This is a genomic window from Cypionkella sp. (assembly GCF_034376685.1).
Classification (GTDB): domain Bacteria; phylum Pseudomonadota; class Alphaproteobacteria; order Rhodobacterales; family Rhodobacteraceae; genus Cypionkella.
On the sequence record NZ_JAXMJJ010000002.1, the window covers coordinates 1 to 55,567 of the forward strand.

57 protein-coding genes and 1 pseudogene (1 of these 58 cut by a window edge) are annotated in these 55,567 nt (G+C 60.8%); 26 read left to right on the forward strand and 32 right to left on the reverse strand.

Going from position 1 to position 55,567, the window contains the following annotated elements:
* Positions 1–98 precede the first annotated feature (98 nt).
* Positions 99–680, forward strand: a pseudogene (locus U1A24_RS00040) (methyl-accepting chemotaxis protein); the annotation flags it as partial.
* A gap of 102 nt (positions 681–782) precedes the next feature.
* On the opposite strand, the gene rpsU reads toward U1A24_RS00040, so the two are convergent.
* Positions 783–989, reverse strand: a complete 207-nt coding sequence (gene rpsU / locus U1A24_RS00045; RefSeq protein WP_100196301.1) for a 30S ribosomal protein S21 — start codon at positions 987–989, stop codon at positions 783–785.
* Positions 990–1,096: 107 nt separating this feature from the next.
* Here rpsU and U1A24_RS00050 point away from each other — a divergent pair, with 107 nt between their 5' ends.
* Positions 1,097–1,783, forward strand: a complete 687-nt coding sequence (locus U1A24_RS00050; protein WP_322319950.1) for a COQ9 family protein — start codon at positions 1,097–1,099, stop codon at positions 1,781–1,783.
* Positions 1,784–1,795: 12 nt separating this feature from the next.
* Positions 1,796–2,788, forward strand: a complete 993-nt coding sequence (locus U1A24_RS00055) for an NAD(P)H-quinone oxidoreductase (RefSeq protein WP_322319951.1) — start codon at positions 1,796–1,798, stop codon at positions 2,786–2,788.
* Positions 2,789–2,888: 100 nt separating this feature from the next.
* On the opposite strand, the gene U1A24_RS00060 is transcribed toward U1A24_RS00055, so the two are convergent.
* On the reverse strand, positions 2,889–3,707 hold the full coding sequence (locus tag U1A24_RS00060) for a sulfotransferase family protein (RefSeq protein ID WP_322320140.1): 819 nt from the start codon (positions 3,705–3,707) through the stop codon (positions 2,889–2,891).
* A 139-nt stretch (positions 3,708–3,846) separates the two neighbouring features.
* On the opposite strand from U1A24_RS00060, the gene U1A24_RS00065 reads away from it, so the two are divergent.
* The 3 genes from U1A24_RS00065 to U1A24_RS00075 all read left to right on the forward strand — a co-directional run bounded on the left by U1A24_RS00065 (position 3,847) and on the right by U1A24_RS00075 (position 6,409).
* Positions 3,847–5,424, forward strand: coding sequence for a DUF5928 domain-containing protein (locus U1A24_RS00065; RefSeq protein ID WP_322319952.1), 1,578 nt, complete (start codon positions 3,847–3,849; stop codon positions 5,422–5,424).
* Between the two features lie 3 nt (positions 5,425–5,427).
* Positions 5,428–5,796, forward strand: coding sequence for an HIT domain-containing protein (locus tag U1A24_RS00070; RefSeq protein ID WP_322319953.1), 369 nt, complete (start codon positions 5,428–5,430; stop codon positions 5,794–5,796).
* 151 nt (positions 5,797–5,947) lie between these two features.
* Positions 5,948–6,409 carry a DUF1203 domain-containing protein gene (locus U1A24_RS00075; protein ID WP_322319954.1) on the forward strand — a complete coding sequence of 154 codons (462 nt, stop codon included), beginning with the start codon at positions 5,948–5,950 and terminating at the stop codon, positions 6,407–6,409.
* An 87-nt stretch (positions 6,410–6,496) separates the two neighbouring features.
* Here U1A24_RS00075 and U1A24_RS00080 read toward each other — a convergent pair whose 3' ends face one another.
* The 4 genes from U1A24_RS00080 to U1A24_RS00095 form a co-directional block, all read right to left on the reverse strand.
* Entirely contained in the window at positions 6,497–6,844 is a 348-nt protein-coding gene (locus tag U1A24_RS00080) for an MmcQ/YjbR family DNA-binding protein (RefSeq protein WP_322319955.1), read from the reverse strand.
* A gap of 62 nt (positions 6,845–6,906) precedes the next feature.
* On the reverse strand, positions 6,907–9,711 hold the full coding sequence (polA, locus tag U1A24_RS00085; protein ID WP_322319956.1) for a DNA polymerase I: 2,805 nt from the start codon (positions 9,709–9,711) through the stop codon (positions 6,907–6,909).
* Positions 9,712–9,934: 223 nt separating this feature from the next.
* The gene (locus tag U1A24_RS00090) at positions 9,935–10,582 is read right to left on the reverse strand and encodes a TIGR02117 family protein (RefSeq protein WP_322319957.1); all 648 of its coding nucleotides are present in this window, start codon (positions 10,580–10,582) and stop codon (positions 9,935–9,937) included.
* A 46-nt stretch (positions 10,583–10,628) separates the two neighbouring features.
* Entirely contained in the window at positions 10,629–10,814 is a 186-nt protein-coding gene (locus U1A24_RS00095; protein ID WP_322319958.1) for a zinc-finger domain-containing protein, read from the reverse strand.
* A 329-nt stretch (positions 10,815–11,143) separates the two neighbouring features.
* Here U1A24_RS00095 and U1A24_RS00100 point away from each other — a divergent pair, with 329 nt between their 5' ends.
* Positions 11,144–11,746, forward strand: coding sequence for an outer membrane lipoprotein carrier protein LolA (locus U1A24_RS00100; protein WP_322319959.1), 603 nt, complete (start codon positions 11,144–11,146; stop codon positions 11,744–11,746).
* Positions 11,747–11,756: 10 nt separating this feature from the next.
* On the opposite strand, the gene U1A24_RS00105 is transcribed toward U1A24_RS00100, so the two are convergent.
* Positions 11,757–12,335 (reverse strand): lytic transglycosylase, encoded by a 579-nt coding sequence (locus tag U1A24_RS00105; protein WP_322319960.1) that lies wholly within the window; start codon positions 12,333–12,335, stop codon positions 11,757–11,759.
* A gap of 242 nt (positions 12,336–12,577) precedes the next feature.
* Here U1A24_RS00105 and hspQ point away from each other — a divergent pair, with 242 nt between their 5' ends.
* From hspQ to U1A24_RS00155, 10 genes are all read left to right on the forward strand, one after another.
* Positions 12,578–12,904, forward strand: a complete 327-nt coding sequence (gene hspQ / locus U1A24_RS00110; RefSeq protein WP_054008293.1) for a heat shock protein HspQ — start codon at positions 12,578–12,580, stop codon at positions 12,902–12,904.
* 89 nt (positions 12,905–12,993) lie between these two features.
* Positions 12,994–13,329, forward strand: coding sequence for an STAS domain-containing protein (locus tag U1A24_RS00115; RefSeq protein ID WP_322319961.1), 336 nt, complete (start codon positions 12,994–12,996; stop codon positions 13,327–13,329).
* 18 nt (positions 13,330–13,347) lie between these two features.
* Entirely contained in the window at positions 13,348–13,785 is a 438-nt protein-coding gene (locus tag U1A24_RS00120; RefSeq protein WP_322320141.1) for an ATP-binding protein, read from the forward strand.
* 217 nt (positions 13,786–14,002) lie between these two features.
* Positions 14,003–15,574 (forward strand): gamma-glutamyltransferase family protein, encoded by a 1,572-nt coding sequence (locus U1A24_RS00125; protein ID WP_322319962.1) that lies wholly within the window; start codon positions 14,003–14,005, stop codon positions 15,572–15,574.
* 1 nt (position 15,575) lies between these two features.
* Positions 15,576–16,022 carry a GAF domain-containing protein gene (locus U1A24_RS00130; protein ID WP_322319963.1) on the forward strand — a complete coding sequence of 149 codons (447 nt, stop codon included), beginning with the start codon at positions 15,576–15,578 and terminating at the stop codon, positions 16,020–16,022.
* Positions 16,019–16,378 (forward strand): GFA family protein, encoded by a 360-nt coding sequence (locus U1A24_RS00135; RefSeq protein ID WP_322319964.1) that lies wholly within the window; start codon positions 16,019–16,021, stop codon positions 16,376–16,378. The genes U1A24_RS00130 and U1A24_RS00135 overlap by 4 nt, the downstream gene beginning before the upstream one ends.
* 12 nt (positions 16,379–16,390) lie before the next feature.
* Positions 16,391–17,014, forward strand: a complete 624-nt coding sequence (locus U1A24_RS00140) for a LysE family translocator (protein WP_322319965.1) — start codon at positions 16,391–16,393, stop codon at positions 17,012–17,014.
* Between the two features lie 3 nt (positions 17,015–17,017).
* Positions 17,018–17,911, forward strand: a complete 894-nt coding sequence (locus U1A24_RS00145; protein ID WP_322319966.1) for a homocysteine S-methyltransferase family protein — start codon at positions 17,018–17,020, stop codon at positions 17,909–17,911.
* Positions 17,908–18,561 (forward strand): RluA family pseudouridine synthase, encoded by a 654-nt coding sequence (locus U1A24_RS00150; RefSeq protein ID WP_322319967.1) that lies wholly within the window; start codon positions 17,908–17,910, stop codon positions 18,559–18,561. Before U1A24_RS00145 ends, U1A24_RS00150 begins: the two co-directional genes overlap by 4 nt.
* A gap of 90 nt (positions 18,562–18,651) precedes the next feature.
* Positions 18,652–20,277 carry an FMN-binding glutamate synthase family protein gene (locus U1A24_RS00155; protein WP_322319968.1) on the forward strand — a complete coding sequence of 542 codons (1,626 nt, stop codon included), beginning with the start codon at positions 18,652–18,654 and terminating at the stop codon, positions 20,275–20,277.
* Here the strand turns inward: U1A24_RS00155 and U1A24_RS00160 are convergent.
* Both U1A24_RS00160 and U1A24_RS00165 read right to left on the reverse strand, forming a co-directional pair.
* Entirely contained in the window at positions 20,274–22,250 is a 1,977-nt protein-coding gene (locus U1A24_RS00160) for an FAD-dependent oxidoreductase (RefSeq protein WP_322319969.1), read from the reverse strand. The genes U1A24_RS00155 and U1A24_RS00160 overlap by 4 nt on opposite strands.
* A 124-nt stretch (positions 22,251–22,374) precedes the next feature.
* Positions 22,375–23,820 (reverse strand): aldehyde dehydrogenase family protein, encoded by a 1,446-nt coding sequence (locus U1A24_RS00165; protein ID WP_322319970.1) that lies wholly within the window; start codon positions 23,818–23,820, stop codon positions 22,375–22,377.
* A 226-nt stretch (positions 23,821–24,046) separates the two neighbouring features.
* On the opposite strand from U1A24_RS00165, the gene U1A24_RS00170 reads away from it, so the two are divergent.
* Positions 24,047–24,703, forward strand: a complete 657-nt coding sequence (locus U1A24_RS00170; RefSeq protein ID WP_322319971.1) for a peroxiredoxin — start codon at positions 24,047–24,049, stop codon at positions 24,701–24,703.
* A gap of 3 nt (positions 24,704–24,706) precedes the next feature.
* Here U1A24_RS00170 and U1A24_RS00175 read toward each other — a convergent pair whose 3' ends face one another.
* The 3 genes from U1A24_RS00175 to pnp all read right to left on the reverse strand — a co-directional run bounded on the left by U1A24_RS00175 (position 24,707) and on the right by pnp (position 29,053).
* The gene (locus tag U1A24_RS00175) at positions 24,707–25,780 is read right to left on the reverse strand and encodes a rhamnan synthesis F family protein (protein WP_322319972.1); all 1,074 of its coding nucleotides are present in this window, start codon (positions 25,778–25,780) and stop codon (positions 24,707–24,709) included.
* A gap of 97 nt (positions 25,781–25,877) precedes the next feature.
* Complete coding sequence (locus U1A24_RS00180) at positions 25,878–26,735, reverse strand: glycosyltransferase family 2 protein (RefSeq protein ID WP_322319973.1); 858 nt, start codon at positions 26,733–26,735, stop codon at positions 25,878–25,880.
* A gap of 176 nt (positions 26,736–26,911) precedes the next feature.
* The gene (gene pnp, locus U1A24_RS00185; RefSeq protein ID WP_322319974.1) at positions 26,912–29,053 is read right to left on the reverse strand and encodes a polyribonucleotide nucleotidyltransferase; all 2,142 of its coding nucleotides are present in this window, start codon (positions 29,051–29,053) and stop codon (positions 26,912–26,914) included.
* 205 nt (positions 29,054–29,258) lie between these two features.
* On the opposite strand from pnp, the gene U1A24_RS00190 reads away from it, so the two are divergent.
* The gene (locus tag U1A24_RS00190) at positions 29,259–29,408 is read left to right on the forward strand and encodes a hypothetical protein (RefSeq protein WP_322319975.1); all 150 of its coding nucleotides are present in this window, start codon (positions 29,259–29,261) and stop codon (positions 29,406–29,408) included.
* Complete coding sequence (locus U1A24_RS00195; RefSeq protein ID WP_322319976.1) at positions 29,405–29,803, forward strand: hypothetical protein; 399 nt, start codon at positions 29,405–29,407, stop codon at positions 29,801–29,803. The genes U1A24_RS00190 and U1A24_RS00195 overlap by 4 nt, the downstream gene beginning before the upstream one ends.
* A 65-nt stretch (positions 29,804–29,868) precedes the next feature.
* Here U1A24_RS00195 and rpsO read toward each other — a convergent pair whose 3' ends face one another.
* Entirely contained in the window at positions 29,869–30,138 is a 270-nt protein-coding gene (gene rpsO / locus U1A24_RS00200) for a 30S ribosomal protein S15 (RefSeq protein ID WP_054008307.1), read from the reverse strand.
* A gap of 328 nt (positions 30,139–30,466) precedes the next feature.
* Between rpsO and U1A24_RS00205 the strand changes: the two genes are divergently transcribed.
* Entirely contained in the window at positions 30,467–31,510 is a 1,044-nt protein-coding gene (locus U1A24_RS00205; protein WP_322319977.1) for a calcium-binding protein, read from the forward strand.
* On the opposite strand, the gene U1A24_RS00210 is transcribed toward U1A24_RS00205, so the two are convergent.
* The 4 genes from U1A24_RS00210 to rbfA all read right to left on the reverse strand — a co-directional run bounded on the left by U1A24_RS00210 (position 31,507) and on the right by rbfA (position 34,339).
* Entirely contained in the window at positions 31,507–32,013 is a 507-nt protein-coding gene (locus U1A24_RS00210; RefSeq protein WP_322319978.1) for a DUF1643 domain-containing protein, read from the reverse strand. The genes U1A24_RS00205 and U1A24_RS00210 overlap by 4 nt on opposite strands.
* Positions 32,014–32,225: 212 nt before the next feature.
* The gene (truB, locus tag U1A24_RS00215; RefSeq protein ID WP_322319979.1) at positions 32,226–33,128 is read right to left on the reverse strand and encodes a tRNA pseudouridine(55) synthase TruB; all 903 of its coding nucleotides are present in this window, start codon (positions 33,126–33,128) and stop codon (positions 32,226–32,228) included.
* A 48-nt stretch (positions 33,129–33,176) separates the two neighbouring features.
* On the reverse strand, positions 33,177–33,893 hold the full coding sequence (locus tag U1A24_RS00220) for a phosphodiester glycosidase family protein (RefSeq protein WP_322319980.1): 717 nt from the start codon (positions 33,891–33,893) through the stop codon (positions 33,177–33,179).
* Positions 33,894–33,895: 2 nt separating this feature from the next.
* Positions 33,896–34,339 (reverse strand): 30S ribosome-binding factor RbfA, encoded by a 444-nt coding sequence (gene rbfA, locus U1A24_RS00225; protein ID WP_322319981.1) that lies wholly within the window; start codon positions 34,337–34,339, stop codon positions 33,896–33,898.
* Positions 34,340–34,432: 93 nt separating this feature from the next.
* Here rbfA and dapB point away from each other — a divergent pair, with 93 nt between their 5' ends.
* The gene (gene dapB, locus U1A24_RS00230) at positions 34,433–35,242 is read left to right on the forward strand and encodes a 4-hydroxy-tetrahydrodipicolinate reductase (RefSeq protein ID WP_322319982.1); all 810 of its coding nucleotides are present in this window, start codon (positions 34,433–34,435) and stop codon (positions 35,240–35,242) included.
* Positions 35,243–35,343: 101 nt separating this feature from the next.
* On the opposite strand, the gene U1A24_RS00235 is transcribed toward dapB, so the two are convergent.
* On the reverse strand, positions 35,344–35,547 hold the full coding sequence (locus U1A24_RS00235) for a DUF1674 domain-containing protein (RefSeq protein ID WP_322319983.1): 204 nt from the start codon (positions 35,545–35,547) through the stop codon (positions 35,344–35,346).
* A 67-nt stretch (positions 35,548–35,614) separates the two neighbouring features.
* On the opposite strand from U1A24_RS00235, the gene U1A24_RS00240 reads away from it, so the two are divergent.
* Positions 35,615–36,871, forward strand: a complete 1,257-nt coding sequence (locus U1A24_RS00240; protein WP_322319984.1) for an RsmB/NOP family class I SAM-dependent RNA methyltransferase — start codon at positions 35,615–35,617, stop codon at positions 36,869–36,871.
* Positions 36,872–36,960: 89 nt separating this feature from the next.
* Here U1A24_RS00240 and U1A24_RS00245 read toward each other — a convergent pair whose 3' ends face one another.
* From U1A24_RS00245 to U1A24_RS00255, 3 genes are read right to left on the reverse strand one after another with little or no spacing between them, the layout of a single operon-like run.
* Positions 36,961–37,701, reverse strand: coding sequence for an SDR family NAD(P)-dependent oxidoreductase (locus U1A24_RS00245; RefSeq protein WP_322319985.1), 741 nt, complete (start codon positions 37,699–37,701; stop codon positions 36,961–36,963).
* Between the two features lie 9 nt (positions 37,702–37,710).
* A complete protein-coding gene (locus U1A24_RS00250; protein WP_322319986.1) occupies positions 37,711–38,460 on the reverse strand; it encodes a DUF1365 domain-containing protein in 750 nt (249 codons plus the stop codon).
* Positions 38,457–39,743 (reverse strand): NAD(P)/FAD-dependent oxidoreductase, encoded by a 1,287-nt coding sequence (locus tag U1A24_RS00255; protein ID WP_322319987.1) that lies wholly within the window; start codon positions 39,741–39,743, stop codon positions 38,457–38,459. The genes U1A24_RS00250 and U1A24_RS00255 overlap by 4 nt, the downstream gene beginning before the upstream one ends.
* Positions 39,744–39,896: 153 nt before the next feature.
* Between U1A24_RS00255 and U1A24_RS00260 the strand changes: the two genes are divergently transcribed.
* Together U1A24_RS00260 and U1A24_RS00265 are read left to right on the forward strand one after the other, a co-directional pair.
* The gene (locus tag U1A24_RS00260) at positions 39,897–40,472 is read left to right on the forward strand and encodes a sigma-70 family RNA polymerase sigma factor (protein ID WP_322320142.1); all 576 of its coding nucleotides are present in this window, start codon (positions 39,897–39,899) and stop codon (positions 40,470–40,472) included.
* Between the two features lie 9 nt (positions 40,473–40,481).
* On the forward strand, positions 40,482–41,114 hold the full coding sequence (locus U1A24_RS00265; RefSeq protein ID WP_322319988.1) for a ChrR family anti-sigma-E factor: 633 nt from the start codon (positions 40,482–40,484) through the stop codon (positions 41,112–41,114).
* 28 nt (positions 41,115–41,142) lie between these two features.
* On the opposite strand, the gene U1A24_RS00270 is transcribed toward U1A24_RS00265, so the two are convergent.
* The 11 genes from U1A24_RS00270 to U1A24_RS00320 all read right to left on the reverse strand — a co-directional run bounded on the left by U1A24_RS00270 (position 41,143) and on the right by U1A24_RS00320 (position 54,309).
* Positions 41,143–41,661 carry a HutD family protein gene (locus U1A24_RS00270; RefSeq protein ID WP_322319989.1) on the reverse strand — a complete coding sequence of 173 codons (519 nt, stop codon included), beginning with the start codon at positions 41,659–41,661 and terminating at the stop codon, positions 41,143–41,145.
* Positions 41,658–42,833: a DNA recombination protein RmuC gene (locus U1A24_RS00275; protein ID WP_322319990.1), complete on the reverse strand. Its 1,176-nt coding sequence runs from the start codon at positions 42,831–42,833 to the stop codon at positions 41,658–41,660. The genes U1A24_RS00270 and U1A24_RS00275 overlap by 4 nt, the downstream gene beginning before the upstream one ends.
* Positions 42,830–44,665: a DNA mismatch repair endonuclease MutL gene (mutL, locus tag U1A24_RS00280; protein ID WP_322319991.1), complete on the reverse strand. Its 1,836-nt coding sequence runs from the start codon at positions 44,663–44,665 to the stop codon at positions 42,830–42,832. Before mutL ends, U1A24_RS00275 begins: the two co-directional genes overlap by 4 nt.
* Before the next feature lie 44 nt (positions 44,666–44,709).
* Complete coding sequence (locus U1A24_RS00285; protein WP_322320143.1) at positions 44,710–46,014, reverse strand: pitrilysin family protein; 1,305 nt, start codon at positions 46,012–46,014, stop codon at positions 44,710–44,712.
* A 20-nt stretch (positions 46,015–46,034) separates the two neighbouring features.
* Positions 46,035–47,384, reverse strand: a complete 1,350-nt coding sequence (locus tag U1A24_RS00290) for a pitrilysin family protein (protein ID WP_322319992.1) — start codon at positions 47,382–47,384, stop codon at positions 46,035–46,037.
* A gap of 77 nt (positions 47,385–47,461) precedes the next feature.
* The gene (locus U1A24_RS00295) at positions 47,462–47,989 is read right to left on the reverse strand and encodes a DUF3035 domain-containing protein (RefSeq protein ID WP_322319993.1); all 528 of its coding nucleotides are present in this window, start codon (positions 47,987–47,989) and stop codon (positions 47,462–47,464) included.
* A gap of 56 nt (positions 47,990–48,045) precedes the next feature.
* Positions 48,046–48,543 (reverse strand): signal peptidase II, encoded by a 498-nt coding sequence (lspA, locus tag U1A24_RS00300; protein ID WP_322319994.1) that lies wholly within the window; start codon positions 48,541–48,543, stop codon positions 48,046–48,048.
* A gap of 1 nt (position 48,544) precedes the next feature.
* Positions 48,545–50,131 carry a bifunctional phosphoribosylaminoimidazolecarboxamide formyltransferase/IMP cyclohydrolase gene (gene purH / locus U1A24_RS00305; protein ID WP_322319995.1) on the reverse strand — a complete coding sequence of 529 codons (1,587 nt, stop codon included), beginning with the start codon at positions 50,129–50,131 and terminating at the stop codon, positions 48,545–48,547.
* Between the two features lie 15 nt (positions 50,132–50,146).
* Entirely contained in the window at positions 50,147–51,886 is a 1,740-nt protein-coding gene (locus U1A24_RS00310) for a heparinase II/III family protein (RefSeq protein ID WP_322319996.1), read from the reverse strand.
* Between the two features lie 224 nt (positions 51,887–52,110).
* Complete coding sequence (locus U1A24_RS00315; RefSeq protein ID WP_322319997.1) at positions 52,111–53,247, reverse strand: saccharopine dehydrogenase family protein; 1,137 nt, start codon at positions 53,245–53,247, stop codon at positions 52,111–52,113.
* A 12-nt stretch (positions 53,248–53,259) separates the two neighbouring features.
* Positions 53,260–54,309, reverse strand: a complete 1,050-nt coding sequence (locus U1A24_RS00320; protein ID WP_322319998.1) for a saccharopine dehydrogenase — start codon at positions 54,307–54,309, stop codon at positions 53,260–53,262.
* Between the two features lie 171 nt (positions 54,310–54,480).
* On the opposite strand from U1A24_RS00320, the gene U1A24_RS00325 reads away from it, so the two are divergent.
* Positions 54,481–55,567, forward strand: partial view of a hypothetical protein gene (locus tag U1A24_RS00325; protein WP_322319999.1) — the beginning only. Its footprint extends 1,430 nt past the window's final position; the window shows 1,087 of its 2,517 coding nt (coding positions 1–1,087); its start codon is at positions 54,481–54,483; its stop codon lies beyond the right edge, outside the window.

Below are 55,567 nucleotides of genomic sequence, written 5' to 3' on the forward strand. Positions count from 1 at the left end.
CCGCGGTGGTCGAGTTTCGTGCCAGTGTGCGCCAGTCCGCCCATATCGCCTCGAACGCCGAGGCGTCCACAGCCCTGGCGCAATGAGAGGCACGGGGCGGCAGCCGCGTGGTGGAACAGGCGATTGCGTCGATGCAAAGCATCGCGGAAAGTTCGCAAAAGATTGCCCGGATCAACTCGGTCATCGACGAAATCGCGTTTCAATCCAATCAGCTGGCGCTGCACGCCGGGGTCGAGGCGGCCCGCGCGGTCGAGGCGGGGCGTGGCTTTGCGGTGGTCGCGTCAGAGGTGCGCGCCCTTTCGCAACGCTGTTCCGACGCGGCCAAGGAAATCACCGGTCTGGTGCAGGAAGCTGGCCTGCACGTCCGCGAAGGGGTCGATCTGGTGGGCCAGACTGGAACCGCACTGACGGTCATAACCCAAAGCGTCGCCGCCGCGGCCAAACAGGTTGCGGCCATCGCCAGCACGGCCAGCGACCAATCCCGCTCGCTGAGCGAGATCACCGCAGCAATCAACGATCTGGACAATGTGACCCAACAAAACGCGTCGATGTTCGCGGAAACCACGGTTGCCTGCCAGTCGCTGGACGAAGCCACCGAGTCGATGATCGACATGGTCAGCCAACTGAACGTCACCCTGCCGGAGCGCGCGCCGGTTGCCTATCGGCGCAAGCTGGCCTGACGCACCCCGGCGACCGGCAAAAAGAAAAACCCCCGGCCTTGCGGACGGGGGTTGATCGTGGGGCAAGGGCATACAGCCCCCACCCAGCATTCCAAGAACGACTTAAACGCCGCCTTCGCGCAATGCCTTTTTGCGCGCAAGCTTGCGCGCACGGCGAACGGCTTCGGCTTGCTCGCGCGCTTTTTTGACGGAGGGTTTCTCGAAATGTTGCTTGAGCTTCATTTCGCGGAACACGCCTTCGCGCTGGAGCTTTTTCTTGAGGGCGCGAAGCGCTTGCTCAACGTTATTATCGCGGACGCTGACCTGCATGTGGTTGTCACCACCTTCCTAAGTTAGAGTTGCACTGAATGTGCAGGCTCTGGCCGGATAGCAAAGCCCCGTGGCTTTGTCTACCTTGCGCAGAGAAGGGGAACCGAATGGATCACGAAAACAGCATGGAAGCCGCCAAAACCCGGATTTTGCAGGCCGCGCTGCCCCATGCCGCCTTTGATGGCTGGTCGCAGACCACCCTGAACGCTGCCCTGACTGATTCGGACATAGCCCCCGCATTGGCCCGCGCGCTGTTCCCGCGCGGCGGCATCGACCTTGCGGTTGCCTATCATCAGGCGGGCGATCAAGCCATGCGCGATGCCCTCGCCAGCACCGATCTGACCGCCCTGCGCTATACCGACCGCGTTGCCGCCGCGATCAAACTGCGCCTTGCTGCGGCCGACAAAGAACTCGTCCGCCGCGGCACCACCCTGTTCAGCTTGCCGCAACACGCGCCCGAAGGCGCCAAACTGATCTGGGCCAGTGCCGATGCGATCTGGCAGGCCTTGGGCGATACCTCGACCGATCTGAACTGGTACACCAAACGCGCCACGCTCTCTGCCGTCTATTCCGCCACCGTGCTGTTCTGGTTGGGCGATCACTCCGACGACAACGCCGACACCTGGGCTTTCCTGGATCGCCGTCTCGCCAATGTGACGCAATTTGAGAAAACCAAAGCCGCAATCCAAGCCAACCCGCTGGCAAAGGCGCTGCTGGCCGGGCCTGCCAAACTGCTGGAAAAGATCCGTGCACCCAAAGCCGCCGCCGATCTGCCCGGCCATCACAAACCCTGAAAGGGCCGCCTCATGACGCTTGCCTCCTCGATGCTGGCAATGGAAATCTCTATCCCCGGCGGCCCGGATGTGCTGCTGCCCGCCTCGCTGCCGGTGCCAGTGCCGGGGCATGGCCAGATCATCATCCACCTCGCCTATACCGGGGTGAACCGCCCCGACGCGCTGCAACGCGCAGGCTCTTACGCCCCACCCGCCTCTGCCTCACCGCTGCCGGGGCTGGAGGGCGCAGGCACCGTCGTCGCGATGGGGCCCGGTGTGACCCGCTGGCAGATCGGCGACAAGGTCTGCGCGCTGCTGCCCGGCGGCGGCTATGCCGAATACGCCGCCTGCCACGAATCCCATGCCCTGCCGATCCCCGAAGGCCTGACCCTGCGCGAAGCCGCCTGCCTGCCGGAAACCTGCTTCACCGTCTGGTCCAACATCGTCATGCGCGGGCGTCTGAAAGCAGGCGAGCGTTTTCTCGTCCACGGTGGTTCCTCCGGCATCGGCACAACGGCGGTGCAAATCGCCGCAGCCTTGGGTGCCCGTGTCTTTGCCACCGCTGGCAGTGATGAGAAATGCCGCGCGGTCGAGGCTTTGGGTGCAGAGACCTGCTTCAACTACAAAACCGCCGATTTTTCGGAAGAGGCGAAGAAACTCGGCGGCTTCGATCTGATCCTCGATATGGTCGGCGGCCCCTATTTGCCGCGCAACATCCGCGCCTTGGCAGATGATGGCCGCCTCGTGCAGATCGCCTTCCTGCAAGGTGCCAAGGTAGAGCTCAACTTCGCAGAAATCATGATGCGCCGCCTGACCCTGACCGGATCCACCCTGCGCCCGCAATCCGATCAGGCCAAAGCCGCCATCGCGCAAGCCGTGGAAAGCCATATCTGGCCGATGATCGCAGCGGGCAGCTTCCGCGTGGTGATCGACAGCGAATACGCACTGACCGAAGCCCCCGCAGCACATTGGCGGATGGAAAGCTCCAGCCATATCGGGAAAATCGTGATGAAAGTGCCGGATTAACCGCAGAAAATCCAAACAATTTATCTAAAATTGTCATCCTCTCTGCTCAAATATCCCACAGGGGTCTGGGGGTGTGAAACCCCCAGTTGCACCGCCAAATTCAATCGCCCAGCTTGGCGTGAACTTCATCCAGATCAATCTCGCCAATCGGCATCTTGTTGCCCGGATTGTCGAAATCATACTTGAACAGCTGGAAATCGCGCTTGTAGATTTCCCAGACCAGATGCCGCGACAGATCGTCGAAATAGTCCTCAACCGGGTGCAGCCGCTTTGGCCCGTGGCCCTCACTCTCGTTGAATTTCGGGATCCTCTTCAGATCAACCTTATGTTTTGTCTTGATTTTCTTCAGAACTGCGCCCATGCCCTCATCGAATTTCTCGGTGAAGAAAATCTTGTCATAGCGCCCGCCGTTGACGATATAGGTCGAGACATGCCCCGCCATCGCTGACCAGTGAATGTCCGGCTCCATCGGTTTCTTGAACCGGATGGTATCCCGCGCAAACAGCAAAAATCGCCGGAAGCTGGCGATCTGGTCAAACTCGCCCTGCCCGTCATCGCCGCCCACCTGCACACCGTATTTCTGCACCAACAACGGCACCAGATTGCCGCGATAGCGCTTGCCGTTGCGCTGAATGCCGCAAATCTTGTCGAAAAACGAAGACAGAATCCGCGTGTACGGGTTGCGCACGCAGGTAAAAGCGTAAGACTTGTGCTGCTTGACGTTGCGCTCAATCAAAGGCTGGCTCGCCTCGATCGCCCATTTGTGCATCCCGCCGGTCGCATCATGGATATCACCGTCAAAGAATGTGCCATGATCGGAATAGAACATGATCTGCCCGATGGTCGAGCAGGCGCATTTCGGCACCACCCGGTAGACCACCGATTCCGACTCTGTCATCCAAGTTCCGGGGAAACCCATCCGCACCCTCCCAAACGCCCGCATCCGATGCGGCACAAACCCAATCAGCCACAAAAAAGCAAACAAACTCTGTCTTTTCAATGTCTCTTCAAGGTATTCAGGGAAACAATGACGCGTTCAAGGGTTTAATGTTCTTCCAATGGCCAGAATCGCCTACATCCTTCTCTGCCACAAGGATCCCGATGGGATCATCGCTCAGGCTCAACGGCTGACAGCGGTGGGGGATTATGTCGCCATTCACTTCGATGGCCGTGCCAAGCCATCGGATTTCGACAAAATCCGCTCGGTGCTGACCGCAAACCCAAACGTCACCTTCACCAAACGCCGCGCCAAATGCGGCTGGGGCGAATGGTCCCTCGTCGAAGCCACCCTGATGGCCGTCGAGGCCGCCGTTGAAGCCTTCCCGCGCGCCACGCATTTTTACATGCTGTCCGGCGACTGCATGCCGATCAAATCCGCCGAATTCGCCCATAAATTCCTCGACCGCGAGGAAGTCGACTACATCGAAAGCTTCGATTTCTTCAGTTCCGACTGGATCAAGACCGGCATCAAGGAAGAACGCCTGATCTACCGCCACTACTTCAACGAGCGCACCCACAAGGCGCTGTTTTACGCTTCGATGAAATGGCAAGACAAACTTGGCCTGACCCGCAACGTCCCTGCCGACATCGCCATGCAAATCGGCAGCCAGTGGTGGTGCCTGCGCCGCCGCACCGTGGAATCCGTGCTGGAATTCACCAAGAAGCGCCGCGATGTGATGCGCTTCTTCCGCACCACCTGGATCCCGGATGAGACGTTTTTTCAAACCATCGTCCGCCACCTGATCCCGGAACACGAACTGCGCACCCGCACGCTGACCTTCCTGATGTTCACCGATTACGGCATGCCGGTGACGTTTTATAACGACAATTACGACCTGCTGATCAGCCAGGATTATCTGTTTGCCCGCAAGATCAGCCCGGATGCGAAAGACCTGAAAGACCGCCTGGGTAAGCTTTATGCCGCCAAAGGCGTGCGCTTTGCGATCTCGAACGAAGGCCGCTCACTGTTCAAATTCATCTCAGGCCGGGGTCGCGTAGGCCGCCGCTTTGCGCCGCGGTTCTGGGAGACCGAAAGCTCGCTCGGCCGCCATCGCACCCTGATGATGGTCACCTGCAAGAAATGGCACGTCGCCAAACGCTTGGTCGAACGCGTGCGTCAGGTCACCAACCTGCCCGCGCTGGATTATCTGTTCAACGAGGCCTCCACCCCGCTGCCCGATCTTGGCGGCATCCAATCGACGCTGGAAAAACGCACGCGCCACCGCCGCGCGCTGATGCGGGTGTTGTTCGATTACTGGCAAACCGATCAGCTTGTGGTCTGCATTGACCCCGCCAGCGTCGATCTGATGCAGGATTTCTACAACGACAAAGCCAAGGTGCGGCTGTTGGAAATCGAATGCGACTTCACCGATGATTACCTGATCGGCCATGCCAAGCGCGTGGGTCTGGCGTCAGACAGCACCCCGAAAGACACCATCGAACGCCTGCTGCCAACCATCCGCTACGATGTGAAGTTTGAAGGCGACCGCATCCGCGATGCCGGTTTTCCCAACCTGCTGCGTGTACGCCAAAGTGCCAGCATTGACGAAAACACCGTGCCTCTGGCCGAATTTCTTGACATAAGCCCCGAGAAGGCGCGCGAAATCGCCGCCACCGCTTATCTGTTTGTGGATTGACCGATGACCTACTCTTATGACCCGCAAAACATCTTCGCCCGCATCCTGCGCGGCGAAATTCCCAACAAGACCGTGCTGGAAACCGAGCATTCGCTGGCCTTCCACGACATCGCCCCGCATGCCCCGGTGCATGTGCTGGTGATCCCGAAAGGCCCCTACGCCACCTTTGATCACTTCGCAGCCGAAGCCTCGGCCGAGGAAATCCTCGATTTTCACCGCGCCTGCGCCAAGGTCTGCGAGATCGTCGGCGTCGCCCCCGGTCAGGGCTACCGCGCCATCACCAACGCAGGCCCGCATGGCATGCAAGAGGTGCCGCATTACCACCTGCACATCCTGGGCGGCAAAGTCATGGGGCCGCTGATCCAGCGTTAAGGCGGTTTGGCTTTCATCAATTTCATCAGAATATGCCCCTTCCAGCGGTGATTTCTGCCTTAGGATAAGGCCAATGCGTTAACCGCAGGTTTCGGGTCGCCTGAAACCTGATCGCGGCGCTATCTGGGCCAATCCTAACCCAGAGGTTGCCATGATCCGCTTCACGCCCATCCCCACCGAAACCGTCCGCGCCTACCAGGCCGGAGGCCCCGACGCCAACGGCCAGCCGCCCGAGCGCCATATCTCCGACGGCGCAGGCAACCCCTGCCGCCATTGTCTGCAAATGATCCCGAAGGGCGCAGGCATGTTGATCCTCGCCCACCGGCCCTTCCCCTCAGCGCAACCCTACGCCGAACTCGGCCCGATATTCCTCTGCGCTGACGCGTGCGACGCAGGCACCACCGACACCATCCCCGAAATCCTCGCCTCCCCCGATTACATCATCCGGGGCTATTCCGCCGAGAACCGCATCGTCTACGGCACAGGTGCCGTCGTCCCCACAGCGACGATCCCCGCCGAGGCCGAAACCCGACTGACCGACCCGCGCATCGCCTATGTCCACATAAGGTCCGCCCGCAACAACTGCTACCAACTGCGCGTTGAGCGCGCGTAACCAAGGGTGATCTAAAGCCTTCCGGCTCCGCATCCCCCCGCGCCGCATTCCCCACGCCGCCCCGGTCTTGAGCCGGGGCCGCTTGCATCATCGCGCGTCCCAGTCCTTCAAAAACCGCTTCGGTGCCGCATCCCGCCACTGCTGCTGCAGCCGCGCCCGCGCCCAGCCCGGATCAATGCAGCCTCCCCGCACCAAAACCAGATTGTAGGGCGCATAATGCGGATGCAGAAAGAACGTCTCCGGTTCCGCCGCCATCAGCATTTCCCGCTCATCGCGGCTAGCTTTGAACACCGCCGCATCCTCGTAATACGACCAATAGCACCACATCTTGCCAAAGGCCTTCAACGCCTCATGCCCCCAAGGCGTGGCCAAGGTGATCTCGGGCAGATCCATGCCCAAAGCAAACGCCTTCAACTCCGCCCAGGTCTGGATCACTTAGGTCATCCTCTGTGCTCAAATATCCTGGGGGTCCGGGGGCTAGCCCCCGGCGCTGGCCCTCAGTGCGCCGCAGCCCAAGTAGCCCCCACGCCCGCCTCAACCGTCAACGGCACCTTCAGATGCACCGCCGGATGCGAGGCCCCCTCCATCACATCCTTCGCCACCTTGATCAGCGCCTCGGCAGCGCCTTCCTCGACCTCGAACAGCAATTCATCATGCACCTGCAACAGCATGGTCGCCGGAATCCCCGCAATCGCCGCAGGCATCCTGATCATCGCCCGCCGGATCACATCCGCAGCCGTGCCCTGAATAGGCGCGTTGATTGCCGCCCGCTTGGCAAACCCCGCCCCCGGACCCTTGGCGTTGATCTCGGGCGTGTGGATTTTCCGGCCAAATAGCGTCTGCACAAAGCCGTTCTTCTGCGCGAAGGCCACGGTATCCGACATGTATTCCTTGATCCCCGGAAACCGCTCAAAATACCGATCAATGAAGCCCTGCGCCTCGGCCCGCGGGATCCGCAAATTCCGCGCCAGACCAAAGCCGGAAATCCCGTAGATCACGCCAAAGTTGATCGCCTTCGCCCTACGGCGAATATCGCTGGTCATCTGATCCAGCGGCACATTGAACATCTCACTTGCCGTCAGCGCGTGAATATCAATGCCATCCTTGAACGCCTGTTGCAGCGCGGCCAGATCCGCCACATGCGCCAAAATCCGCAGCTCGATTTGGCTATAGTCCAGCGACACCAACACCTTGCCCTTCGGCGCCACAAACGCCTCACGGATCCGCCGCCCCTCTTCCGACCGGATCGGAATGTTCTGCAAATTCGGATCGGTCGAGGCCAGACGCCCGGTCACCGCCCCAGTGATCGAATACGAGGTATGCACCCGGCCCTCGGCATCAATATGATCCTGCAACGCGTCCGTATAGGTCGATTTCAGCTTGGCCAACTGCCGCCAATCCAGCACCAGCCCCGGCAAGCTATGCTCGGTCGCCAGATCCTCCAACACATCCGCCCCGGTGGCATAGGCCCCGGTCTTGCCCTTCTCGCCCCCCGGCAGGCCCAGCTTGTCGAACAGGATTTCGCCCAACTGCTTCGGCGAGCCGACATTGAACGGCTGCCCCGCCACCTGTTGAATTTCCGCCTCCAACCCCGCCATCTTCTGCGCGAAGGCATTCGACATCCGGGATAAAGTATCGCGGTCCACCTGAACCCCGGCCATCTCCATCCGCGCCAGCACCGGCACCAAGGGCCGCTCCAAGGTCTCATACACCGTCGTCACCCGCGCGCGGTGCAGTTGCGGCTTGAACAATTGCCACAGCCGCAGAGTCACATCGGCATCCTCGGCGGCATATTTCACCGCATCATCCACCGCGACTCGATCAAACGTCACCTGAGATTTTCCTGACCCCAACAAGCTCTTGATCGGAATACAGGTATGCCCCAGATACTTCTCGGACAGAGCATCCATGCCATGCCCGTTCAGCCCCGCCTGCATCGCGGAACTCATCAACATGGTGTCGTCAAACGGCGCGATCTCGACGCCATACCGTTTGAAAATCTTCCAGTCATATTTCATGTTCTGGCCGATTTTCAGGATCGCAGCATCCTCCAGCACCGGCTTCAACGCCGCCAGAACCTCATCAAGCCCCAACTGCCCCGGCACCAGTTCGGATGAGCCAAACAGATCACCGCCGCCCTGCTTATGGCCCAGCGGAATATAGGCAGCCTTCCCGGCATCAACGCATAGAGAAATCCCCACCAGTTCCGCCTGCATCTCGTTCAGAGAGGTGGTTTCGGTATCCACCGCCACATGCCCGACATGCGTGATGCGCGCGATCCACGCCTCCAGCGCGGCCATCGTGTCGATCTTCTCATACAGCGCCACGTCGAACGGCACAGCGGGCGTTTCCAGCGCGTTCTCGGCATCATTCACCGCCGCCAAGGCCAAGCCGTCATCCACTGCGGGTGCCGGGATCTTCAACCGCTCTGACACGCGCTTGGTCAGGGTCGAAAACTCCATCTCGCGCAGAAACGCCATCACCACATCCGGCTCGGGCGAGGCCAGTTCCAGATCGTCCAACAGACATTCCAACGGCATATCCGCATCCAGCGTCACCAAGCGCTTGGAAATGCGGATCAACTCGGCATTATCCAGCAACGCCTCGCGCCGCTTGGGTTGCTTGATCTCGCCCGCGCGCTGCAACAGGGTTTCCAGATCGCCGTATTCTTGAATAAGCAAAGCCGCGGTTTTCAGGCCAATGCCCGGCGCGCCCGGCACGTTATCCACCGAATCCCCGGCCAAAGCCTGCACATCCACCACCCGATTGGGGGCGACGCCGAACTTTTCGAACACTTCGTCGATGCCAAGCCGCTTGTTCTTCATCGGGTCCAGCATATCAACGCCGTCGCCAACCAGCTGCATCAGGTCTTTGTCGGAAGAGATGATCGTCACCGATCCACCCGCCTCCCGCGCCCGCCGCGCCAAAGTGGCGATAATATCGTCGGCCTCATAGCCATCCTGCTCGATGCAGGCGACGTTGAACGCCTTGGTGGCCTTGCGGGTATAAGCAAACTGCGGTCGCAAATCTTCGGGCAATTCCGGGCGGTTGGCTTTGTATTTATCATAGATTTCATTGCGGAAGGTGATCGATCCCGCATCGAAGATCACTGCCAGATGCGTCGGTGCGGTTTCCTTGCGGATCGAGGTCAACTCGCCCCAAAGCAGGTTGCAAAACCCCGCCACCGCCCCCACCGGCATGCCATCCGATTTCCGCGTCAGCGGGGGAAGTGCATGATAGGCCCGGAAAATAAACGCCGAGCCGTCGATCAGATGCAGGTGATTGCCCTTGCCGAATGCCATGATCTGCCCGCCCTTTTTTCCGCTACAGGGCGCAGTATTGCCACGAAGCGGCTTGGCGTTCTAGCCTTGATGCCCCCTCATATGTCTTTGGCATCGCGTCTTCTTGCCAGATTTTCAAACCTTGGCGTGCTGCCCAACACCCCTCGCACAACGGCCTTCAGCCTTATGCGCGACGAACCGACAAACTCTGCCCCGCAGAGTTTGCCCCCGGTTCGGCCTCCCGTCAGCCGTTATGCCACCCCAGTGCCAGTTCCACCGCCTGCGGCGTCGGGGTCCAAATGCCAAACGGCACCCCCGCCGCGCGCAGCGTCTCGCCCACCCAGGCATTGCAGGGATACAGCAGGCTGAAATCGCCCTTGGCCGCGAAAAACGCGTCGTGATCATTGAAATGCGCGGCCAGCGGCAGCGGAGCCCCGGTCTGATCGCGCTGAAAATCCCCATCCAGACTGCGCAGCAGCGCCTGATACTGCGCCTCCGACAGCGTGAAATAGCTGATCCCCGCCACGCCGCTGACATCCCCCGCCACATCCAGATGCAGCACGGCCTTGTCGCCGGTGATCGCGGTCCAGACCGCCGCCGGCTTCATATCGCTGTAGCTTCCGGCACTGGTGTAGAACGCTTCCGATCCCCAGCCCACCAGCAACCACTCGGCCTGCGGCGCATGCACCGGCACCCCGGCAGCTTCGGCAAAGCCATAGCGGCTGCGCAACTCGGGCGACATCGGCAGCAGAAAATCATAATGGATCGGCGCGCGCGCCAGCCCGATCAACACATCGGTGCCGGGGGCCAGATCAGCGTGTTTGCCAGGGATCACCGCCCCCGCAATCCCGGCCGCAAAATACAGCAGCGGCAAAGCGATAATGGCTGTCACCAGCCGGATCAGACCGCGGCCGCGCAAGCCTTAGTGCCTGCTGACGTCAGTGGTCGTCATGGGCATGGGCGCGGTCGATCACATAACGCTTGTCGCAATAGCCACATTCGACAAATCCGGTATCCTCGGGGATGGTCAGCCAAACCCGAGGATGCCCCAAAGCCCCCTCACCACCATCGCAAGCGATTTTCCAGTGGGTGACAATCTGGGTTTCCGGGGCGTTGATCGACATATTGGCGTCCTTGGCTGGGGTTGCCCGCATTGTAACCGCAACCGCCCCACGGGCAAGGGGCGCTGCGGTTGAAAACGCCGAAGCCTCCGGCGGGGATATTTAGACCAAGATGAAACTGCGAAACTTCACATTGGCCTAAATACTCCCTCCGAAGCATTCAACGGGCGAATGTGTTAAAAATCCCTTAACGCGGCCATATCAAGCCATTGTTTTTACATGACATTAAAAGGTCCCGAGTTGGGACCGCTCACGAAACCCGCCTCGGCACCTCTCCGCCAAGTGAACGCAAGGGGGGTGCAGCGCCGCTTTGCCTGTCATATATAGAAAGCATGAAACCGCTTCGCACCCTCCTCGCCCCGCTCGCCCTGGTCCTTCTCGCCGTCCCCGCATGGGCCGAGAAAATCCCATTGAAGGATCTGTCGGCCTATCTGAACAGCCTGACCACGGTCGAGACTCAGTTCACCCAAGTCAACGCCGACGGCTCCATCGCCACCGGCAAGCTGATCATCAAACGCCCCGGCCGGGTCCGCTTTGAATACGCCCCGCCGGACAAATCGCTGGTGCTGGCCTCCAGCGGCAACGTCGCGATTTTCGATGCGAAGTCGAACCAAGCGCCGGAACAGTATCCGCTGAAACGGACCCCCCTGAACCTGATCCTCGCCGCCAACGTCAATCTCGGCAGCGCCAAAACCGTGGTCGCCCATACCGAGGCCAAGAACGCCACCCAAGTCGTGGCGCAAGACCCCCAGCATCCCGAATACGGCCAGATCGCGCTGGTGTTTACATCCAACCCGACCACCCTGCGGCAATGGGTGATCACCGATGATCTGGGTCAGCAAACCACGGTGATCCTGGGTGATCTGAAGACCGGCGGCAATTACAGCGGCAGCCTGTTCAACATCACCGACGAAATCGAACGCCGCGGCCGCTAACCCCGTCTCGCTAGCGGCAATAGCTTAGTTGCTGCGCATACATCTGCGACCGCCGCCCGATCGCGGCGGCGACATCGACCAGCCACGGCTTGTTCAGATAAGACTGGTTGGCATAGCCGGTCCGGCCTTCATGATAGGCCAGATACTGCGACTCGGCATCGTTCATCGAGATCCCCAGCCGCTGATTGCTCTGGCTCATGTACCATCCCATGAAGTCGGTGGCATCGGTGATCCGGTCGCGCTTGGCACCAAAGCGGCGCTGCTCGTCTTGATATTCTTCCCAAGTGCCATCCAGCGCCTGACTATAGCCATAGGCCGAAGATTGCCGCCCCATCGGGATCACCCCCAACGCAAACTGATGCGGAGTGCGGGCATTGCCGACGAACTTGCTCTCTTGATAGATCGCGGCCATCTGCACATGCACCGGCACGCCCCATTTCCGCTCTGTCGCCTTCATCGCCCTATAATAGGTCGGGCGCTGCTGCAAAATCGCGCAAGCGTCATCCAGTTTTTTCGGCGCCGAAGAACTCCCACCCCCGCAAGATGCAAGGGCCAACAACAGGATCGACGCACGGAGAAGTCTGCTCATTTGCCCCTCGCGTTTTTATTTTGTGGTCAAGATACGAGAAAACCCGTGCAGATGAAATGGGCATGTCTGGGTTTTTCCATGACAATCCCGTGCAAAACCCAGGCGTCGGCGGATTTCGGATGGGCGAGACCTTGCCAGACTAGGCGGCAGGCCAATACAGACTGTTTCCCCCGGAGCGCGCCTGTGGAATAGACACCGTCTGCGCAACGGATTACTAACCCTTTTAGGGGAGCACATGCACGATGTTGAAGACGGCGGCCAAATATCACATCGGTCAGGTGCTTCGTCATCGCAAGCACCCGTTTCGTGGTGTGGTGTTCGATGTGGACGCGATGTTTTCCAACACCGAGGAATGGTATCACGCCATCCCAGAAGATGCCCGCCCCTCGCGCAATCAACCCTTCTATCACCTGCTGGCCGAGAATGACCAAAGCTACTATGTGGCCTATGTCTCCGAGCAGAACCTTGTCCCAGATGAAACCGGCGAGCCGATAACGCATCCCGATCTGCCTGACCTGTTTGGCGACTTCGAGAATGGCCGCTACCCGCTGCAGTTTCAGCTGAACTGATCCTGCGCCAGATTATCCAGCTCTGCTTACCAATCGGTAACCTCTTGGCCCTAACCTGAGCCCAGTGATTCAGAAAAGGGGCCAAGCAGATGGAGCTTGTGGCGGAACAACGCGGCGAAATTATTGTGGTCAGCGCTTTGGGTGACCGTATCGACGCGGCGGGGGCTATTCAGTTCAAAGACCGCATGCGCGAACTGACACAGGCGCCGTCGCTTCGGGTCATTTTGGATATGTCGCGGGTGGCATTTCTGGACAGCAGCGGTCTGGGCGCTGTGGTTGCGGTGATGAAGGCTCTGGGGCCAGAGCGTAAGCTTGAACTCTCGGGCCTCACAATCACAGTAAAAAAAGTTTTTCGGCTGACCCGGATGGACAGCATTTTCACAATTCATGACCAAATACCTGACGGTTTGCGGCAAGTGAGTTGACCGGTGCGCGCCAAGGCGGTGGAATTCTCCACCAGCGCCCGGCTGACAATCCCGGGGCACCAAACAGCCGTCCGCGATGGCTTACGCGCTTTGCTGGACACGCTTTTGCTGCGCAGCCTGCCCGAAGACGGCCGCGGCACCGCTGAAATCGTTCTGGCTGAGGCGTTGAACAACATTGTTGAACATGCCTATGCACACCATGATGGTGAAATTGAAATCTCGCTTCAACTGCGGCGAAACGAACTGCTCTGCAAAATTTCGGATACGGGTGTGCCGATGCCGGGCGGTCAATTGCCTGCTGGTGTGTTGGCCCCGCATGGGGATTGTGCGGATCTGCCAGAGGGCGGCTTTGGTTGGCACTTGATTCGACGCCTGTCGAAAGACCTTGATTACCGCCGTGAGGATGGGCGCAACCTACTCAGCTTTCGGCTTGATACGAAACAATCACCAGCCTGATGGTCGATTGTCTCCATTTCGCCAGATCTGCCACCTGTTTGCCAGAATTTCCCCCTAAAATAGCCCTCGTTAGTCGCCAAAATCGACGCTGTAGCTGCATAAAGCTTCACTCGGCGCTGCGGATATTGCCCCCACCCAGTTCGTGGCGCCGAGGTCCATCTACCCTTGGAAATCCCTCCACATTTCCCTAGGCTTGTCGCCAACAGGAGGGTTCTTCATGCGCAATTTTCAGGCTCCGGGCCGTTCGGCAATCTATGCCAGCAATGGCGTCTGTGCCACATCACATCCTTTGGCCGCCAAAGTGGCGATTGAAACGCTGGAGGCTGGCGGCAATGCGGTGGATGCGGCCATCGCGGGTGCCATCCTGCTGGGGATCTGCGAGCCGCAAATGACCGGGATCGGTGGCGATTGCTTTGCGCTGATCAAACCAGCTGGGGAAGAGCGGATCGTGGCGCTGAACGGTTCGGGCCGCGCGCCGAAAGCCTATTCGGCACAGGCGATGCGGGATCGCGGTCTTGATGCCGTGCCAGTGCGCGGCGTTGATCCGGTGACGGTGCCGGGTGCGATGGATGCGTTTTGCCGCCTTTCCAGCGATTGGGGCAAGATGGGTCTCGACCGCGTGCTGGCCCCGGCGATTCGCTATGCCGATGAAGGCGTGCCCGTGGCACCCCGCGTCGCCTTCGACTGGGCGGCGGATGGCCCGGAACTCAGCGGCGACGCCCGCAAGTTTTACCTGCTGGACGGGAAAATCCCGCAGATCGGTCAGATCTTCCGCGCGCCCGGTCAGGCCGAAGTGCTGCGCCGCGTCGCCCGTGAAGGCCCCGCCGGATTTTATGAGGGCGAGGTTGCCGAAGACATGGTCACTTCGCTGCAAGCCATGGGTGGCCTGCACACTTTGGAAGATTTCGCAGCCACCGCATGCACTTACACCGATCCGATTGCGGGCGACTACAAAGGCACCGAACTGGTCGAGCATCCGCCAAACGGTCAGGGTGCCACTGCGATCCTGATGCTGAACATCCTCAAACACTTCGATCTTGCCGCGATGGATCCGTTCGGCACCCAGCGCGCGCATATCGAGGCCGAGGCCGCCAAGCTGGCCTACGATGCCCGCAATCGCTTCATTGCCGAGACAGCACCCCGGCTGGATCACATGCTGTCGCCGGAAACGGCCGCGAAACTGGCCGCGCTGATCGACCCAAAACGCGCGATGGCCTCTGCCGCACCGCTGAGCGAGGCCGTGCACAAAGACACCATCTACATCACGGTTGTCGACCGTGACCGCATGGCGGTGTCGCTGATCTATTCGATTTTCTGGGGCTTTGGCGCGGGCATCGCCTCGCAGAAATTTGGCATCAACTTCCAGAATCGCGGCGCGGGGTTCAGTCTTCAGCCGGGCCATCCGAACGAGGCAGGCGGCGGCAAGCGGCCGATGCATACGATCATTCCGGGCATGTTGCGCAAAAATGGCAAGGTGATCATGCCGTTCGGTGTGATGGGTGGGGCCTATCAGCCCTGCGGCCATGCGCGGTTTGTGTCAAATATGATCGACTATGGGCTCGAGGCTCAAGCCGCCATCGACGCGCCACGCTGTTTCTCGGGGGCCGAAGGCATGCTGGTGGAAAGCGGATACAGCCCGGAAGTGCGCACAGAGTTGGCGCAGATGGGGCATCAGGTGTCGCTGTCACCCGAGCCGATTGGCGGCGCGCAAAGCATCCTGATCGACGAGACCGGCATCCTGATCGGCGCGTCAGACCCGCGCAAAGACGGCTGTGCTTTGGGATATTGATATGCAGCACATCACCGATAGCATCCGCGCGCTGACGCATGGCGAAACCGATACCGTGGCGCTGATGGCCACCGTCGCGTGCGAATTGCACCACGCTCATCCCTTCGCCGATTGGACGGGGTTCTACCGGGTGACCGCGCCTAACCTGTTGAAAATCGGTCCCTATCAAGGTGGCCACGGCTGTCTTGTCATCCCGTTTTCACGCGGTGTCTGTGGGGCCTGCGCCCGCACGGGCCAGGTGCAGAATGTGCCGGATGTCGATGCCTTTCCCGGCCATATCGCCTGCGCGACATCGACCAAATCCGAACTGGTGTTGCCGGTCTGGAACGGTGCGGGCAAGCTGCTGGGCGTTTTGGACATCGACAGCAACACCCCCGCCGCCTTCACCAAAGCCGATGAGGATTGGCTGGTGCCGCTGTTGGCAGAAGTTTTCAGGGATGCGCAATGAAGGGCGGTTGTCTCTGCGGGCAAGTGCGGTTTGAGGCTGATGCGCCGCTGCGCGACGTGTTTGCCTGCCATTGCTCGCAATGCCGCAAAACCTCGGGGCATTTCTGGGCGGCAACTTCCGTCCCGTTGGATCGTTTCCGGCTGACCGAAAGCGCGGGCCTGCGCTGGTTTCAATCCTCGCCGCAAGCGCGACGCGGATTTTGCGGCATTTGCGGCTCCAGCCTGTTTTGGGAACCTGTCGGCGAGGACCGGATCAGCATCGCCGCAGGCACGCTGGAGGGGGCGACTGGGCTGCAAATCACTCAGCATTGGTGCCTTGAGGACAAAGGCGATTACTACGACATTCCAACGTCTTAACCCGGAGGCGCCATGTGGGATATCATCACCGGCATCGGCCTGCACAACCTGCTCGCTTTCATCGGAGGCGGCTTGGTGGTGAATCTGACACCCGGGCAAGATGTGTTCTTCGCCACCGCCTCGGGCACCCAGGGTGGCCCGCGTGCAGGGGTGATGGCGGGGCTTGGCGTCGGCCTTGGTGCCCTGTGGCATGTGGCGTTATCAGCGCTTGGCCTCTCGGCGCTGATCGCAGCCAACCCTGAGGCGCTGTCTGCAATCAAATACGCAGGGGCCGCTTATCTGCTTTATATCGCTTGGAAATCCTGGCGAGACAACGGCGAAATTACCCCCGGCAAAGGCCAGCGCACCGGTTGGGCGGCCTTCCGCAAGGGCGCTTTGACCAACATGCTGAACCCCAAACCGATCCTGTTCATGCTGGCCTTCCTGCCACAATTCGTAAACCCCAGCCTCGGCCCGGTATGGATGCAGATTCTTCTGCTCGGCACGATCTTCGGGCTTACTGGCACCCTGATCACCGTCGGGTATGGCTATTTGGCAGGGCGCGCGGGCCATGCTATTGGCGCACGCATGGGCCTGCTGAACAAAGTGGCGGCGGTGCTGTTTGCCGGTCTGGCGGCGAAATTGATCACGGAGTGAATGATGCAGATTACCCTTCTCGATGGCGGTATGGGCCAGGAACTGGTCGCGCGCTCGGGCGATGAACCCACCCCGCTGTGGGCCACGCGGGTGATGATCGACCATCCCGGTCTGGTGAAAGCCATCCACGACGATTACTTCGCTGCAGGCGCGTCGGTGGCCACCACCAACACCTATAACATCCTGCATGATCGGCTGGAGGGCGTTGGCCTTGACGCACTCTATCACGCCCTGCATCTGCGGGCCTTGATGGAAGCACATGAGGCAAAAGCCCAAGCCGGGCGCGGGATGATCGCCGGGTCTATGGGGCCGTTGGGCGAATCCTATCGCCCCGATCTGACCCCGCCCGTTTCGGTTTCCGCCCCACTTTACGCCGAAAAGGCGCGCATCTTGGCCCCGCATGTCGACGTGATCCTGCTGGAAACCATGTCCTCGCTGGACCTCGCGCGCGGCGCTTTGCAGGGCGCACAGGCGGCGGGCCTGCCCGTGTGGCTGTCGGTTTCGGTGCATGATCGCGACGGCAGCCGCCTGCGCTCGGGCGAGCCGATTGCCGGGTTGCGCGATCTGATCGCCGAACACCCCACCGCCGCCGTGCTGGCAAATTGCTCAATGCCCGAGGCGATGCTGGCCGCCCTGCGCGAGTTGTCGCAAATGGGCCTGCCTTTTGGCGCCTATGCCAATGGCTTCAGCGAAATCTCCAGCCTGCCGCTGCCCGACGCCGTTGCGGCACCCGACTACACCCATCGCCACGACCTATCCCCCGAGAAGTACACCGCTTTCGTGATGGAATGGATCGCCCTTGGGGCCACCATCGTCGGCGGCTGCTGCGAGGTTGGCCCCGCCCATATCCGCCATCTTGCCGCCAGCCTGAAAGCCGCAGGCCACAGCATCGTATGATCCCGGATTTTATCTACAATCCCCCCGATGTGCCGCTGGATATCCTGTACCAAGATGCGCAAATCATCATGGTGAACAAGCCTGCGGGCCTGTTGTCGGTACCCGGCAAGCTGGAAGGCCGCGAGGATTGCCTCGTCAGCCGCTTGCAAGCGGCGCATTGGGATACTTTACTGGTGCATCGTCTGGATTGTGACACCTCTGGCGTGATGATCTTTGCCCGCACCAAACAAGCGCAAGGCTTTCTGGGACAGGAATTTGAAAAGCGGCGCGCCAAGAAAACCTACATCGCAGAAGTTTATGGGGCATTAACGCCAGATCAGGGCCATATCGACCTGCCGCTGTGCGCCGATTGGCCAAACCGTCCACGCCAGATGGTAGACCACACCCACGGTCGTCCCGCGCAGACCGATTGGCATGTGATATCGCGCGGGCCAGAGACCACCCGCGTCCGGCTGTTTCCTTTGACCGGACGCAGCCATCAGTTGCGTGTGCATATGCTGGCGCAGGGCTGCCCGATCTTGGGTGATCCAATCTATGCCACGGGAATGGCGCGCGATTTTCCTCGGCTGATGCTGCACGCTGAAAGCCTGTCGCTGCACCACCCCGAGACCAAAGACTGGATCACTTTCAGCGCGCCAATCCCATTTTAATGTGACAAGACTTTGTGACATTCCGGCGTTAACCTGACCGAAATTTATACGGCGTTAGATGGCAGTCAAAGTGCTGCCCAAAGGATCATAATGCAATTTCTGCGCTATCCGTTCGAGCCTCGCTATTCTGCGATGACGCTGTGTGTCGTGCTTGCCGTTATCTTTGCCGCCCTGAGCCAGCGCTGGCTGGCCTATGCCGATGTGCTGGAGTTGCTGGCGCTGATCATGCTGGGCTTGGTGGCTTTGGGGGTCTATGATCTTTTTCAAACCCGCCATGCCATCCTGCGCAATTACCCGATCGTGGCGCATATGCGCTTCATTCTGGAAGATACCCGCCCCGAACTGCGACAGTATTTCTTTGAGGGTGAGAAAGACGGCGCGCCTTTCCCGCGCGACAAACGCGCCATCGTCTATCAGCGTGCCAAGAAAGAGCTGGATAAACGCCCGTTCGGCACGATGTATGACGTGTATCAAGAACAGTATGAATGGCTGCACCACTCGATTGCGCCCAAACCCACAACGCCGATTGATGCCTTGCGGGTCACGGTTGGCAACGGCCCGCGCGCCTATGCAGCCTCGCTTTTGAACATCTCCGCGATGAGCTACGGTGCGCTTTCTGCCAATGCTATCCGTGCCTTGAACAAAGGTGCAAAAGCAGGGGGCTTCTTCCATGACACCGGCGAGGGTGGCGTTTCACCCTATCACCGCGAATTTGGCGGAGATCTGGTGTGGGAACTCGGCTCGGGTTATTTCGGTGCGCGCAATCTGGCAGGCGGCTTTGATGCGACGCTGTTTGCCGAGGCTTCTGCTGATCCGCAGATCAAAATGGTCGAACTGAAGCTGTCGCAGGGGGCGAAACCCGGTCATGGCGGGGTGTTGCCTGCGGCGAAAATCAGCGAAGAAATCTCGATGATCCGCGGCGTGCCGATGGGGCAAGATTGCGTCTCGCCCGCCAGCCATTCCGAGTTTTCCACCCCCGCTGGCCTGTTGGAGTTTGTCGCCCGTATGCGTGACCTGTCGGGCGGAAAACCCGCCGGGTTCAAGCTGTGTATCGGCCACCCGTGGGAGTTCATGGCGATCTGCAAGGCGATGCTGGAAACTGGGATCACCCCGGATTTCATCGTGATCGACGGCAAGGAAGGCGGCACTGGCGCTGCTCCGTTGGAGTTCATGGATCATGTCGGCATGCCCCTGCGCGATGGATTGTCCTTTGCACACAACGCGTTGATTGGTGTCGGGTTGCGCGACAAAATCAAGATCGGGGCCTCCGGCAAGATCACCTCGGCCTTCGATATGGCCAAGGTGATGGCACTCGGGGCAGATTGGTGCAATGCCGCGCGCGGCTTCATGTTTGCGGTCGGCTGCATTCAGGCGCAGTCTTGCCATACCGGGCTGTGCCCCACCGGCGTCACCTCGCAAGACCCCGCCCGCCAGCGCGCCATCGTGGTGCCGGACAAGGCGGAACGAGTCGCCAATTTCCACCACAACACCCTGCATGCTTTGGCGGAACTCGTCGCTGCCGCAGGGCTTTCCCACCCCGAAGAATTGCGCCCGCACCATTTTCAGCGCCGCGCCTCGTCCGACAAGGTGATCTCATTTGCCGAGCAATATGAGCAGCTTAAACCCGGCCAACTGCTTGCTGACCCCGCGTCCTCGCCGCATTTCCGCGACGCGTGGGCGCTGTCTTCGGCGAACAGTTTTGCCCGCGTAGGCTAAAGGTTAAGCGCCAGCTTGCGGCCTTCGTGAAACGCATAGGCGGCAAGCCGGGGGGCTACGCAATCGCCGATCCGCAGCGTCTGTTTGCCCGCGAAATCTTCGGGGAACGGATCAAACGCCCGGTTTGTCGTTGCCATCACCAGACCCGAGGCGGCGAGAATCTCCTCCTCGCCGGTCAGCAGATTGATCACTGTCGCGCCATTACCATGCCAGCGCGCGATGCAGGCTTCGGTCTTGAACACCACCCCCAGCTTCGCCATCCGACGCCGCGCCGCGCCATCCGCAGCCGTTCGGGCGATTTCTTTGCCAACAAAAGCCTCCGGCGTCACAATTGTCACCTGCTTGCCCGCCTCGGCCAAGGCCCAGGCAGTGCCAACCCCGCGCCAGTTCGAGCCCTCATCGTAAACGATCACCGCATCCCCCAACCGGGCCTCGCGTCGCATCACCTCTTCGGGCGAACACACGCCGCCCAACTCCAACCCCGGCAAGCTTTCTAGATGCGGTAACCAGCGTTGGAAAGCTTTTTCATCTGGCAAGGATCCGGTCGCCAGCACCACCACATCCGCCGGATGGGCAGCAATGTCATCCACGTCCAGATAGGTGTTCAGTCGCAGGGTAACGCCCAGCTTCAGAAACTGCCGCTCATACCAATCCATCAACTCCAGGATCTGCGCGCGGCGCGGCTGCATCCCGGCAAGCCGGAACTGCCCGCCGATCACCGGCAAAGCCTCGACGATTTCGACACGGTAGCCGCGTTCTGCCGCCGCCCGTGCCGCCTCTAGCCCGGCCGGACCAGCCCCCACAACCAGCAAAGATTTCGCCGCAACGGCCTGCGTAAACCGATCCCCGCCCCATTCAAACTCACGCCCCACCGATGGATTAACCAAGCAGGAAATCCAATAATCCCGGCTGCGCCGGCCCCAGCACATCTGATTGCACGAAATACAGCCGCGAATATCCTCGGCGCGGCCTTCCGTGGCCTTCCGCGCCAGATGCGGGTCAGCAATCTGCCCGCGCACAATGGACACCAGATCAGCCTCGCCCGAGGCTATGATCTGCTCGCCATTCTCCGGCGTGCGCACTCCGGCCTCGGATGTGATTTTTGCGTGCGTTGCCAGCGCTTTCAGCTGTGCTGTCAGTGGTGTTGTCAGCTTTTCGCCATGGGTAAATGGCGGGATGATCGCGTCGAACTCCAGATAACTGCCCGCCCCCACAGTGACGTAATCGAGATGCCCCGTCGCATCATGCAAAGCGATGATTTCACACATGTTTTCCGCAGAAAGCGTCGCTGAATAGGCGGTGGAATAGCTGACCGCCATGCCAATGATGAAATCTTCGCCACAGGCGCGCCTGATATTTTCCATCAAAATCCGCGAAAAACGCGTCCGGTTCTCCAGCGAACCACCCCATTTATCATCGCGTTGGTTCGACCACGGCGTCCAGAACTGATCCAGCAGTGAATGGTAAGCCGCCCAAAGTTCAACCCCTTGAAACCCCGATTTCTGCGCCCGCACCGCCGCCGCCAGATGCGCCGCCAACAGTTCCTCAATCTCTGCCTCGGTCATTTTATGCGAGCCATCGCTGTCGTGATACGACGGCCCGCCCGAAGGCGACCAATGCGGCGCAAAGCTCAGGTCAGAATCGCCATGCGCGCCGACATGGTAAATCTGCTGACAGATCACCGCGCCCGCGTCTTTAACCTTTTCGGTAATGCGCTGAAAATGCGGAATAATCTCATCTGACTCGTGCAGCATGTTTCCGCGCGTCAGCACACCCGTGCGATGCGCGGGCACAGGCTCGGTCACAATCATCCCCGCCCCGCCCAAGGCGCGCTCCAGAAAATAGCCCTCCATCCGGGCGCCCGGCAGGCCCTGATCCGCCATATTATTGGTGTGCGCCCCAAAAACGATGCGATTGCGCAGGGTCTGGCCGCGCAGCGGCAACGGCGAAAGCAAGCGGGGATGCGAGGTCATGGTGGCTCCTGCTGTGGCTATTCACAGCAAAACCCGAATCGACACATGTGTCAAGTTTCCGATTCAAACTCGGAAATGCAAAACGCCGCCGACGATGCGGCGACGTTTCATGCCGGAAGCAATCTCAGGCCAGATCAGAATCCCAACCCGAGATCGCCTTGACCTCCAGGAATTCTTCCAGCCCCCAATGCCCGCCCTCGCGCGCCCGACCCGAGGCTTTCACCCCGCCAAACGGCGACCCCGCGCCACGCGATTTGCCGTTCATCTCGACCATACCCGAGCGCAAGCCCCGCGCCATCCGGTTGCGCCGCGCGCCGTCGCTGGATTGCACATAGTTCGTCAATCCATAGGGGGTATCATTGGCGATACGCAGCGCATCCGCTTCGGTATCGAAAGGAATGATCGACAGCACCGGTCCGAAAATCTCTTCCTTTTCAATCGTCATCCCCGGCACCACATCGGCGAACACCGTCGGCTTGACGTAGTAGCCGCGATTGAACCCCTCTGGCAGACCCGGCCCGCCAGCGACCAGCCGAGCGCCTTCGTCGATGCCTTTCTGGATATAGCCCTGAATTTGGTCCCATTGGCGTTTGTTCACCACCGGCCCGATATGCTTGCCCGCATCATGCGCCGAACCAACCTTGATCGAATCCGCCACCTGCGCCGCAATCTCTACCGCGCGGTCATAAATCGGACGCTCCACCAGCATCCGGCTGGGGGCGTTGCAGCTTTGGCCCGAGTTGTTCATCATGTGACGAACGCCACGCTCCACCGCTTTGTCATCGGCATCAGCGAAGATCAGGTTGGCGCCTTTGCCGCCCAATTCCAGCGTCACGCGTTTCAACGTCTCCGCCGCTGCGGCAGAAATCGCCCGCCCCGCGCGCGTCGATCCGGTGAATGAAATCATCTCGACATCCGGGTGCGCCGACAGAACCGAGCCGACCCCCACGCCATCACCGTTCACCAAGTTGAACACACCCGGAGGCACCCCGGCATCATGGCAGAATTCCGCAAACAGAATCGCGTTTAGCGGGCTTTCCTCGGACGGTTTCAGCACGCAAGTGCAGCCCGCCAATATCGCCGGGATAACCTTCAACGCGATCTGGTTCATCGGCCAGTTCCACGGCGTGATCAGGCCCACCACGCCAATCGGCTCCAGCGCAATCCGGTCGTTCGGCGCGTGCGGCCCCAGAGGGCGCACCCATTCCAGCGCGTCAAACGCCGTCAGGAAGTTCGTCGCATGCCACGGCAGGCAGGGCGCCTGGCTGCTGCGGGCCATATCAATCGGCGCGCCCATTTCAATCGCGATGGCATATGCCAGCTCTTCCAGGCGCAGCTCATATTGCTGCAAAATCTTCACCACAACCTCACGCCGCACCGCAGGCGCGGTGGCCGCCCAAGCCGGAAACGCCGCTTTCGCCGCCGCCACCGCCGCGTTGGTGTCAGCTTCCGAGCCCAGAGAGATGATTGCGCAGGGCTCCTCGGTGGATGGGTCAATCACCTCGCAATCGCGCGGGGTGATGGGGGCGACCCAATTACCATTGATGTAGAAATCACGCTTGATGATCATGCCAGCCTCCTGAATTTGATCATATTATGGCAGCACACATCCGACCGCACAAGCACAACCCCGACAAAGAATGTCGCGAAACAGGGCGGCCAAACCAAGGCAACTTTCCACACCGACCCCGGACAGACAGAATTTCTTTCCCTTCTGACTGCAAATCGACGCGGCATAGTGAAATTCCGTTCCAAATCGCTTACATGAAGGTCATCAGACAGCCGCAGGAGAAACCATGTCTATCCGCATCAATGACGTAGCCCCCGATTTCACCGCCGAATCCACCGCTGGAACCATCCATTTCCACGATTGGCTGGCGGGCGGTTATGCGATCATCTTCAGCCACCCGCGCGATTTCACCCCGGTCTGCACCACCGAGTTCGGCGCAGTCGCCCAACTCGCCCAGGAATGGGCCAAGCGCAACACCAAGGTGATCGGCGTCTCGGTCGATTCGGTGGCCGATCACGGCAAATGGAAGCGCGATATTGAGGCTTTTGGCGGCGCGCCCGCCGATTTCCCAATCATCGACGACACCAGCCTGACCGTCGCCAAGGCCTTCGACATGCTGCCCGCCGATTACTACCTGCCGACAGAGGGCCGCACCCCCGCCAACACGGCCACGGTCCGCACGGTCTATATCATCGGGCCGGATAAAAAGGTCCGCCTGTCGATGACCTACCCGATGTCCGTCGGCCGCAACTTTGCCGAGATTCTGCGGGCTTTGGATGCCGTGCAAGCCACCGACGGCGTGCCGATTGCCACCCCCGCCAACTGGCAGCCCGGTCAGGATGTGATCGTGGCGCTAAGCCTGAACAACGAACAGGCCACTGAGAAATTCGGCGCGCTGGATATCAAACTGCCGTATCTGCGGTTTGCGAAGCAGCCGAAGTAAGTCTCACGCCGCCGTTTTGCGATCCCAGTTGGCGATTTCCGCCAACATAACGGGATCGCAGCGGTCACTCAGGACTTGCGCATAAATCGAGCGGTGCATGCAAAAACGCTGCTCGAACGACTTTTTAACGAAGGGGAAATTCATCGCTTCTTGCAACGCGGGGTGCAGCTGCAAAAAGTTTCGAAAGTCCGTCGAATGCGCGTAGGCCAAAGCCGCTGCACGCCAATCCGGTTCATTACGACGCGCAAGTATCGGCGAAACCACTTTATCGCGCCCCTCTTTCAAATCTGCATTCAACTGCAGAAGTGCTGCTAGTTTATCATCGTTTAAATCAATAAGAGATGTGAAAAACTGATCAGAACTCCATCTCGCGCCAACGCTAAAACCTAAATTGCTAAAATAGCTCGTCATTTTGCATTCGCATTGGGAAATCGTCCATTTCCGATTGCTGGAAATGGATAGTTCTCTCCAATACTTTAGGAAATTCGGGCTTTGAACAATCTTCCCCTTAAAAGAAAATGCGTAGGATTGCAGGTGCGCTGGCTTGCCCCGACGCTTTGGCTGCGTCAAAATAGCCCCATAAATATCAGTGGGTTGCGTTAAAACATGGTCCAGAAAATCTTCACTAGCCAACGTCGGAAACCAGACGGAATCATTCAGCACCAGCAAACGCTCAATCGGTTCTGGTGTTTCCAACAGATGCAGAATGCCGTCGCGATAGCCGCCGAAATCATAGCCAAAGTTCCGGCGCTCCAGCATCTGAAAGCAATAGGGTGCCAATGCCACGCGATCTTCATCAGACAGCGCCGCGTTCGAGACGATCAGACAGCTAAAGCCCTTCGCTGCAAGATGACGGCAGGTTTCAAAGGTCGACGGCAGTAAGCCTTTGGGCTGATACAGCAGAAACACCACAACCTTTGGCCCGCGCACCTGTGCACCTGGGGTGATACGGCTGGTGCGCGATTTGCTGCGGTCGTGCATCATACGTAGGACAGGGGCGCTCGCCATCAGAAACGGAAATTTAACTTGATCCAGTGTCCTGCGCAATTCGCGCTTAACAACCCAGAGAGGGGGCATTTTCAAACTCTTTGTTTGGGGTAACTACGGTTAAATGAAAGCCAAAGCTTTGATTTAACAAACGATCTCGGCGTGCGCGCAAACCTACTCGTTTACATCAGGGCAAGCCGAAACGCTCGGTCATCGCAGCAATCGCAACGTCATTGCCGTTCTCGCCGATCTTGCCGCGGTTGTGCGCCCGCAGGCTTTGGTCCTGTGATCCCGGCCATTCCAGCACCCGAAAGCGCGGCCCGAGATGACGCACAATCGCGCCTTGTCGGCGCGCCATCCAGTACAGCCAGACATCGTCGGAATAGGGTGCAAGTTGCGTGAACAGATCGGTGCGCACCGTATCAGGATGAAGGCTGCCGGGTGGATACAGAACCCCGCCCGCCCCCGTTGCAAAGATATTGCCCCCCACACTGGAGCGCCCAAGGACATTGCCGCTGGCAATTGCGCGTCCGATATCCAGATCCCAGTCTTCGTATGATTTCATCGCGCCATCCGGCGTGTAGGTGATGCGATGCGCCCGGTGCGCCAGCACTTGCCCCGGATGCTGCATCGTCGCGCGCACCAGATCTTCCAGCCAAGTTGCGCGATAATAGACGTCATCGTCCGCCGTAACGATGTAGACATCCGGCTGCTCGGCCAGCAAAGGGATGATCTTTTTGTAAGACCGCGTATCCGAAGTCGGCCGGATCTGAAGACGGTCTGACTGCATCGACAAAACCGGGGCCGGTAGTGCCGCCATATCGGCCTCAGCCACCCACAGCACCACCGCATCCGGCTGAACGGTTTGCGTCAAAAGTCCGCGCAGAGTCAGGTGCAAAACATCAAAACGCGCGGGATAGCTTGTCAGCGACACATAGAGCGGCTTTGACAGCCTATGCGGACGGTGGGCAGCGCTGCGGGTTTCAAACTCGCGGATCGCACGGCTGACCCGCAGGTGCGTCTTTAGTTTACGAAACCAACCCATATGCGCCACTCAAAACTTTCGTCTTAATTCTCATGACCTAAGCATCACGGACACACGACACAAGCAATGCACACAGCAATTTCTCGGCACATCCTGGCCGATGCTGAGGCTTACATTGGCAAATATTTGCGCGACGGGCAGGCGCAATGCCTGCCCGTCGCAATCTTGGTTAAGGCTTACGCTTCTGCAGCTTCGTCTTTGGTCTCGGTGATTTCCAGACCAGTTTCCTGATCGACCATCTTCATGCCCAGACGGACCTTGCCGCGATCGTCAAAGCCCAAAAGCTTGACCTTCACTTCTTGGCCTTCTTTCAGGATTTCATTCGGGTGGTTCAGGCGCTTGTTGGCGATCTGAGACACGTGCACCAGACCGTCACGCTTGCCGAAGAAGTTCACGAACGCGCCGAAATCGACCAGTTTCACCACTTTGCCGGTGTAAACTTGGCCTTCTTCCGGCTCTGCCACGATCGACCAGATCATGTCATAGGCCTTCTTGATCGACGCCGCATCCGACGAGGCGATCTTGATGATGCCGTCGTCGTTGATGTCCACTTTCGCGCCCGACAGTTCCACGATCTCACGGATCACTTTGCCGCCCGAGCCGATCACTTCGCGGATTTTGTCGGTCGGGATTTGCAGGGTTTCGATTTTCGGAGCGTATTCCGAGAAACCTTGCGGAGCCGACAGTGCCTTGTTCATCTCACCAAGGATATGCAAACGCCCGTCTTTGGCCTGCGCCAAAGCCTGCGCCATGATCTCCGGCGTGATGCCAGCCACCTTGATATCCATCTGCATCGTGGTGATGCCGTTGGCGGTGCCTGCAACCTTGAAGTCCATATCGCCCAAGTGATCTTCATCACCCAGGATATCGGTCAGAACAGCAAAGCGGCCATCGTCTTCCAGGATAAGACCCATCGCGACGCCAGCCACCGGCGACTTCAGCGGAACGCCCGCGTCCATCATCGACAAAGAGCCACCGCAGACCGAAGCCATCGAAGACGAGCCGTTCGATTCCGTGATCTCCGACACCAAACGGATGGTGTAGGGGAAGTCGGTCGAGGCAGGCAGAACAGCCTGCAACGCGCGCCATGCCAGTTTGCCATGACCAATCTCACGACGGCCGGGCGAACCCACGCGACCCACTTCGCCCACCGAATAGGGAGGGAAGTTATAGTGCAGCAGGAAGTTCGAGCGCGAATTGCCATGCAAAGCGTCGATGATCTGCTCATCTTCGCCGGTGCCCAAAGTGGTCACAACCAGACCTTGAGTCTCGCCACGGGTGAACAAAGCCGATCCATGGGTGCGCGGCAGAATCCCGGTTTCCGACACGATCGGACGCACGGTCTTGTTGTCACGCCCGTCAATCCGCGCGCCACCGTTGATGATGTCGCCGCGCAGGATCGAGGCTTCCAGCTTTTTGATCGCCGAGCCAAGGTTCGCGTCGGCCAGATCTTCTGCCGAAAGCACGCCCTTGATCGCCGTAACCGCCGCCGAAATCGCCGAGGTACGTTCTTGCTTGTCACGAATAGCGAAAGCCGCACGCATCTGGGTTTCGCCCGCCGCTTTCACCCGACCATAGAGGTCCGAATAATCCGGCGCATGGAAGTCGAACGGCTCTTTGGCGCAATCTTCGGCAAAGTCGATGATCAGATCAATCACCGGCTGCATCGCTGCATGGCCGAATTTCACAGCACCCAGCATTTCTTCTTCGGTCAGCTCGTAAGCTTCCGATTCCACCATCATCACGGCGTCTTTGGTGCCGGCGATGACCAGATCCAAACGCTGATCCGGGTTGTTGCGCAGCTGATGCATGTCATCAACCGACGGGTTCAGCTTGTATTCACCACCCGAGAAACCAACGCGAGCCGCGCCAATCGGCCCCATGAACGGCACGCCAGAAATCGTCAAAGCCGCCGAAACAGCGATCATCGCAACGATATCCGGGTCATTCTCAAGGTCATGGCTCAGCACGGTTGCCATCACCAGAACTTCGTTCTTGAAGCCTTCGACAAACAGCGGGCGGCACGGGCGGTCGATCAGACGCGAGGTCAGCGTCTCTTTCTCACTGGGCCGTGCTTCGCGTTTGAAAAAGCCGCCCGGAATTTTCCCAGCGGCGTAGTATTTCTCTTGGTAATGCACGGTCAGCGGGAAGAAATCCTGCCCCGGTTTCGGCGCGCGCGCATAAGTCACGTTGGCCATGACGCTGGTTTCACCCAAAGTGGCGATCACCGAGCCGTCAGCCTGACGGGCAACCTTGCCCGATTCCAGCGTCAGCGTTTCTTCGCCCCACTGGATTGATTTTTTAGTCACGTTGAACATCTATCGTTCCCTGTATGAGAGCACCCACGACCCCTGTCGTGTCTCCCGTTTGCATAGCGGCCCCATTGCCGCCGCCCCCTATCCTGATGCATGCGGCCGGGGGCAGGCCTCATATCGCAGATTGCGCGCGTTTACAGGAAAAGTGGCGGTTTGGGAAGGGGGAGTGGCAGTTGACAAACTTTGCCAACGGCGGCAGCTTTGCGCGATGAAAGCCACCGCAAACCCCAACCCCCGCGCCCAAGCCCGGCAGATCGCCAAGTCCGAACTGCAAGCGTTGATCGAAGCTGGCCTAGCCTCCGGGCCCGCACAGCCCTTCAACATGCAAGCCTTTGTGGCAGGGCAAAAGCTGCGGTGAGCCGCTTCGAAGGTGCCAAAATCTGGTTCAGATGGCTGCGTCAGCGTCGGCTTCTTAGCGAGCTATACGCTCTAGAAATGGCCATGCGCGCGCCTCGGCTTGCAATTTTTCCAATCGGCGTAACTTGCGGATTTTGGTTTTTCGTCGCTTGTTTGCCGACTTTGCCATTCCAATTTTTGCTCATTGCAGCAGGATCGCTGGCTCTGCCAGTCTGGCTCTACGGAGCACTCTCGTTGCTTATCGGGGCAATGTGTTTTTGCTTGCTGATGCTTATCATCCCTTGGTTTTTCGGATGGTATTGGACAGCAGCAACCCTGCAATTCGGCAACCAACTCTACGCCAACGACAAGGCCGAGTGGCTAAGACGTGAAATCGGCAAGTATCGCCCAGAATAGGCACACCAAAGCCAAACGCCCGCAGCTTGCACCACGGGCGTTCCAACAAAACCTAAGCAAAAAGCTTAGCGACGCAGGCCGAGGCGTGCGATCAGCGAAGCGTAACGGGCTTCGTCTTTGGCCTTCAGATAGTCCAACAGCTTACGACGCTGAGCAACCTGCATCAGCAGACCGCGGCGCGAGTGGTTGTCTTTCTTGTGGGTTTTGAAGTGCTCGGTCAGCGTAGCGATACGCGACGACAGAATAGCAACCTGAACTTCCGGCGAGCCGGTGTCGTGTTCTTTGGTCGCGTATTCTTTGATAAGACGGGCTTTTTCTTCGACGGTGATCGACATCGGGATCTCCTGTTAAGAGGGTTGCGGCACAAGCCGGGATGTCGTCCAGCAGGGCCAATGACACCGCCATCACTGACGGATGCGCGCGTATAGGGGGGTTTTGGCGCAAAGGAAAGCCGATTCGCAGCCAGCCCCTGCCCGAAGCACCCGCAGATTTTCTTAACCAATGCCGGATTATTCACACCTGCAACCGCAAACAGTTTTTGAACCACAGAAGACTTCGTGATAGATTGAATCATGAAATATCCCATGAAGCCAATAGGTTAACGGGGATCATGGTTAACAAAAGGTTAACGCCACCTGTTCCCCGTTGTCGGAGGTTGTCGTCATGTTTGGTTTGCTTGGTCTGCTCGGGGCGGTGTTCGCCGGCGTCATGGTCGATTCTCTGACCCCCACGCAAAACGCCTCGGACGAAGACGAAGAGGCCGATGAAAGCCAGCACCTCGACGATGCGAACAACATCTTCCATATGCTAGCCACGCGCGACAGCAGCCCGCCGGACGATCCGCAAGAAGGCGAAAACCCCGAACAAGACGGCGTCATCTCGTCCAGTGATGCGGTCACACCTACGCCCGAAGATCTCTGGCTTGATAGCGATGATCTCGCCAATATGCTGGGCGGCGATGCGGGCAATGATACCATCAGTGGCAAGGGTGGCGATGATGCGCTGACCGGATATGCGGGCAATGACAGCCTCGATGGCGGCGACGGCGACGATGCGCTGCATGGCGGCCTGGGTGATGACAACTTGATCGGCGGCGCGGGTGCTGATCTGCTCTATGGCGATGCGGGCAATGACAGTCTGGATGGCGGCGGCGACGCCGATACATTGGCGGGCTGTGACGGCGACGACAGCCTGTCGGCCGGTGACGGCGATGACAGTCTCATCGGCGGCGAAGGCCAGGACAGCCTGTCAGGCGACAACGGAAACGACGCGCTGAATGGCGGGGCGGGCAATGACCTGCTGGCAGGCGGGGCAGGCAGCGACACGCTCGACGGCGGCACGGGCGATGACATTCTCTGGGGCCAGTCCGAAGCCGAGGCTGACACGACGGTCGATTTTCTCAACGGCGGCGCGGGCGATGATACGCTGATGCTCGGTGCGGGCGATTACGGCAACGGCGGTGCGGGTGCCGATGCCTTCCAACTGCTCGACATTGGGCTGAATGATCCGCCGATGCAGATCACCGATTTCAACCCGCAAGAAGATTCCCTGCTGGTGATGTATGATGCAGCCCTGCACCCCGACCCGCAGCTGACGCTTGAAACCTCGGCCTCTGGCACCACAGTGCTGCTCGATGGCGTGCCGTTGGCCAATCTGCACGCGCTACAGGGCCTTGATCTGGAGAGCATCACGCTGCAAGCCGCCTAGGTCCACAGCTCCGGCTGCATGGCATAGCCAATATACAGCGGGTGCTTCGGCGCTCCCGCCAGCGTCAGCCCCAGATGATACAACGGCAGTCCCGTGCCGCGCAGCAACGCCGCCACAGCATCACCCCGTGCCAGATGTGCGCCATGCGCGCCCCAGCCGCAGATCACCTGATCCGCCCAAGCCGCACCTTCGGCAATCGCCCGATCATTCAGCGGCCCCACCGGATCAAACTGCGCCCGCATCACCTTCGGGTCGGTGGCGCGGTAAGCAAAGATATTCGCCACCCGAAACGCGCCAAATCCCAAAGCCCGCGCCCGACGCTCACAGCGCTCCACCGTCGGATCATTCTGCACCTCGGTCGCGGTTGACGGATTCAGCATCACAAACAACGCCTTCCGTCCTCCCGGCTGCCATTCCCGCGTCAGAGCATAGCGATACGCCTCGCAAGGCGAATACACTGCCACGCTCTCCGCATCCCCCTTCAGGAACCGCCGCGTTATCATTCATCCGCCCCTCAACCCAACGCTGCAAACCTTGCGCCAAACCGCCCGAAACACAACACGGCCCCGCATTGCTTTTTTCAAAATACTCCCGCCGGAGGCTCAAACGCGCAAGCCAGCACGCCGTTCCAAAGCTTAACACTTTCTGAACGCGAAAAATCAACATATTGATATTGTTATACAATCATATCGGTCCACGCGGGGACCACAGCAAATCAGTTAAACACCCGGCTCGGATGCAACTCACCGGATTTATAAATCCCCACCGCCACAGCCCGCCCCTGATAGCTGGCCCAAGCCTCATCGCCGTAGCCAACCGAAGACGCCAGAACCATCCCCGGATTGCCGTTCTTCAACCGCGCCGCCCCCTCCGGCGTGCAGGGCAGTTCCGGCAGATCCGCCAGCCCCAACTCCAGCGGTTTCAAAAACGCATCCAACTCCGCCGTCTTCGCCAGCGCATCAATCTGCTCCAGAGAAATCCCCTCCGCCGCAGTAAACGGCCCCGACCACTCCCGCCGCAGCCACGCCACATGTCCCAGACAGCCCAACGCCGCCCCCAGATCACGGGCAATCGAGCGGACATAACCGCCCTTGCCGCAGACCATCTCCAACTCCACCTGATCCACTGAAGGCCGCGACAAAATCTCCAACCGCTCCACCCACAGGGGCCGCGCCGCCAGATCCATCGCCTCGCCCTCGCGTGCCAGATCATAGGCCCGCTCGCCATCGACCTTCACGGCGGAAAACTGCGGCGGCACCTGTTGAATATCGCCGCGAAACGCCACCAGCGCCGCTTCAATCTCACCGTCCGAAGGCCGCGCCTCAGACACAGAAATCACCGAACCTTCCGCGTCATCCGTCGTCGTCGCCGCCCCCAGATTGACCATGAAACGGTAGCATTTCAGCGCGTCCGTCACATAAGGCACCGTCTTGGTGGCCTCGCCCAGCGCAATCGCCAGCACCCCGGTCGCTGCCGGGTCCAGCGTGCCCGCATGGCCCGCCTTCTGCGCGTCCATCGCCCATTTCACCTTGTTGACCACGGCGGTTGAGGTGATCCCGGCAGGCTTGTCCACCACGAGCCAGCCCGAAACCGCCCTACCCTTTTTGCCGCGCGCCATCGTGATCTCCTGCCAAAGCCCGCCCGATAGCCCTCGCCACAGCAGAGGTCAACGCGGAACCACCACGCCCACCATTGGCCCCATCGGAAAGCCAGCATCGTGCCGCCCACTGTCATGGTCATACAGCCGCGAGATCGAGCCATCAAAGTACAGCGCCTCCGGCAGATCCAGACCATCCCGGAACAACCGCGCGAAGGCATAGAAATTCACCGCCTGATTGGAAATCGCAAACACTGCCCGACTGCCATCCGCCGTGACGCCGACGCCATTGCGGATATTGAGCGAATCCGAATCGGCCAAAAACTTCGGATGCAGCTTGCCGCCAATCACCAGCATCGGCCCCGATTGCGTCGCGTAGCGGCAGTCAGGGCGCGAAGCCTCAAACGCCAAAGTCTCGATCACCCGCAGCCTGTCACCGACACAGAACACCCCGTTCGGCACCAGCCCAAAATTCCCCGGCCCCGCCCGTGTCACCAGTGGCGTCGCCCGCGCGCCATCCTCAACATACAGCCCCACCGGTGCCAGATCGCGGTGATACATGCCGGCGTTCATCGCGAAATCCAGACGCAAACCCTGTGGCTCTATCACCTGATCCACCGCCGCGAAACTGCCCAAAGCCCCCTCAGGCCCGGAATGAAACAGCCGAACATCTTGCTCCGCCGTCACCTCGCAAATGGTATAAGAAGCGCCCTCAAACGCCATGTCTCGGCAGCCCGCCGCAGCGTGTCCCGCCCAAACTGCCAGCACAACTGCCAGCCGCCACATGGTTATTCCGCAGCCCCAGCGGGCTTGTCAGCCGAATCGGCATCATCCGGCTTGGCAATATCTGCCTGCACCTTGGGGTCGGCAAACAGCCGCCGCGCCTCTTCCAGCCGATCAAAGGTATCATCGGGACGGAAGCGCAACTCGGGCGAATGCCGCAAGGTCATCTCCGCCGAGACCCGCTTGCGCAACTCCCATGCGTTCTTCGCAAGTGCGGCAATCGCCTGCTCCACCGTCGCTCCGCCCATCAGCGGCATGACGTAAACCGTCGCCACTTTCAGATCGACCGAGACCGAAACCTCGCCCACCGTGATCGACATGTCGTTCAAGACCGGATCATGCACATCGCCGCGTGCCAAAATCTCCGACAGCGTGCGCCGGATCAATTCGCCAACCCGAAGTTGACGCTGCGAAGGCCCCTTGGCCGAATAAGAACGTGTGTTTGCCATGCCGCCGTTTACGCCAATCCGCCCCGGCCCGCAACGGCGGGCTTTCACGCCGCCGCCAAAACCGCTAAACCCTGCCAAAACGCGAGGCACCCCATGACCAACACCCCCGGCATCACCGTCACCGGAGCCTCAGGCCGCATGGGTCAGATGCTGGTCAAAGGCATCGCCGCCCACCCCACCGCCACCCTTGTCGGCTGTATCGAGCGCCCCGGTCACGCCTGGATTGGTCAGGATATTGGCATCTGCATGGGTGGCCCCGCCCTTGGCGTCAAAGTCACCGACGATCCGCTGGAAGCCTTCGCGATCTCGCAGGCCGTGATCGACTTCACCGCGCCCGTAGCATCGGTCGAATTCGCCGGCCTCGCCGCTCAAGCCCGCGCCGTGCATGTCGTCGGCACCACCGGGTTGGAACCGCAACACCACACCAAACTCGATCTGGCCGCCCATCATGCCGTGATCATCCAGGCTGGCAACATGAGCCTTGGCGTCAACTTGCTCACCCGCTTGACGCAGAAAGTCGCCGCCGCCCTCGATGAAGATTGGGACATCGAAATCATCGAATCCCACCACCGCATGAAGGTCGACGCCCCCTCTGGCACCGCGCTGATGCTGGGTCATGCCGCCGCCGAAGGCCGTGGCGTTGACTTCGATCAGGCGAAAGTCTCGGGCCGTGATGGCATCACCGGCGCACGCAATCGCGGTGATATCGGCTTTTCCGCCATTCGCGGCGGCGATATTGTCGGCGAGCACGATGTGATGTTTGCCGCCGATGGCGAACGGATCATCCTGCGCCACCTTGCCACGGATCGCAGCATCTTCGTGCGTGGGGCCCTGAAAGCAGCACTTTGGGGCCAAAATCAGAAACCGGGTCGCTACGACATGATGGATGTGCTGGGGATATAAACTCCCCAGCAAATCCATCTAAAACTTGCTTTCATCTTGGCAAAAATACTCCGGCGTGGGGGGCTGGCCCCCAAACCATCCGTAGCAACTTTCACGCCCGATCAGAAATCGACCGCCAGCCCCTTCTTCTCCCAATCGCCATAGCGCACAGGCTCCGGCCCTTTGCGCCCCCCCAATTCCACCGGGCGCTCGACCAGATCCGCCAGACGGCGGCGCTCTTCTGCTTCGGCCAAGGCGCGCTGCGCTGCGGGCGGAAGTTCGGCCACGGGAAGTGGGACGGCGGGCAGTTCGGGGTGATCACTCATCGCGGTTTCCTTGCGGCTTCATCTTTGTTGATATACGGCCAAGCCACACAATCTCAAGGGTGAGCAGATGGCAGAGGCAAACGCAGGCTTGGCAGCACGGGCCGCCACCTTGGCAATTCTGTCCGCGATCATGGAAGAGGGTCAGACGATGGCCGTCGTGCTGGCCAACAAGGCGGGGGCGCTGAAGGGTGTCGGCCCGCAAGACCGTGCCCGCGCGCAACGCCTTGCCTTGCAAGTCATCCGCCTCTTGGAACCTGTGGACCGCCTGCTGGAACCGCATCTGCGCAAGGCCCCGCCCTTGGCGGTGATGAACATCCTGCGGCTGGCCGTGACCGAGTTGCACGAGGGCACTGCCGCACATGGGGTGGTCAATACTGCCGTGGAACTGGCGCGCAAGGGTCAGAAAACCACCCATATGGCCGGTCTGATCAACGCGGTGCTGCGCAAAATCCCTGAAGGTGCGCCGCTGTCCGGTCCCGCGCAGATGATGCCGCGCTGGCTGCGGCAGCCGTTGGTTCATGCTTACGGGCGAGAGGTCGTCAGCGCGATTGAGACGGTTCAGGCGAAAGCGCCGCCCTTGGACATCACTTCGCGCGGCGCAACCCTGCCCGAAGGCACCGTCCTGCCAACCGGGTCGTTCCGTCTGACCGAACCCGGCCAGGTCTCGACCCTGCCCGGTTTCGCCACGGGTGACTGGTGGGTGCAGGATGCTGCTGCGGCTTTGGCCGCGCCTTTGGTCGCCGCACAACCGGGCGAGAAAATGCTTGATCTTTGCGCCGCCCCCGGGGGCAAGACCTTGCAACTCGCCGCCACTGGGGCGCATGTCACCGCTTTGGATATTTCCGCGCCCCGGATGGAAAAACTGCGCGAAAATCTCACCCGCACCAAGTTGCAGGCGAAAATCGTGATTGCCGATGCCCTGCACTGGCAGCCAGATCACCTGTTTGACGCGGTGCTGCTGGATGCGCCCTGCTCGGCCACTGGCACTATTCGCCGCCACCCGGAACTGCCGTTTCTGAAGGACGGCACTGAACTGGCAGAACTGACCAGCCTGCAAGCGGCGCTCATTGACCGCGCCTTGATGTTCCTGAAACCCGGCGGGCGGTTGGTGTTTTGCACCTGCTCGTTGCTGCCGGATGAGGGGGAGGCTCAGTTGACTGCGGCTTTGGCGCGGCACCCCGGATTGCGGGTAGAGCGGCCTGATTTGGCGGGCATTGATCCGGGTTGGATCACGCCTGAAGGTGGGCTGCGGCTGCGACCGGATTATTGGGCCGATATTGGTGGGATGGACGGGTTTTTCATGGCGCGGGTTTCGCGGGGATAAGGCGTGGTCCCGAGTTGGGACCATTTTACAATCGTTTTATTTCAATAGCTTGAGATGCCGATTTAAGGAAGCCTTAACACTTTCCCCGATTATCTGACCTTATTCGGCGCGAAAATCCGATAGTAAAGCCAATCCGGCAAGACCTGCGACCCCCGGAACAGCCATGAGAATACGGTTGGGAAACTGGCCTTGAAGCGGCGCGATTTCATCAGCTTCAGCATCCGCGCCGCCGCCTGTTCCGGCTCCATCAGGAACGGCATCGAGAAATCATTCTTCGCGGTCAGCCGTGTGCGGATAAACCCCGGATTGGCCAGTTGCACCCTGATCCCGGTGCCGCGCAAATCGGCATAAAGGCTTTCGGCCAAAGCCATCACGCCCGCCTTGCTGGCCGCATAGCCCAAAGCGCCCGGCAAACCGCGAAACCCCGACAACGACCCGGTGATCACCAGATGCCCCGCCCCACGCGCGACCATCGCAGGCAGCACCGCCGCGACAACCCGCGCGCAGCCGGTGAAATTCACATCGCACATCGCTTCCAACTGCGCCGCATCCACCGCTTGCGCCGTCATCGGCCAGTAGACCCCGGCGAGAAACACCACGCCATCCACCGCGCCGATCTGCGCCACCGCAGCCGCAACGGAAGCCCTGTCCGCCACATCCACCACCACGGCGGACGCCCGAGGCACCTTGCCGCAAGCCTCGGCCAGCCGCTCCGGATCACGGGCCGACAGGATCACTTTCGCGCCCTCTGCCGCCATGGCCTGCGCCAGCGCCAGACCAAGGCCCTCACTCGCCCCGACCAGCCAATAGCGTTTGCCTGCGAGTTGCATTGCCATCCCCTAGCGTGAGATTTCATCGCGCGGCGGCAGAGGCGGGCTGCGGTAGCGCGCGCCTTTCCACCACAATTTCAACGCCTGCCAATGGATCAGCGCCAGCACCCGGCGCGATCCGAACGGACGGCGCAGACAGGCGCGCAGGATTGCCCGGTTGGTCAACGGAGCCCGCGGCCCGGTCAGCGTGGCGATCAAACTGCCTTCGCCCGCGCTGTAGTCGATCCAGATACCGATTTTCTCGGCGCTGATATCAAAGCGAAAGCGGTAGCCGCCCGCAACGGGCTGAAACGGCGAGACATGGAAGATCTTCTGCGCCGTCACCGTATCATCGCGGGTCAGGGGTGCCAGATCATCGCGGTGGCAAAGGTAGCAATGGCGCTGCCCAAAGGTGTTGGACACCTCGGCTATCACCACCCGCAAGCCCTTGGCATCGCTGCACAACCAGAACGACACCGGGTTGAAGACATGGCCCAACACGCGGGGCTGCGCCAGCAGAAGAACCTCTGACGCCGCTGGCAAGCCCTGCTCTGCCAGCACCTGCCGCACCCATGCCACACCGCGCCCGTGTTTCGGCGGCCCGCCATGATCGACATCATGCAGCGCTGTCAGATTGCCGCGGTTGCGGGAAAACAGCGCGGGCCCGCGCGCGGTATCGGGGTTCAGCAACACATAGTCGACACGGTAGTTAAAGCGGTTTTCCACACCACCACGCCGACCGTGAAAGGTGGTGCCTGCAATATGTTCGACCCGGCTCATGTTGTGCGCGCCCGCGCCTGCATCGCCTGCACCACATCGACCGCGCTGGCGAAGCCGTCCTCGTGAAATCCATTGCGCATCCATGCGCCGCAGAACCAGGTATTGTGTTGGCCGTTCATCGCCTTGACCTTTTGCTGCGCTTTCAGAGCAGCGCCATCATACACCGGATGGCGAAACGTGACCTGATCATAGATCAAGTCCTGCCGGATCGGCTGATTGGCATTCAGCGTCACAAACAACGGATCGTTCTGCGGGATCGGTTGCAGCGAGTTCATCCAATAGGTCAGGTCGATCTTGTCGGAACGCGGATTCTTGGGTTCGGTATAGACCCAACTGGACCAGCATTTGCGCAAGCTGGGCATCAGGCTGGCATCGGCGTGCAGTATGGCCTGATTGGGCTGATAGCGCACGGCGGACAGGGCGGCGGTCTCGGCCTCGGTCGGGTCGGATAGCAGGCGGAGGGAATCGTCGGAATGGGTGGCGAGGATCAGATCGTCAAACAGCTCCCATTCGCCCCCCTTGGCGCGGACAAGCACGCCTTCGGGCAGACGTTGGATACCGATGACCGGGGTGGCAAGCCGCAGATCGACCCCGTGACTTTGCAGGTAGGCTGACAAGCGGCTGACATACTGGACCGAGCCGCCTTGCACGGTAAACCACTGGTGCTGATTAGAAATTTGCATCAACGCGTGGTTTTGGAAAAATGAGATCAACGCCTGTGCCGGGAAGTTCAGAATATCCTGCGGCGGCGTGGACCAGATCGCACCCGACAAGGGCAGGATATAGTAATCGCGGAAATAGGGGCCAGTGCGCAGGGTGTGCAGCAGGTCGGCGATGGTCAGCTCGGGGTCTTTGGCAAGAGCGCCCGCGTGCTTGTTGAAATGGGTGATATCGCGGCACATCTGCAGGAAGGCAGGGCTCAGCAGGTTTCGACGTTGCGCAAACAGGCTGTCGAGATCGCGTAGGGCGTATTGCAGGCGGCCACCGTTGATTGAGGCGCCGAAACTCATGTTGCTGGGGGCGATGGGGACGTTGAGGCTTTCGAACAGCGTCAGCAGATGCGGGTAGTTGACCTTGTTGAAGACGATAAAGCCGGTATCCACCGGCTGATCGCCGCGTTTTCCGGCCAAGACGGTGCGGGCATGGCCACCCAGACGCGGCTCGGCCTCAAACAGCACCACGGCGTTGTCGGGAGCCAGCTGATGCGCCGCCGCCATGCCAGAGATGCCGCCACCAACGATGGCAATCCGGCGCGGCGCTTGGCCGAAAGTCTCGAAGGGCATGGGCTGTCCTGTGTTGGTGTTTTGATTGATACGCGCCGGGGTGGGGGATGGATCATCTTTTGTTGTGATCCAGATACGAAGCTGCGGCGTAAAAGTTGCATGTTGCTTGACCTCGCCCTGCACGCGCCCATCTATGGGCCTATGTCGCCGCCGATGCGGGTGGTGCGGCGTGGAGTGAATAACAGCGTGACCGAAACCAAGGGCGAGATCGACTTTACGGCGCTGATGCTGGCCGTCCGGGATCGTCAGGATCGGGCTGCATTTGCGGCGCTGTTTCAGCATTTTGCGCCAAGGGTGAAGGGATTTTTGATGAAATCCGGCACCGATGCGGCTTTGGCGGAAGATTGCGCGCAGGATGTCATGGCGGTGCTGTGGAACAAGGCGGCGCAGTATGATCCGGCGCGGGCGTCTGTGGCGACATGGGTGTTCACCATCGCGCGCAACCGTCGCATTGACGTCGCCCGCCGCGCGCGCAGGCCGGAGCCGGAGGCGTTGGATTGGGGCGAGGTCGAGCCTGATCAGGCAGATGTTTATGAGGCTGGGCAAGAAACCGCGCGGCTGGTGGCAGCGATGGCCGGTTTGCCGGAAAAGCAGCGCGCGCTGATCCAGCGGGCATTTTACGGCGAGTTGTCGCATTCGGAAATCGCGGCCGAGACAGGTCTGCCGCTCGGCACGATCAAATCCCGTATCCGGCTGGCGCTGGACCGTTTGCGCCAGAGCATGAGTTGAGGTATTGAAATGAGTATCCGGCATCACCTGTCTGACCCGTTGTTGATCGCTTATGCGGCGGGCAATCTGCCCGAAGCGTTTGGGCTGGTCGTGGCCACGCATATCTCGATGTGCGACACCTGCCGTGCGCAACTGGCGACGTTCGAGGCTGTGGGCGGGGCGGTGATGGATAGCGCGGCGGTGCCGATGGCGGATGGCGCGCTGGAAGCTGCGATGGCGCGGTTGGGTGTGCCTGTGGTTTCCAAGCCGTTGGTGCGGCGCAGTGATTTTCCGGCTCCATTGGCGGACTACATTGGCGGTGGTCTGGCTGAGGTGAAATGGCGCAGCTTGGGGATGGGGGTGCGCCAGGCGATTTTGCCGACGGGCAAGGGCGCGACGGCGCGGCTGTTGTATATCCCGGCGGGGCAAGCGGTGCCGGATCACGGCCATCGCGGTACCGAGTTGACGCTGGTGTTGCAGGGCGCGTTTCGCGATGCCACCGACCGCTTCGGGCCGGGCGATGTGGAGATCGCGACCGAGGAGCTGGAACATACCCCGGTGGCCGAGGCGGGAGAAGCTTGCATTTGTCTGGCGGCAACAGATGCGCCGTTGCGGTTTAACGCGTTGATTCCAAGGCTGTTGCAGCCGTTGTTTCGCATCTAGGTGTTGTCAGCGGTGGGTTGCACCCACCCTACCGATATAGTCTGACGGCGATCATCTGGCCGCTGAGCGATGCGGGTTCGTCGGTCAGGATAAGGTCGAATCTGCTTATCGCGCTGCCGTTCACCGTGCTGGGTGCGAGGGCAAAGACTGCCAGCATATCGCCACCGCGCAACTGCGCCGCGCCTGTGATCACGGCCACGTCAGGGCGTGGCAGATGGCGGGCGGTCATCACGTTGAAATCGTCGCTGGGGGCGGTGACGGCTGCGGCGCGGATCGGGGTGTCGCCCGCAAAGGCCACCGGGATCAATGGCTTGGCGTTCAAATGCAGGCCAGCGCCCATCAGGTCAAAGCCGGGGCCGGTGATCACGGTCAGGTTGCGTTCGATGCCCGGAAATAGCGAGAAATCACCGTTCTCGACCACAGAGGCGCGCGACAGCCGCCAGAGCAGTTGGCCGCCTTCTTCGACCTTCAACATCTCAACCGTGGTGCCTTTGCCATTGGCCCAAGGCATGGATTTGTAATCGGCGGGGGTCAGATGGCGGATCATTCTGCGGCTCGCGTCGGTGTGGTGGGCGCTGCGAGGATCGGGGTCGGCTCGGTGCGCTCCAATTCTTCGAAATCGAAATTATCCAACCGCGCCGCGCGTTTGCCTGCACGTTCCGCGGCGGTGGTGATGCCATCCAGATCGGCGCGGGCCTGATGAAAATGCGTGGACAGCTTTTCGACCCGTTCAACCACGATTTCAACATCGCGGTGTAACTGCCGCAATGTGGTGCGGATCGCGCCCGCCTGCTCGCGCATCCGCGCATCTTTCAGCACCGCGCGCATGGTGTTCAGCGTCGCCATGCAGGTGGTGGGCGAGACGATCCAGACCCGGGCGGTAAAGCCATCGCGCACCACTTCGGGGAAGTTGGCGTGCAACTCGGCATAGACGGCTTCCGAGGGCAGGAACATCAGCGCGCCGTCGGCGGTTTCGCCGTCGAGGATGTATTTTTCTGAGATCGCCTTGATATGCACCCGCACCGCGCTTCGCAGTTGCGCTTGGGCTTCGGTCACGGCGCGGGGATTGTCAGCGCGGCGCAGCACCTCGTAGGCCTCTAGCGGGAATTTCGCGTCGATCACGATCGGGCCGGGTGGATTGGGCAGGTGGATCAGGCAATCGGCGCGCTTGCCGTTGGATAGCGTCGCCTGCATCGTGTAGGCGTCGGACGGCAAGGCTTTTTGCACAATGTCGTTCAGTTGTATTTCACCAAAAGCCCCGCGCGCTTGCTTGTTGGCGAGAATGTCTTGCAGGTTCAGCACGTTGCCAGACAGCTTTTCGATATTGGCCTGCGCTTTGTCGATGGTCAGCAGGCGCTGTTGCAACTCGCCCAAGCTGTGCGCGGTGCGGGTGGCGGTGCCGTGCAGGCTTTCCCCCATCGCACGCTGCACTTCGGCGAGGCGCTTTTCCATCAGCTGCAACATGGCGGTTTGGCTGACGGCTTGGTTTTCCGAAACGTGATGCAAGCCTCCCGCAAGGCGTTCTTGCCCCTCGCCCAAGGCTTGCACGCGTTGGCCGAGCCAACCCATTTCGCGCATCAAAGGGGCGGCCATCGTCGCAGACCGGCCAGCAGCGCGCAGGATCAGGATCAGGAGGAGGCCAAGCGCCAGAACCGCCCCTCCGATCAGCAAGACTTCAGGGGCGTTCCACGCGTAGGTTTGGCCGAATAATGTGATCATCTGCGCCCGAAAAGCCTTTCGATGTCGTGAAGTTTCAGCTCCACATAGGTGGGGCGGCCATGGTTGCATTGGCCGGAATGCGGCGTCGCCTCCATCTCGCGCAGCAGGGCGTTCATTTCTTCGGCGCGCATTTGGCGGCCGGAACGGATCGAGCCGTGGCAGGCCATACGTGACAGAATCGCCTCCATTTTGGTTTGCAGCGATTGGCTTTGGCCAAGGTCGGTGAGTTCATCGAGTACGTCGCGGAGCAGGGCCGCTGCCGAGACATTGCCGAGGATCGCCGGGGTTTCGCGGACGGCGATGGCATGGCCGCCGAAGGGTTCAATGGTGAGGCCAAGCGCGGTAAGGTCTGCCGCGACATCCAGCAGGCGGGTGGCGTCGCTGGGGGAAAGTTCAACGATTTCAGGGATCAGCAGGGCTTGGGCTTTGATACCCGTCTCGGCCATCTGGCGCTTGAGCCGTTCATAGACAAGCCGTTCGTGGGCGGCGTGTTGATCGACGATCACCATGCCAGTGGCGGTTTGGGCGATGATGTAATTCTCATGCACCTGCGCACGGGCGGCCCCGAGCGGGGTGTCGGTGAGGTCTTGCAGGACGGGTTCGATGCGGGCGGAGGGGGCTTCGGCGAAACCCGGAGCCTCAAAGCTTTGCGGTTCTGGGGCTTGGTAGGCGTAGGCGCGGCCAAGGCTGGCTTGGCTGGGGCGGTCCATCTGGTAGATGCGGGGGTAGTGTGGCTGGGCTTCCGGGCGCATCGCAGCCAAGGTGGCATCGGCGACGGTGGTGCTGGCGCGGTGGCCTGCTTGGCTAAGGACGGTGCGCAGACCGGTGATGATCAGACTGCGAGCGGCTTCGGGTTCGCGGAAGCGAACTTCGGATTTGGCAGGGTGGACGTTGACGTCAACGCGCTCGGGGTCGCAGATCAGGTTCAGCACGGCCGCCGGGTGACGGTCTCGGCTGAGGAAGTCGTAGTAGGCGACGCGCAGCGCGCCAAGCAGATTGCGGTCCAGCACCGGGCGGCCATTGACGCAGACGAATTGCTGCACGGAAGAGCCGCGCGAATAGGTTGGCAGGGCCGCGTAGCCGGTGAGGCGCAGGCCGTCGCGATCCACGTCGATTTTCAGGGCATTGTCGATGAAATCGCGCCCCAGGACATGGGCGAGGCGGCTGTGCAGGGCATCGAAGAAATCGCCGGTTTGGGGGTCGGCGCGGAAGATCGTGCGCGGGGCATCGCCTTCGGTGATTTCCGTCAGGGTGAAGCCAACCTGCGGTTCGGCCATGGCGAGACGTTTGATCACCTCGGCGATAGCTTGGGATTCGCTGCGGTCGGTGCGCAGGAATTTCAGGCGGGCGGGGGTGGCGTAGAACAGGTCGCGTAGTTCGATGACAGTGCCACGGGTGGCGGCGGCCGGGCGGACCGGGCCCATGCGACCGCCAGCGACGGTCAGGCTTGCGCCGTCATGACCCTCGGCACGGGAGGTGAGGGTGAGACGGCCGACGGAGCCGAGCGAGGCAAGGGCCTCGCCGCGAAAGCCGAAAGAGCGGATATTCAGCAGGTCAGAGCCGTCGATTTTTGAGGTGGCGTGGCGGGCAACGGCGAGGGGGAGGTCGTCGGGCGTCATGCCGCAGCCATCATCGGTGACGCGGATCAGCACTTTGCCGCCTGCGGAATAGTCCACCGCGATGCGCTTTGCCCCTGCGTCTAAAGCGTTTTCGACCAGTTCTTTGACGGCAGAGGCCGGGCGTTCGACCACTTCCCCCGCTGCAATGCGGTTGATGGCGGCTTCGTCCAGCGGCTTGATGATGGGGCGTATGTTGGGGGCATGCAGCGTCATGCCCCCAGTTCTAGCATTGTGTGGCGCAAAGCTCCACAGATTCGCTATTCGTTCGCAACGCCTGTGGGTTGGCCCACCACGATGAAATGCAGATCATCGGGTTGGATCAGGCGGGCGGCGACGCGCTTGATATCTTCCAGCGTGACGGCTTCGACGCGGGCATTGCGGGTTTTCGGATAATCGGGCGGCAGGCCCAGATCCTGCATGCCCACCAAAATCGAGGCGATGGTGTCATTGCCGTCAAACCGCAGCGGATAGGCCCCGGTCATGTAGGTTTTGGCGTTGGCGAGTTCGTCTTCCGTCACGCCATCCTTAGCCACTTTCGCCCATTCGTCGCGGATCACCTTGATCGCCTCGGCCACCTTGTCATTGCTGGCCTGAAATTGGCCCATCAACACCTCGGCATGATCATAGGCTGCGAGGCTTGTGCCGATGCTATAGGTCAGGCCGCGCTTTTCGCGCACTTCTGTCATCAGACGGGCAGAAAACCGACCGCCGCCGAGGATTTCGTTCAGCAGGCTGGCGGCGAAATAATCGGGGTCAGAGAATTTCAATCCCCCTTGGCCGAAGATCACCATCGACTGCGGGCCGGGGAATTCCTGCACGGTGATGCCGCCTTTGGTCTGCAAAGTGGCATCTGGCGGCTGCGGTGCGCCTTGGGCGGGCAGATCGCCAAGCAGGGTGTCGAGAAGTTCACCCAACTCTGTCGCGGTAATGTCGCCAGCTGCGGCCACCGTGACGCGATCCCGCGCGATGGCCTCGTGGAACGCCAGTTCGATGTCATCGCGACTGAGGGCGGTGACGCTTTTGATCGTGCCCGAGCCATCCGATCCGTAAGGATGGTCGCCAAAGCTGCGGGCGCGTTGCAGGTTTGCGGCAATGGCACCGGGATCTTTGGCGTCAGAGCGCAGACCCGACAGAACCTGTTCGCGGACACGGTCGACGGCAACCTGATCAAAGCGCGGCTTGGTCAGCGCCGAGCGCAGCAGGGCCACGGCCTGAGCCCGATTCTCGGTCAGGAAATGGCTTGAAACCGAAATGCCATCCTGATCGCTGCGGAACTGGAAGCTGGCGGCAAGGCCATCACGGGCGGCGGCAAAGCCTTGGCTGTCCAACGCGCCTGCGCCTTCCTCGATCAGCGCCGTCATCAGATTGACCGCGCCACGGGTCTCGGGCGCATCCAATGAGGTGCCGCCCTTGAAGCGGATTTCCAGCGCCGTGAAGGGGATGCCGTGATCTTCGACCAGCCACGCCTTGATGCCACCCGGCGAGGTGACGGGCTGAATGTTGATTTCAGCATGAAGCGGCGAGGCCAAGGCCAACAACACGGCGGCGGCGCGCCAGATCATGCGGGGATTGATAGCACGGATCATTCTGCGGCCTCCTTGGTGGTCAACCAACCCGTCACGGCCTGATCGCGGTTGAAGACAAGCTTGGCGGCTGCCATCACCTCTTCGGGGGTGACTGCTTGCAGCACATCGGGCCACTCCTGCACGTCTTTGACGGAAAGCCCGACGGCCAGCGCCTCACCATACATCCGCGCCAAACCGCCTGCATTGTCGCGGGCATAGATCTGTCCGGCGCGGATCTGGGTTTTGATCCGGGCGAAATCTTCGGGGTTCACGCCGTCTTTCAGAAATTGGGCAATCGCCTTGTCCATCGCGGCCTCGGCATCGGCCAAGGACACGCCTTCGGCGGGAACGACGATCAAGCCAAAGCTCTGCGGATCAACCGCAGTGCCATCGTAAAACGCCGACGAATAGACCGCCATTTGGCTGTCAAACTGCAAGGCTTTGGTCAGCACCGAGGTGGTGCCAGAGCCGCCCAGAAGATCGGCCAGCACGGCCAAAGCGGCGGCTTGTTTCTGATCACCGGTGTTGCGCTCAGGCGCGAGATAGCTGCGGGCGACATAGGGTTGGGCCACACGCTCATCCGCCAGCACCAGGCGGCGTTCGGCCAGTTGCGGCGGTTCTTGCGGGCGTTCGCGTGGCTTGATTTTATCCGAGGGCGGCAGCGGGCCATAATGTTTCTGCGCCAGTGCAAGCACGTCTTGCGGCTTTACATCGCCTGCCACGATCAGAATGGCGTTGTTCGGCGCGTAATAGGCGCGGTAAAAATTGATCGCGTCTTCGCGGGTCAGCCCTGCGATTTCGGCGCGCCAACCGATCACCGGCGTGCCGTAAGGGTGGTTGAGAAATTGTGCCGCCGACATCTGCTCTTGCAGCAGGCTGCCGGGATCGGAATCGGTGCGTTGGCCGCGCTCTTCAAGAACCACCTGACGCTCGGTGTCCACGTCTTCTTCTGACATGTTCAGATTGACCATCCTGTCGGATTCCATCTGCATCATCAGATCAAGCCGATCTGCGGCAACGCGCTGGAAATAGGCGGTATAATCCTGCGATGTGAAGGCGTTGTCATCGCCGCCCTGGTTTTCGACCGTCGCTGAAAATTCGCCTGACGGCACCTTGGCGGTGCCCTTGAACATCAGATGCTCAAAGAAATGCGCGATGCCGGAATGGCCTGCCACCTCATCCGCGCGACCGATCTTGTACCAGACCATTTGGGTGACCACAGGGGCGCGGTGATCTTCGATCACCACCACTTGCAACCCGTTATCCAGAGTGAAGCTGCTGACGGTATCGGCACTTGCAGGTAAAGCCAGAACAGGCACTGACAGGGCGAGAAGGCCGAACAAAGTGCGGCCAAGCGTGCGAAACATCGCGGTCCTCCGTGAATTACAGGGCGCACGCTATCCGCAATGGCCCGCCACGGAAACCCGGGGCAACGGGCTTGTGATCACTTCTCGCCAGGTTTGGCCGGCGGGGCCGAAGGTGTGCGTGCTCCAGCCCTGCGCCAGCGCAGCAATTCAGCCTGCTGATCCAGCGACATGCGCGCGTAGGCCTTGTAATAGACATTCTGGTTGAACAGACGCTCTAGCGGGCGGCCCCTGTTCTTGCTGCGGAATTCCAGATCTTCGGCGGCCAAAGTTGCGCGGATACCGGGCGCTACGCCATTGCGGGTGGCATAGTTATAAAGCCCTGCGTCGCTTACCCCGCTGCTTGCCGGGGGATTGCCGCCCAAAGCGGTGATCGCGTCGGCGAAGGGTTGCGGATCCGTCAAATTGGCCCCGCCGGGTGTCGGCGCGGGCAGATCGGCCAGCGAGGGCGGCATTTCCAAGGCTTTCGGCGGCAGGATTGCAAATTCATCCGGCCCATTGCTGTCCGAGCGCAGATTCATCAGCTCTGGCGCTTTGCCGCCGCCACAGGCCGACAGCGCCAACAACGCTGCGCCCGCGATTGCGAGAACCACCCGTGCTGATCGCATATTCAAGCCTCCACCAAGCCTTTACAAAGTCGTCTTAGCCTATGATCCCGCCCGCGTCACGGGGTCTTTCGACGCTTCGGCGGCGGAGACTTGCCTGATTTGCCGCCAAACAGCACCAAACCGATCGCTCCGGCAAAAATTGCGATGTCTGCGATGTTGAAAGAATAGGGATTCTCGAAGCCGCAGCACGACATGGTCAGGAAATCCGCGACATAGCCATAAGCGATGCGATCCACCACATTGCCCAAAGCGCCGCCGATCAAAAGACCGCCCGCGATCATCGACCATTTGCCCGGACGTTCGCGCTTCAGCCAGATCAGCACCCATGCCGAAATGGCGACGGCCACGGCAATCAGCACCCACCGCATCAGCTCGCCGTTGTTGGCAAACAGCCCGAAGTTGACGCCGCGGTTTTCTGCCCAGCGAAAGTTGATAAACGGGTCAACCACGTCGATTTCTCCGCGCTCGGGCAGAGAAAGCAAGCGAATGACACCCAGTTTGCTCAACTGATCCAGCAGAAAGACGATGACAGCGGTGATGGAAAGCGCGCGCATCCTAGTGCCGGAAATGCCGTTGATCGGTGAACACCATCGCAAGGCCCGCCGCATCAGCCGCCGCAATCACCTCGTCATCGCGCATCGAGCCACCGGGTTGGATGATCGCCGTCGCCCCGGCTTCTGCCGCAGCCAGCAGACCATCGGCGAAGGGGAAGAACGCATCCGAGGCCACCACCGAGCCAATCGTCGGGCTTTGCGGCAGCTGCAGAACATCGGCCATATCGCCCGCCTTGCGCGCGGCGATGCGTGTCGAATCGATCCGGCTCATCTGCCCTGCCCCCACACCTACCGTCGCGCCATCTTTCACATAGACGATGGCGTTCGATTTCACATGCTTGGCAACTTTCCACGCAAACATCAGATCGGCAAGCTCGGCATCCGTCGGTGCGCGCTTTGTCACCACTTTCAGATCAGCTGCGGTGATCGAGTCGGTGTCTCGGTCCTGCACAAGGAAACCGCCCGCGACTTGCTTGAAGGAGAGCGATTTTTCGGCAGGGTCGGGCAGGCCCTTGGTGGTCAGCAGGCGCAGGTTTTTCTTGGCCGCGAAGATCGCTTTCGCCTCATCGCTGGCCCCCGGCGCAATCACCACTTCGGTGAAGATCTTGACGATCTCTTCCGCAGTTTCGGCATCCAGCGGCTGGTTCAGCGCAACGATACCGCCGAAAGCCGAGGTCTGGTCGCAGGCATAGGCGCGCAAGTAGGCCTCTTTCAGCGTCGCGGCCTTGCCGACCCCACAGGGGTTGGCATGCTTGATGATCGCACAGGCCGGGCCCGCACCGGCAAATTCCGCCACCAGTTCAAACGCCGCATCGGTGTCATTGATGTTGTTGTAGGACAGTTCCTTGCCCTGCCACTGCTTTGCGGTGGCCACGCCTTCGCGCTTTGAGCCATCGGTATAGAACGCCGCCGCCTGATGCGGGTTCTCGCCATAGCGCAGACCCTGCGCCAGCACACCGCCGAAGGATTTCGACCGGGTGAAGGGCTGGTTCAACTGCCCCGACAGCCAGCCCGAAACGGCGGTATCATAGGCGGCCGTGCGGGAATAAGCAGCAAGCGCCAGCTTTTGGCGGAAAGCCAGAGTGGTCGCGCCATCATGCGCCTTCATCTGGTCGATCAATCCGGCATAATCGGCAGGATCGGTGACAACCGTCACAAAGCGGTGGTTCTTCGACGCCGCCCGAATCATCGCAGGGCCGCCGATGTCGATGTTCTCAATGCAGGTGTCATAGTCGGCGCCTTTGGCGACGGTTTCCTCAAACGGGTAGAGATTGACGATCAACAGATCAATCGGCTCGATCCCGTGCGCGGCCATTGCCAGCAGATGCTCGTCATCATCCCTCAGCGCCAATAGAGCACCATGCACATTCGGGTGCAGAGTCTTGACGCGACCATCCATCATCTCAGGAAATCCGGTCACATCAGACACATCGCGCACCTTAAGCCCTGCGGTGCGCAGCATGCCAGAGGTGCCGCCGGTGGAAATCAGCTCCACCCCCTGCGCGGCCAAGGCCCTCGCCAAGTCCAGCAGGCCGGATTTATCGGAGACAGAAATCAGCGCGCGGCCGATGGGAACAAGATTGGTCATGTCAGCCCCTTAAGATCAGATCGGAACCGGCATCTCGTCGCGGTCCAGATCACGGATGGCCAGCGGAGTATCCTGTGCTTTCGCCAAGGTCCAGCCGATCTGCGTCTCAAGATCGACGGCGCGGGCCGAAAGGACAATCTGCCGCGTCGGGCGCGGTTTCAGCCTGCCTTTTTCCAGAAAAACCGAAGCTTCAAGGGACAGCGTTGCTGCGCCATCATGCTGAAACACCCAGATTTCGCCGCTTTTCAAGGCAAGGGAAACCGCGGCCCCGCCCATATCCAGTGCCGCATCGACATCGGGGTGCAGATGGAATCGCACGGTAAAGCCCACACCCTGCAACTGCGCCTCGTTCATCAGCCGCTCAAACCGGGCGCGCTCGGCCTGGCTGCGCGACATCAGCGTATCAAGACCCGAGAGCTTGCGGCCATTCTTGGTCAACAGCAATTCCCGCGCATGGCTCAGGCCATGCGTCGCAGACCAACCCGAATGCGCCATATACAGATGCAGGCCGTCGGGCTGTTGGCCCTGCCGCAGCGAGGTCACCTGCGCACGGTCCACCAAAGCATCCTGCCCGAACGCCAGCCTTGGCCCCGATTTCAAGCGGCTGGAGGAAAACCCATCCACCGCCAGCGTGGCATGCGAGGCCGTCGCCCGCCCCACCTGCCGCCACTCTGCCCCAAACGGCGCGCCCGAGCCGCAGTTGACGATCACCGGACGCCGCCCCGAGGTCAGCTCGAATGCAGCGGTCGAGGCATGCGCCCAACCGCCAGCAGCACCACCGGGCGGACGGGCGGCATCAATGATCACCGTGGTGCGCGCTTCGGCCAGTCGGGCAAACCCCATCGCAAGACCAAGCCCGACGTTCGAGGCGGGCTTCACCCCGGTTGCGGCAAGCGCAAGATCCAAGCGCCCCTCCATCCCGCGCCCACCGCCGTGAAACCGCGCAAGGCCGCCATCCGCATGGCGCAGCGCGCGCAGGGTCGGGGCGATGCGCTCCAATGCGGCGACAAGAGTGGCGGGCGGGGTATGGCCTGCTTCGGACAGGGCCTGCTCGGCCCATGTCAGCAGGGTGAACACCTCCAGCAATTCCTCCGGGTTGCGGGTGGGGATGCCGCCCATCGCGTCAATCTCGCGCCCGCATTCCACCGCCAGCGCCGCCACCGCAGGCTCTATCCGCGCCTGCATCCCGGTCAGCGCAAGGCCTGCATAGATCAGGCCGGTCAGCGCCTCAAACCGCGGCAGGCCGGGGGCAGCATGCGCCCAGCGCCGCGACAGAAACACCACCTGCGCCGACAAGCTGCGGTAATAGGCATCCGATTGCGCGCGGTCGCGGCCTTGCAACAGCAACAGCGCGTGGTTGATCCAGCGGATCAGCCTGCGCCCGGTCAGATCGGGGGACCAGCCCGGCCCCTGCCCGGCGCCAAAGCGCGCGATCCAACCCCAGGTCCAGTCCTGCGCGCGGGTGCGGGCGGCGTAATCGCCCAAGGCCGCTAGATCATCCAGCCAAAGAAACCCCTGAGTTTCGGCGGCGGCACCGGGATCATCGAATGCCACATCCCAGATCGCCACCGCCGGGGCTTCCACCAGCTGGCCCGCAAACTGGAAATTCCCCGCCACCAGCTGCCGCCCACGCGCATAAAGCCCCACCGAGCGCGGCTCGGGCTGCGAGACAAAGCCAGTCGCGGCCCGCGCCCGCCGCGCGCGCCACATCGCCAGCCGATTGCCAAGGCTTGCCCTGCCGGGGGTGCGTGTCATCGTGTTCCTGTAACTGCCAGCCCGCTTTTCTGCGGATCGTTGCCCGGCAGCATAGCGCCAAGGCCCCGCCCTGTCACCCGCCGCCAGCGATTGCTCTTTGGCAAATACTCAAATCCGCCAAACGCCGCCAATGCAAAGGCCGGGCATCACACCCGGCCTTGCAGCACGCGCCAAAGCCGCCGCGTGCCCCCTCGATGGGGGCCAAGGCGGCACCGCCGATCAGGTCAGTGCTGCACCCGCTCCATATACTGCGCCAAGCCGCGCACCTGACCCAGCCAGCTGTCCAGCAGTTTCGGATCATGCGGCGCACCATGCACGCCTACCGCGATCTCGCGCTTCAGCACCGATTCCACCGCGAAAGACACCGGAGTCGACACCAGACGCGCCATCGCAGAGCCCCGCGCATCGCCCCAAGCATCCATCGCCCAGGTCTCATGGAACACCGGGCGGCCATCGCGCTCGGCTTTCAAGGACACGAACAGGATGACCCGATCCGGCTCTCCGGGCGCATAGGAATTCTCGGTGACAAACTGCGCCGCCATCTCGGCCAGCCGCGCATCGCCCGACGGGCCTTCCAGCGTTTCGATCTCGCGGAACACCGGGGTCCAGGCGTCTTGCCAGCCGTTCAGCCGAATGGTGCCGCGCACGAAGTCTTTCACCTTCCAGTCGGGGTCAAAGCGGTAATCCTCCATGAACGGATAGCTGTCGCGGTTGGGGTAAACCTCAAAGCTTTCCGGCTGCGGCAGCGGCGCGTCATAGCGGGTGATCGCATCCCACGGGCGGTTGACCCGCAGTTCCGAGAAATTCCGCAAGCTGCGCGACGGCGAGCGCAGGGCTTTCAGCACACCCAAGGGCGCCCAGCTGAACTTATAGCGGAACGGGTTCGGGATCTTTGGCACCCCGCCGCAATAGCTGGTGAAAGACAGCACGTTATCACCATGATAGGCCTTCGACGCACGGTAGCGCGCCACCAGATCATGCGCCATCAGATGGTCGATGCCGGGGTCCAGACCCACCTCGTTGACACAAACCAGACCCTTGGTGCGGAAGTCTTCGTCCAAAGCCTTCATCTCGGGGGCGATATACGACGACGACACGAAATGCGCGGCCTTATCCAGACAGGTCTTGGCAATCGCCACATGCTGATCGGCGGGCAGCATCGAGATCGCGATGTCACCGGGTTGCAAGGCCTCGGCCAAAGCCTCCAGCGTATAGGCCCGAATGTCAGTGGTCAGATCGCCCACCGCTTCCTGTGCCTTTTCCACCGTGCGGTTCCACACCACAACCTTGTGGCCGTTCTCAATCAGCCGCCGCAGACCCGGAGCCGAGGACAAGCCCGTGCCGCACCAATGAATCGTCATAGTCATTCTCCCTTACAGGCCAGCGCTGTGGCGGGCATATTCCGCCGCCGCACGGCCCCAAACCCCAGAATTCAGATCGCCCAATGTCGCCAATGAGGCCAACAACTGCGCCGCATAATCTTCGCTGCTTTCCACCGGCAACAGTGACGGCAGGTTGTCAATCGCGGTGACATCCAGCACCGGGTTTTCCGCTACCCGCAACGCCGGTGCGTCCCATTCGGTCACCCGGTCATAGACCTTGATCGGTGAGAAATCAGAGGTCGGATCGCAGGCAATATCGCCAATCACCGTCAGTTTGCGTGCATCGGTCTTCGCGGAAGCGGGCACGAACACCGGGCAGCCGGGGCGGGCGAGGATGCAGTTCAGGAAAATCTCATGCTGCAACACTTCCGGGAACGGCCCACCGCTGGCCGTTTCGGCCTGATCCCATTGCGTCACCGCCACCCCCAACGCCGCACACAGATCAGACGCCCCGGTGCCAACCCGGCCCAGCGCGCCGATCACGATGGCGCGCGGGCGGTTGAAACCCGCCAGTTCCGCCTCAAGATCCGCCAGCAGCGCCGCCTTGCCGGGATATTTCGCGACCGGACCTGCAATGCCACCGCGTTGCTGCGCGGCCCAGCATCTCAGCGACACCGCAGCGCCCGCATAGCCTGCCCAGTAGCCAAAGGCCGCCACCCGGCGACCGTCTTCATTCACCAGATATTCCAGATCATACAGCGTGCCGCCGCCCGCCTTGAAGCGTTTCAACAGCACCTGCCCCGCTGGCTGGCCCTTATAGGCATGGCCAAACATGATGTGACGGTGGCTTAGGGGTGTGCCATCCTCGGGCAATTCCTTAAGCCCGAAGATGATCGCATCGGCAGGGGCCTGCGGCCACAGGTTTTCGGCAGCAATCTCGCATCCCGCCGCCTTGTAGCCGTCAATGCCAATCGCGCGGACAGAGCTTTCTTCCACCGTCACCCGGATGCCAGCCTTGATCAACGCCGCGGCACCTTCCGGCGTCAGGCCAACGCGTTCCTCATTCGGGCGTTGTTCTGCCCGGACCCAAAGATGCGTCATGCCAATCCCCTGCGCTGCCATCTGTTGCCGGGCTGAATACCAGATCAGGGGGCAAGAAACAGGGGGGCGCGTGACCTGCGGCGAAATTTGCCCAAAGCCAGCCGCGCTGGCCAGTGGCGAGGCGGCTCTATTCCGGCTATCTTCAAGCCAACCCGTTGGAAGAGGCGCGTAATGTCCCTGTTATCCCTGCTGACCGATGTGCTGTTCATCGGTCATTCTCTGGTCGGCCCGACGCTGCCGACCGTGCTGGATGCGACCCTGCGCGAGATGGGTCAGCCCTCGGTGGTGCAGGCGCAGATCATCAACGGATCGTCGCTGGCCTATAACTGGGACAACTCGGTGAATGCCGAAGGTGTCGATGCCAAGGCGCGGTTGAAAGCGCAGCCCGCAGACGTGCTGATCATGACCGAGGCGCAGCCACTCAAGGGCCAGATCCAGTATAACGACACCTCGGGCTATGTGGCAAAGTTCGCAGGGCTGGCGCTGGAGGCCAATCCGCATACCCGGCTCTATGTCTATGAAACATGGCCCAGCCTGAACTCCGGTCCCGGCAATATCACCAAGGACGACCCGGATGCGGGCATCCCGTGGCGCGAGCGCCTCGCGCTGGATTTGCCCCTGTGGGAGGGCGTGGTGGCCGATGCCTCGGCCAAGGCAGGGCATGAAATCAAACTTCTGCCGGTGGGTCAGGCGATGGGGCATCTGGCCGATGAGATCAAGGCAGGCCGGGTGCCGGGGATTTCGGACATCAAAGAGATGTTCAGCGATGACATTCACCTAAGTGGCAAAGGTTTGTATTTTGTCGCCATGGTGCAGGCGGCGGCGATCATGGGCAAAAGCCCGGAAGGCGTGCCGGCGAAAGTCACCCGCGCCTGGACCTCACGCGATGCGGTGATCACGCAGGATCAGGCGGCAGCGTTTCAGCGCATCGCGTGGCAGGCGTTGGACGCTTACATTCCGGGCGAGATCGCGGCGCGGATTGCACCTGCTGTGATGCCTGCGCCTGCGCCGGAAGCGGAAGCGGCGTCGGTGGCAAGCCCGCAAGATCCTCCTTTCCCCGCCTTCAAACCCATCACCAATACGCATCTGGCTTTGGGATTGGCGGGGGTGAATGACTGGACGGTGCAGCAGCCGTTTTTGAATGTGATGAAAACCGCGCGGCCTTGGATTGGCCATTTGCCCGATCAGTTCGGCGGCTGGACCGAAGCCGATCTGGCGAAAGCCGGGGCTTTGGGGCAGAACGGTTGGCCTGTGAGAA

Excerpts from the sequence above, each read along its gene's own strand:
- rpsU (WP_100196301.1), bottom strand. The coding sequence starts at position 989 with ATGCAGGTCAGCGTCCGCGATAATAACGTTGAGCAAGCGCTTCGCGCC.
- U1A24_RS00050 (WP_322319950.1), top strand. The coding sequence starts at position 1,097 with ATGGATCACGAAAACAGCATGGAAGCCGCCAAAACCCGGATTTTGCAG.
- U1A24_RS00055 (WP_322319951.1), top strand. The coding sequence starts at position 1,796 with ATGACGCTTGCCTCCTCGATGCTGGCAATGGAAATCTCTATCCCCGGC.
- U1A24_RS00060 (WP_322320140.1), bottom strand. The coding sequence starts at position 3,707 with ATGGGTTTCCCCGGAACTTGGATGACAGAGTCGGAATCGGTGGTCTAC.
- U1A24_RS00065 (WP_322319952.1), top strand. The coding sequence starts at position 3,847 with ATGGCCAGAATCGCCTACATCCTTCTCTGCCACAAGGATCCCGATGGG.
- U1A24_RS00070 (WP_322319953.1), top strand. The coding sequence starts at position 5,428 with ATGACCTACTCTTATGACCCGCAAAACATCTTCGCCCGCATCCTGCGC.
- U1A24_RS00075 (WP_322319954.1), top strand. The coding sequence starts at position 5,948 with ATGATCCGCTTCACGCCCATCCCCACCGAAACCGTCCGCGCCTACCAG.
- polA (WP_322319956.1), bottom strand. The coding sequence starts at position 9,711 with ATGGCATTCGGCAAGGGCAATCACCTGCATCTGATCGACGGCTCGGCG.
- U1A24_RS00095 (WP_322319958.1), bottom strand. The coding sequence starts at position 10,814 with ATGTCGATCAACGCCCCGGAAACCCAGATTGTCACCCACTGGAAAATC.
- U1A24_RS00100 (WP_322319959.1), top strand. The coding sequence starts at position 11,144 with ATGAAACCGCTTCGCACCCTCCTCGCCCCGCTCGCCCTGGTCCTTCTC.
- U1A24_RS00105 (WP_322319960.1), bottom strand. The coding sequence starts at position 12,335 with ATGAGCAGACTTCTCCGTGCGTCGATCCTGTTGTTGGCCCTTGCATCT.
- hspQ (WP_054008293.1), top strand. The coding sequence starts at position 12,578 with ATGTTGAAGACGGCGGCCAAATATCACATCGGTCAGGTGCTTCGTCAT.
- U1A24_RS00115 (WP_322319961.1), top strand. The coding sequence starts at position 12,994 with ATGGAGCTTGTGGCGGAACAACGCGGCGAAATTATTGTGGTCAGCGCT.
- U1A24_RS00125 (WP_322319962.1), top strand. The coding sequence starts at position 14,003 with ATGCGCAATTTTCAGGCTCCGGGCCGTTCGGCAATCTATGCCAGCAAT.
- U1A24_RS00130 (WP_322319963.1), top strand. The coding sequence starts at position 15,576 with ATGCAGCACATCACCGATAGCATCCGCGCGCTGACGCATGGCGAAACC.
- U1A24_RS00135 (WP_322319964.1), top strand. The coding sequence starts at position 16,019 with ATGAAGGGCGGTTGTCTCTGCGGGCAAGTGCGGTTTGAGGCTGATGCG.
- U1A24_RS00140 (WP_322319965.1), top strand. The coding sequence starts at position 16,391 with ATGTGGGATATCATCACCGGCATCGGCCTGCACAACCTGCTCGCTTTC.
- U1A24_RS00145 (WP_322319966.1), top strand. The coding sequence starts at position 17,018 with ATGCAGATTACCCTTCTCGATGGCGGTATGGGCCAGGAACTGGTCGCG.
- U1A24_RS00150 (WP_322319967.1), top strand. The coding sequence starts at position 17,908 with ATGATCCCGGATTTTATCTACAATCCCCCCGATGTGCCGCTGGATATC.
- U1A24_RS00155 (WP_322319968.1), top strand. The coding sequence starts at position 18,652 with ATGCAATTTCTGCGCTATCCGTTCGAGCCTCGCTATTCTGCGATGACG.
- U1A24_RS00160 (WP_322319969.1), bottom strand. The coding sequence starts at position 22,250 with ATGACCTCGCATCCCCGCTTGCTTTCGCCGTTGCCGCTGCGCGGCCAG.
- U1A24_RS00165 (WP_322319970.1), bottom strand. The coding sequence starts at position 23,820 with ATGATCATCAAGCGTGATTTCTACATCAATGGTAATTGGGTCGCCCCC.
- U1A24_RS00170 (WP_322319971.1), top strand. The coding sequence starts at position 24,047 with ATGTCTATCCGCATCAATGACGTAGCCCCCGATTTCACCGCCGAATCC.
- U1A24_RS00175 (WP_322319972.1), bottom strand. The coding sequence starts at position 25,780 with ATGCCCCCTCTCTGGGTTGTTAAGCGCGAATTGCGCAGGACACTGGAT.
- U1A24_RS00180 (WP_322319973.1), bottom strand. The coding sequence starts at position 26,735 with ATGGGTTGGTTTCGTAAACTAAAGACGCACCTGCGGGTCAGCCGTGCG.
- pnp (WP_322319974.1), bottom strand. The coding sequence starts at position 29,053 with ATGTTCAACGTGACTAAAAAATCAATCCAGTGGGGCGAAGAAACGCTG.
- U1A24_RS00190 (WP_322319975.1), top strand. The coding sequence starts at position 29,259 with ATGAAAGCCACCGCAAACCCCAACCCCCGCGCCCAAGCCCGGCAGATC.
- rpsO (WP_054008307.1), bottom strand. The coding sequence starts at position 30,138 with ATGTCGATCACCGTCGAAGAAAAAGCCCGTCTTATCAAAGAATACGCG.
- U1A24_RS00205 (WP_322319977.1), top strand. The coding sequence starts at position 30,467 with ATGTTTGGTTTGCTTGGTCTGCTCGGGGCGGTGTTCGCCGGCGTCATG.
- U1A24_RS00210 (WP_322319978.1), bottom strand. The coding sequence starts at position 32,013 with ATGATAACGCGGCGGTTCCTGAAGGGGGATGCGGAGAGCGTGGCAGTG.
- truB (WP_322319979.1), bottom strand. The coding sequence starts at position 33,128 with ATGGCGCGCGGCAAAAAGGGTAGGGCGGTTTCGGGCTGGCTCGTGGTG.
- U1A24_RS00220 (WP_322319980.1), bottom strand. The coding sequence starts at position 33,893 with ATGTGGCGGCTGGCAGTTGTGCTGGCAGTTTGGGCGGGACACGCTGCG.
- rbfA (WP_322319981.1), bottom strand. The coding sequence starts at position 34,339 with ATGGCAAACACACGTTCTTATTCGGCCAAGGGGCCTTCGCAGCGTCAA.
- dapB (WP_322319982.1), top strand. The coding sequence starts at position 34,433 with ATGACCAACACCCCCGGCATCACCGTCACCGGAGCCTCAGGCCGCATG.
- U1A24_RS00235 (WP_322319983.1), bottom strand. The coding sequence starts at position 35,547 with ATGAGTGATCACCCCGAACTGCCCGCCGTCCCACTTCCCGTGGCCGAA.
- U1A24_RS00240 (WP_322319984.1), top strand. The coding sequence starts at position 35,615 with ATGGCAGAGGCAAACGCAGGCTTGGCAGCACGGGCCGCCACCTTGGCA.
- U1A24_RS00245 (WP_322319985.1), bottom strand. The coding sequence starts at position 37,701 with ATGCAACTCGCAGGCAAACGCTATTGGCTGGTCGGGGCGAGTGAGGGC.
- U1A24_RS00250 (WP_322319986.1), bottom strand. The coding sequence starts at position 38,460 with ATGAGCCGGGTCGAACATATTGCAGGCACCACCTTTCACGGTCGGCGT.
- U1A24_RS00255 (WP_322319987.1), bottom strand. The coding sequence starts at position 39,743 with ATGCCCTTCGAGACTTTCGGCCAAGCGCCGCGCCGGATTGCCATCGTT.
- U1A24_RS00260 (WP_322320142.1), top strand. The coding sequence starts at position 39,897 with ATGCGGGTGGTGCGGCGTGGAGTGAATAACAGCGTGACCGAAACCAAG.
- U1A24_RS00265 (WP_322319988.1), top strand. The coding sequence starts at position 40,482 with ATGAGTATCCGGCATCACCTGTCTGACCCGTTGTTGATCGCTTATGCG.
- U1A24_RS00270 (WP_322319989.1), bottom strand. The coding sequence starts at position 41,661 with ATGATCCGCCATCTGACCCCCGCCGATTACAAATCCATGCCTTGGGCC.
- U1A24_RS00275 (WP_322319990.1), bottom strand. The coding sequence starts at position 42,833 with ATGATCACATTATTCGGCCAAACCTACGCGTGGAACGCCCCTGAAGTC.
- mutL (WP_322319991.1), bottom strand. The coding sequence starts at position 44,665 with ATGACGCTGCATGCCCCCAACATACGCCCCATCATCAAGCCGCTGGAC.
- U1A24_RS00285 (WP_322320143.1), bottom strand. The coding sequence starts at position 46,014 with ATGATCTGGCGCGCCGCCGCCGTGTTGTTGGCCTTGGCCTCGCCGCTT.
- U1A24_RS00290 (WP_322319992.1), bottom strand. The coding sequence starts at position 47,384 with ATGTTTCGCACGCTTGGCCGCACTTTGTTCGGCCTTCTCGCCCTGTCA.
- U1A24_RS00295 (WP_322319993.1), bottom strand. The coding sequence starts at position 47,989 with ATGCGATCAGCACGGGTGGTTCTCGCAATCGCGGGCGCAGCGTTGTTG.
- lspA (WP_322319994.1), bottom strand. The coding sequence starts at position 48,543 with ATGCGCGCGCTTTCCATCACCGCTGTCATCGTCTTTCTGCTGGATCAG.
- purH (WP_322319995.1), bottom strand. The coding sequence starts at position 50,131 with ATGACCAATCTTGTTCCCATCGGCCGCGCGCTGATTTCTGTCTCCGAT.
- U1A24_RS00310 (WP_322319996.1), bottom strand. The coding sequence starts at position 51,886 with ATGACACGCACCCCCGGCAGGGCAAGCCTTGGCAATCGGCTGGCGATG.
- U1A24_RS00315 (WP_322319997.1), bottom strand. The coding sequence starts at position 53,247 with ATGACGATTCATTGGTGCGGCACGGGCTTGTCCTCGGCTCCGGGTCTG.
- U1A24_RS00320 (WP_322319998.1), bottom strand. The coding sequence starts at position 54,309 with ATGACGCATCTTTGGGTCCGGGCAGAACAACGCCCGAATGAGGAACGC.